This window comes from Achromobacter sp. JCM 18799 (assembly GCF_055395645.1).
Window position 1 is genome coordinate 1618458 of record NZ_AP043866.1, and the last position, 57671, is coordinate 1676128.

The following is a 57671-nucleotide window of genomic DNA, read 5'->3' on the forward strand; positions in this document are numbered from 1 at the left end:
TCCAAGCTGGACGAACCCCAGGCCCTGATCTACGCGTGCATACAGTCACGCCATCATGACGGCCACGTGCGCCAGCGCCAAATTGAGCGGTTGGCTGGGGCTTCCGAGCCTTGGGTTGTACCGTCCGTGGTGCAGCTCTGCAGTGAATACGTCGTCGAAATCCTGCAGGACATCGAGGCGTGCTTGCCCTTGCTGGACAAGCATGTCTATGGAACGGTTCTTCGAAGCAATCCAGCCTTTCTGGATCTGGCGCAGCAGCGCATGACCAGCTACTGGGATTGCTACTACCGGCGGCGCTGGCTCAGAAGTGAAACCTATGTGGGGTTTCGCTTGTTCAAGCAGTTCCGCGACTGGCAAGTCTCCGCCTAGGGCCTCACGAGCTTGAAGAGCTCGATCCGCGGATCAATTGCCAGAGCTGCGGCGCAACCGATCGGATGAGTTCTTATTCAAGCGCTTCGCTTCGTCTTCCGCGTAGTCTTCCTCGCCCTCTTCGTACTTGCCTTCATACATGCAGCTGCTGCGGTTCCATCCGCACTCGCCGCCTAGTGAGCAACCTGAACTCAAGGCGGCAAGAAACAAGAGGATGCTGCAACGGCCTAATCTTTGAATCGACATATCGCTCCCTGGTGATCGATGTAAGTGTAAGGGATGGAGATGACGACTGAGCCGGCGTGGCCTGAGCCTGAATTGGAAATGGCCGCCACTCTGAGCGCGGATTTAGGCTCAAGTGTGCTCAATTTGGCACGGTCACGCTTGATTGCGATGCCCGTCGGATTCGATACTTACATCGCAATCCCACAAGGATTGACCTCCCCCCTAAAAGTTGGACAGTTGATAACTGGAAAATTCCGGCGAAACTAGCCCCCAGGAGGGCGTCGCCATGAAGAAGTCAAAGTTCACAGAAGAACAGATTGCGTTCGCGCTGCATCAAGCCGAAACCGGCGTGTCGGTCGAAGAGGTCTGCCGCAAGGTGGGCGTGTCCCAAGCCACGTTCTATGCGTGGAAAAAGAAGTATGGCGGGATAGGCGTGAGCGAACTGCGTCGGCTGCGTCAACTCGAGGACGAGAACAAGCGACTCAAGCAGTTGGTGGCTGATCTAAGTCTGGACAAGGTCATGCTGCAGGACGTTCTGAAAAAAAAGCTCTGAGGCCGGCGCAGCGTAAACAGCTCGTCGGCTATCTGATTGATAGCTACCGTATCAGCGTCAAGCGGGCCTGCCAGGTTTGTCAGCAGAGTCGCGCGGGTTGGTATCAGAAGCTCAAGCCCCGTGTTCTTGATGCGCCGCTCAAAGCTCGCATGCACGAGATCGCCAGCACAAGGGTGCGCTATGGCTTCTGGCGCATCTTTGTGTTGATCCGCCGCGACGGCTGGCATGTCAACCACAAGCGCATTTACCGCCTATACAAATAGGAGGGTTTGAACTTGCGCACCAAACGCCCGCGGCGTCGTAAGGCTGCCGCCCATCGGCTTGAACGTCCGGTCTTGACGGGCCCGAACCAGAGTTGGAGTATGGACTTTGTCTCGGATGCGCTGTTTAACGGCCACAAGTTCCGCGCCCTGGCTGTGGTCGACAACCACACGCGTGAATGCTTGGCAATCGAAGCTGCGCCGACACTGACGGGTTCGGATGTCGTGCAGGCATTGACTCGAATTGTTGGAGAGCGTGGCGCATCGCCTGTGCGAATTCAAGCCGACAACGGGCCGGAGTTTGTTTCGTTGGCCTTGGATAAATGGGCCTATGAACAGGGGGTGACGTTGGATTTTTCCCGTCCCGGAAAACCCACGGACAATGCATTCATCGAATCTTTCAACGGCAGTCTGCGCGATGAATGTCTCAACACACACTGGTTCATGTCGTTGCCAGACGCGCGCCAAAAGCTCGAAAACTGGAGGCAGGATTACAATAACTTCCGACCACATTCGGCTCTCGGCGACACCGCGCCAGCGCTGTTTGCGCGTCAGTTTTTTACCGACCCAACCCTGCCGGTTTCTCCAGCCTGAGACTGTCCACTTCGGGGGAGGAGGTCAATTGCAGCTTGAAAGGCAGGGTGGCTCGTGCAATGTCGCATGACTGTCTGAATTGACATCTGCTAAACATCAACATTGACGATCGAACGACTGCTTCTAGCCGAGGGTGGTCGTCGATCACAGGCAGTTATCGGCCCATTGCGGCCAGTCAGTCACCATTTGAGAAAGGACGCATTGCATTAGAGTTGTCCAGCACGCAGCATGTGGATCTTGCGAATCGACTGCCTAGGTCGCGAGCGATTGGAGTAGTGGCATTTCTTCGGGCGTAACTTCAAGGTCTTCTCTCTTAAGACCGTAATGTTCGAAATATTCGTCCTTGAACTCAGCAATGAGCTCATTGTGATAGGAAGCCATCCAGAGATACTTGGCTGCAACAGATGAGAGCTGCGTCGCACCTCCCGCGTTCTGAAGGATGATCTCCTTGTGTCTCCGAAGGAACACTGGAATGTTGTCAGGGTCGTCAATCTCGGTCAAGAAGGACCGGAGATAGTCGATGAAGTGGATTCCATCGCTATCCTTTCTGATGTTCTTTCGGATGTACGAGAACTCCTGCTCGAGCGTGTGCTGCGCCGATGCCAGCCGCTGATCTTTCCTTACTTGGGCGATTAAAATGGGATCAACGACGATTCGAGGATAGTTCGCATAGATCGATTCCAGCTCGTATGCCCTAACGAACCCTGGTCCAAAAAGAATTTGGTCGTCAAAATGAATCGTTCCAAGAGACACGCCGCCCCGAATACAAACGCCGTGGTTAATAAGTTCTCCTTGCATGTGAACAAGGTCTAACATCTCGTAAAACATCAGCCCGTACCGCATTTCCTTATTTGCGGCAGAATCGAGCGGACGCATACGAATGATCGAATCGGAAAACTGGATGATTTTAGGCTCAAACCCTTCCCCATCCTCGACTTCGTTTAAGCCTGAGAGCCTCCGAACATTGGCCAATTTCGCAGCAACTTGCTCATACGTGTTCGTAAGGATCAGATTTTTAAACCCTAGAACGTCCACGAAAGTAATAACTGCCTCTCTGTACACACAACCTCCTGACAAGGTCCAGTGAATGGGATAAACGGTAGTTTGGAGTTTTTTCGGGGCAGCGTAGCTCTATTTTTCTGAAAAAACAATGGAAACGACCGTCATCGGAAGCTGCGATCGATAGTCCGCTTCTGGCCGTGAGCCGCCGTTACTGATGGGCTATTGACGACCCAGAGCAGTCATATAGTTTCCCCGTAAGCGACCGTTAATGGTCAAGTTCATCGCCGCCCGCCTGCTGGTGAATTGCCAGTCCGAAAGACTAAGAATCGCGGTGGAGACTTTCCTTGAACATATCGATTTTCCATGATTTCCTTTTAGGCAGGAGCGCAGAAGCTTCCGGGGCAAATGGCTTTGAAAGATCGGGGCCAGTAGAGCAGCCCGCACGGTGATATTCGAGAAAAAATGTGTCAGACTACAATTTGGCCAGTTAAGTTGTAATTCGACGCCTTATTCCAAGCGCGCTCTTCCTTAAATCATGGGAGCGAAATTCCACGAACACGTTGGTACAATTCGACTGCAAACGAATCTGTCATGCCGGAAACAAAATCCGTGGCAAGAAGCGTCCTCTCGTAAGAAGAGAGATTTGTAAGATCGCGATCAATTCCTGGCATTAAACCGAGAAGAGTTCGGGCCCTCACTTTTCCTTTCTCAAGGTTATTCGCCTTGATATAGATCGCATTGTGAAATAAATCTAACAGCCCTGAAATAACCTCAAAGCCACAGGCTTCAATCTCAACCACGGGCCTCGCGGTATATACCTTGCATTTTGCGAGATCCTTGAATGCTGCGAACTCTTTGCTCAAGGAGATGCACGCCGTGAGCTCTTTATCAAAGGTTCCATCCATCAAGCCATTGTAATTATTCTTAAAGGCTTCCACTATGGTCTCGACCATTGCGTTCACCGTCAAAGCACGAAAATACTCAATGCGACGGCCGGGATTTTCGATCTGCAAACCATACTTCCAACGCTTTTCGGAAAGCCAAGGACGGTATAACTCGGCTATTTCATCGAACGAGAGGCATCCCGCTTTGTAGCCATCTTCGACGTCCATAACGTGATAGCAAATATCGTCGGCCGCTTCGACCAGAAAAGCTAAAGGGTGGCGATGCCAAGCATCAGCGGCGCCAGGCTTACGGACTAAACCCAGTTCATTGGCCAATTCTCGAAAAATTTCTGACTCACTCTGCATAAAGCCAAACTTCTTCCCGCTTATACCGTACTTCTGAGAGTCGTCCACCGCAGACGCTCGCGGGTACTTGACGAATGCGCCAAGTGTTGCACACGTGAGCTCCATACCTACTCGCTGAGGTGCGTATTGCTGTTTGCACAACGTTCGAAAACCTTGAGCATTACCCTCGAATTTTAATAGGTCCAACTGCTCCGAATGGCTCAGCTCATTGACAATAGCCCTCGCCTCGAACCACTCCTGTATAGCTGACTCACCGGCATGACCGAAAGGAGGGTTGCCAATATCGTGCGCAAGACAGGCCGTTGCCACGACTGTACCAAGCTCGTACGGATTAACAACATCGTTGAGCCCAGACTCTTTTTGTATGATCGCGTCAGCGGCAAGCATGCCCAGTGAGCGCCCCACGCTTGCGACCTCTAGGCTATGAGTGAGCCGCGTCCGGACATAGTCGCTTTTAGCTAGCGGAAATACTTGTGTCTTATCTTGCAACCGACGAAAAGCAGAGCTGAAAATAATTCTATCGTAGTCACGAGTGAACTCATTTCTCAATGGGAGCGCGTTATCGCGGTTAGCGACACGTCCGAGACGCTTAGTTGACAACAGTCGTGCCCAATCCATTTTTCAAGCCCTCCTTGCTAGTTGCATCTACCACTAGATAAATTTATATTTTGAACAACGAATTACAAAAAATCCGTGCATTTCTTGAGCTCTGGAAACTCACTCAGCGGTAAATACTTGGAACCCTTCATCCGATCTCTAATTAACATATTGGTGGACATGCACAGAAACTTTATTGGTTAAGCTATAACACCGATGGAATCGGATTCAATCGAGGTAACACGATGCCCCTGGCGTAGAGCCCTGCCTCAATCCAACTTCCATCCAGTCTTTCCTGCCGCCGAACCCGACGCATCAGACATATTTAGCACCAAACGACACATATAGCAACACGCGATAACGTCGTTACCCAAAGAAGTTAGACCTTCTGCAATACCGAGCGGATTCTACTTCTGGTCCGGCTATGGCATACAAAAATGGGCGATCATTTTGCCCCCCCATTGATTCCGATAGGTAGTAGTGATGACCGACACGCAACGGGATCCTAGCGAACTCAAGTCCTGGCCAACATCTGGCAGCATTATTTGACGTTTAACTCCACAGCGACTGACCTCTGCCCCAGAGCCTCGGCCGAAGAAACCGAAATTCGCTCATGGCCGAAAGATACGACGGCAGAAAATTTGGTATGAGGAAAAAGTAGGAACCGCTCCCCTTTGCGTACGTCTCGGCACGACCTGAACGACAGCAGTCGCTGCCGAGCTGTCGCCCGACATTTGCGGATCTCAGTCTTCCGCCGAGGCTCCAAGTCCGGCGGAGCTCGGTAGTTGTCGAGATCAAGCATGTCGACTGCCATAGAGGTCGGGCAGATGGCGGCGTCCGCGCTGTTGCCCATCAGGACACCTAATTTGGAATGTATGCGCATACAGAGGTTGTGGTATGCGTCCCACGTATCCTGCAGCCATAACCATGGAGCTATTGCGCGGTCTTCGCCTGCCTGCTGTACTTGCCCTGCCATCAGACGATCTCAATTAGTTACGGGAGGAAAAATGCCACCACGCGCAAAAAAACAGAACACAGAGCGGATACATAAGATCCTAAACATCCTGCGGCAAAGAAATGGCGCCACGATGCAGGAACTCATGGATGCGCTCGAGGTTTCGATGTCTACGATCAAGCGCGACATCGACGTATTGCGTGACCGTATCGACTGTCCCATCGAATTTGACCGCGACATCAATAAATGGGTCGTCCGCGATCGCCCGGGAGAAAAGCGGTTTGAGCTGCCCGGATTGTGGTTCAACGGAAGTGAACTCTACGCGCTTCTGGCAATGCAGCACTTGGTGAGCGGTGTCCAACCAGGACTGCTAGAGTCTCACCTCCAGCCGCTGAAGCAGAAGATTGAGAGTCTGCTAGGCGAATCCTCGGCTGCCGCGAAGGACATCAAGAAACGAGTCAAGCTCATCCATTTCGCAGGCCGGCGCATCGATGTGAAGTACTTTGAGCTGTTGACCCAGGCCGTACTAGAGCGCAAACGAGTCGTCATGCGCTACTTCAACCGCGACAAAGATGAGGAAACCCGCCGCGAGGTGTCACCGATCCGGCTAGTTCACTATCGGGAAAACTGGTTGTTGGACGCACAGTGCCATCTGCGAAATGAGCTACGCATCTTTGCGCTGGACGCGATCCAGGAAGTTCAACTGACGGAGAAGCCGAGCATTGAGATGAGCCAGCAAGAACTGGACGAGTACTTCGGCAGCGGATATGGCATCTATGCGGGCAAGGCCGATAAGCGCGCCGTTTTGAAGTTCAGCAAGGCACGAGCGCGCTACGTCTCGCTCGAATGCTGGCATTCGGGGCAAGTTAGCAAATGGCTGGCCGATGGCTGCTACCAACTCGAAGTTCCGTATTCCAAGGATCAGGAACTAGTCACAGACGTGCTGAGATATGGCGCCGACGTGGAGGTACTAGCGCCGCCAGAACTCCGTCAGCGCGTGGCGCAGCAGTTGCGCGCCGCAATAAAACAGTACCCATAAGCTGAGATTTTATCCAGGTCATTCCGTGATCTAGTGACCTGTCAGAATTCCCACATGCCTACTGTTTCACGTGGGCTTGGAGTCATAAATGCAGATCAATTTTGCGCACCTTCGGCAGCCTGCCGTCAATGGTGGCTGGGTCAACTTCGCGGTCTTTGACGCACGGTCGAACAGCGGCACCACGAGCGCGAACAGTGCGCTCCTGGAGCAACTGACTGCCCGAGCCCGAGAGAATCAGCTGCGGGTCGACCAGTCTGCCTTGGCTTTTAGCGCCAACGGCCGTACTCAGTTCTTCGGTAGTAAACGCCTTGTGGAGTTCCTCTCCCGCAACGGATTGCCGCGTTGGACCCACACCCTCACCATTTAAGGAGTTCTGTTATGGCTAAGAACCCGCCTACCGGCGACAATGCGCGCCGCGGCGCAATTCGCGATCGTTCCCAGACCTATAACCCGGTCACCGAGAACTGGACGAAGCGCGATACAGATAGCGGCCGGTTTATGGACCAGAAGAAGGACGGCACGCCTTTCAAAGGCGTGCGGAAGGAGCACAGCAAGTAGGCCGGCTGCTTGCGAGTACTGGGCTCCTGGGCGGCAATCTCGATCTCCACGATCCAAGGAGTCCAGGTCGCTGCATCACTAGATTCGACCTGTCGGCGGAATGTTCCCACTTCATCCAGAGTCTTCCCCGCGTTGACGACGAAATTGCAACGGATCATTCAGGAGACCCATCGTGGCTGACCGCCAAGTTACTTGCACTACCCCCCACGGTAACGGGCCTCACAAGCGCTTCACACACCAGACTACCGCAGTGCCCTGGTATTTAACTCACGCCCAGGTCACCGCTGCCAGTGACAGCGGCATCCACATTCATTTCGTTGAAGATTCGCTGACAGGCAAGCTTGCCGACCTCTGAATGGCCCTTAATGTGAGGAAACCATGGCCGTCGGCGCATCGAGGCTGACGGCGGCTTCGCCGGACAACCTGTTCTCGTTGAACCAGCGTCCGATCCGCTAACTTTGGGCGTCGCAAAGGTGGCACATCGTCCCCTGGACACCACCACGCCCCCGTAACATAATGGTTACAAAAAAAAGGGGGGGGAGACCATGCAGAACCGAGACTCGGGGCGCCTTTATGCCGCAACTGATCTAGTCAATTTCCTGGAATGCGAACACGTCACATCGCTCGATCTGCTGAATCTGCAGAGCCCGCTGCCGCGGGCTGACGTGGACGAGACGATCCAGCTCATCCAGCGGAAGGGCTATGAGCATGAAGACGCGTACGTCCTGTACTTACGTGACCAAGGTCTGACGGTGGTCGACATCGCCGAGGGCAATGAGAGTCTTGAGGCAAAGGTGGCCGCCACCCTCAAGGCTATGCGCGCCGGCGTAGATGTCGTCTTTCAAGCCACGCTCCTACATAACAACTTAGCGGGCTTTGCGGACTTTCTCATCAAGGTTGACAGGCCATCCTCCCTCGGCAACTACAGTTACGAAGTTTCGGACACCAAGCTGTCGCGCACGCCTAAGGCCAAATTCCTGGTACAGCTGTCGTTCTACTCGAAGTTGCTAACCGTGGTGCAGGGTGTTGCGCCGGTGTCCATGCACATAATCCTCGGGAACCGGTCTCGTAAAACCTACCGGTGTGCCGACTATGCTCACTACTTCGAGGCATTGTTGGAGCGATTCCTGGCTCGCATGAGCGAGGAAGGAAAGACCACCTATCCAGAACCCTGTAGTTACTGCGATCTCTGCCGCTGGAGCCATCTATGCAAGCAGCAATGGTTGGATGACGATCACCTCAGTCAAGTAGCCAATATCTCACGCGGCCAGCTATTGAAGCTTAAGAGTGCCGGCATAGACACTATGGCCAAGCTGGCTACATTGTCTCCGGATACTTCCGTGAGCAAGCTCCAAGCTGGCACGTTGAAAAAGCTGCGACATCAGGCGTTTCTGCAAACGGAGGCCCGACGCACGGGCGAGCGCATTGTCGAATTACTACCTCAGCAACCAGGCCGAGGCCTACTTCGAATGCCCGAGCCGAACTCTGGGGATATGTTCTTCGACATGGAGGGCGATCCGCTCGAGGAAGGCGGACTGGAGTATTTGTTTGGCCTGTACTTTTTCGAAGGTAATCAATGGAGATTCAAGGGCTTCTGGGCGCATAGTCGCCAGGAGGAAAGCATCGCCTTCGAAGCGTTCGTCGACTTCGTTGTGGCTCGCCTGAAGACCTATCCGGGCGCTCACGTCTACCACTACGCGAGTTATGAGGAGACCGCCCTCAAGAAGCTTATGACATTGCACGCCACGCGCGAGGCTGAGGTCGACAACTGGCTGCGCCGGGGCGTGCTCGTCGACCTATACCAAGTGGTGCGCGAAGGCATCATGGTGTCGGAGCCGCGCTATTCGATCAAGAATATCGAGCGCTTCTATCTGGAAGCGCGCGACGGCGATGTCACCAATGCCGGCGCCAGCATCGTCTGGTACGAGAGATGGAAGGAGACAGGGGAACAATCGCTTCTGGACTCCATCGAGAAGTACAACGAAGACGATGTGCGCTCGACGCAGAAACTGCGAGACTGGCTGCTAACACTGCGCCCGCACGGCATACCGTGGGCCCAGCCGCGTACTGTGGCGAACAGCGCCAACCCTGAAACCGCATTCAGCCAGCCGCTCACCGACGCCGAGGTTCGCCTGGTTCCATACCGCAAAGCTTTGGTTGAGCCACTGCCAGAGGACCACCAAGCCTGGACCGCTGAGGAGGTCTCCAAGGAATTGACCTATCAACTCCTTGACTTTCACCGCCGCGCTGATAAGCCCGCCTACTGGGCAATGTTTCAGCGTATGGACATGACCGACGACGAGCTTCTGGAAGATCCTGAGTGTCTGGCCGGGCTGGAGTCGGATCCGCAGTCACCGCCCACGGCGGTGAAACGGTCTACCCTCTACACGTACACATACCCTGTCCAAGAGACCAAACTGCGCAGCGGTAGCAACATCACGAGGGCTGACACTGGCGAATCCTTGGGCCAACTGGACATAGACAGTGAAGCACGCCTTATTCGGCTGAAGGTTGGCCCTACCAAGGAAAAGCCGCCCACCCGGCTCAGTTTGGGACCTGGTAACCCCGTGCCAACTAGGGTTATCCAAGAGGCGCTGTTCCGGTTCGCGGACACACTGATTGACGGCACCCACAAGTACCCCGCGCTTGAAAGCATGCTGCGCCGGGAAATTCCTTCCATTGCGGGCAAGAATGCCGACACACCCATGATTTCTGGAAAGGCGACGGTTGAGGCCTGCACCGCCGTGGTGATGGGCATGCAGAACACCTATCTCTTCGTCCAGGGACCGCCCGGCGCTGGCAAGACCTACACCGGCTCTCACGTCATTGTCGAATTGCTAGCTGCAGGCAAGCGAGTGGGCATCACGTCCAACTCCCATCGCCCCATTAACCATCTGCTGGAAAAAGTAGCGGAAGTTGCCAAGAGGCGGGGGCTGACCTTCAAAGGTGTCAAGAAATCAAGCAGGGGAGACGACACGGCATATCTCGGGGATGGCATCGAAAACCTCTATGAGAACGACGGGGTGTTCTCCTGTGGTGCCCAATTAGTGGCAGGGACCGCATGGCTCTTTTCCAGGCCAGACGCTGACCAGTACCTCGACTACCTATTCGTCGATGAGGCCGGCCAGGTCTCGCTGGCCAATCTAATCGCTGTCGGTACCAGCGCCCAAAATCTTGTCTTGTTGGGAGACCAGATGCAGCTCTCCCAGCCCACGCAGGGTGTCCATCCAGGACGTTCGGGCGACTCATCCCTGGACTACCTCCTCGACGGCGTGGCCACGATTGCACCCAATCGTGGCATCTTCCTCGAGACAACTTGGCGGATGCACCCTGACGTCTGCACCTTCATCTCTGAGGCGGTCTACGACTCTCGACTAGAACCCGAGTCCAAGAACAAGAGTCGGGTCGTCGTGCTTCGGGACGACCCGACTCCGATTCTCCAGCCCACCGGGATCGTCTTCGCCGCAGTGAACCATGAAGGCTGCTCACAGCAGAGCATTGAGGAGGCCGAGCTCATCAGGCAACTATACGAGGACCTTCTGCGCCACAGCTACACTGCAGACGATGGCAGCATTCACTCAATGACGTCGGATAACATCCTCGTTGTGGCCCCCTACAACATGCAGGTAAATCTGCTACGAGACACGCTTCCAACTGATGCTCGGGTTGGGACTGTCGACAAGTTCCAGGGGCAGGAAGCCGAAGTCGTTCTCATCTCGATGACAACATCGAGCGAGGCCGAGCTGCCGCGCTTCATGGAATTCTTGTTCAGCAAGAACCGTCTGAATGTGGCGGTCTCCCGGGCAAAGTCCTTGGCGGTGCTAGTGGCCAACCCCGCCTTGCTGGCCATCAAGTGCTCCACGCCAGAGCAGATGGGCCTTGTGAATACCCTCTGTTGGATTGCATCGACTGGAACCCGGTCGCAACGGTAATTCTCGGCCTAAAGCGTGCAGCATAAAATCCGATTGCAAACTCGTTAGCTAATTTTTAGTCCAACTCTTTTCTATTTATCAAATATGGCATGAGACATTAATTTCAGGTATGCCGACACACCACTCAAGATCTGGCACAGCTAGTAAAGCCCCGAGGAGCTAGCGGATTCATCGTGTGGAGAGAAATCACGCTCGGGCAGACCTCAGTCCACTCCCAGGCGTTCCCTTTACTGTGCATCGACATTGCAAGTCGGTCCAAATATCATCCACGTTAAGGAGACGATCCATGCCAAAGTTCGTGACTATCGGATATGGCGATCAAGAGGGCTACGATCGTACGCCCTCGACCATCCGAAACGCAGCGCATGCCCACGACGCAAAACTGCAGAACGACGGTGTACTGATGGGCATCGCAGGCAAGCCAGTACAGGTTCGCAACCACGAAGCCGCACGGGTTGAAACGACAAACGGCCCATTCATGAAATCACTCTTGCCAGTGGCAGGCTTCGCCATCATCGAAGCCGCCGACATGGCCGAAGCTATAGCGATGGTGTCGCAAACACCCTGCGCCGTCGCGCACGGCGTCGTTGAGGTGTGGCCGCTGGAACAGCCGTAGCGACACCTCTCATTCGCACGGCAGATTTATGTCTTGCAAGAACAAGGGAATAGCAACCCAGCGCCATCCCTACCCCGCATTCACAAATGCCGATGACTGCAAACCATAACCTGCCCGGTCAGCCCCTCGATCAGCCTGGCCAGCCCCCTCGCGCTGCCGTCATCCAGCCATTCCGTCCGAACCATCCGAAACCCCATCGCCAAGCTGTACTGCCAATCCAGCTCCAATATCCGGTAATCGCGCCCATTCTCCGCACAATGCCATTGCGCCGCCGGATCCTCATAAGCCGCCCCAATAAAATCAACATGCGAGTCGAACGGCGGCATGGATTCCAACAATTCATCTGACCCCGGCAAGCTAGGCTCGGAGAGATTTTCCCCCACCGCCACATGTGGCTCAGGCCCGTCATAAGCCAGCAGCATCAACGGAAAATTCTTTGGGTCCGCGTCATAGGGAGCCCGTGTATCGTCAGTCAGATAAGCTCGTGCCGCCGGCCCCAGGCAGTACTGCGGGCTGTTCCAGTCGCTGCTCTCGTTATCCGCATACCGGTCCCCCGGCGTAATACCGTACTCAGCCAGCAACGCCATGGCCTCTTCCATCGTGTCGTTGTGGCGTATCGGTATCTCCGCCGGCAGATACCCCGCCCCCACGTACATGGCGATCACATCTCCCGTGGTGCGCAGGCCTTCCTGATATTGGTACGAGCCTTCGTTCAAGCTGGCCAGGTCGAAGCTCAGGTTCAACAGCGCGCGATACGGAACACCGTCGCCGCGCGGTTCCATCACATATTCACCTTCCAACAGTTTGGTTTCCAGCCCCCGCCAATCAGGCGGCGGCAAGTGCATGTCGCGGGGGCACAGAAACTGGTGGTGTTCGGACATGGGCGGGACTCTCTCTGCTGAGGTGGCTGGGGCCGGCGAATTGTAAGCCGGCGCCCCGCGCATTTCCCCAGGCAGAGGAATCAGGCAATGCAAACACTTAATCCACTTTCGCCCCCGACCGCTGCACCAGCGGCACCCATTTGGCGATATCGGCCTGGATAAATGCCGCCAAGCCGCTAGGCGGCCCGTCGTGGAAGATTTCATACCCCAAGCCCTGCAGCCGCTGGCGCTGTTCGGCGCTGTCCATGACTTTGCGCGCTGCGGCGTTGAGTTTCGCCACGACGTCTGGCGGCGTGCCGGCGGGGGCCATCAGGCCGAGGTCGACGGTGATCACGTAGCCCGGTACGCCCTCTTCCATCATGGTCGGCACGTCTGGCAGCAAGGGGGATCGGGCCTCGCCCGTGACCGCCAGGGCGCGCAGCTTGCCTTCCTTGACTAGGCCGGACACGCTGGGCGTGTTGTAGAACGCGAAGGCGACCTCATGCGCCATGACGGCGGCCACGCCTTGCGGCGCGCCGCGATAGGGAATGTGCGCGGCCTGGGTGCCGGTGATCGACAGCAGCAGTTCGGCCGAGAGGTGGTGCGTGGTGCCGTTGCCGCCGGACGAGTACATCAGTTTGCCCGGCTGGGCTTTCAAGGCCGAGACCAGTTCGGGCACGGAGCGGTACGGGCTGTCGGACGGCACGACCAGCACATTGGAGCCGCCCGCCAGATAGGCGACCGGCACGAAGTCCTTGGTCGGATCGTAGGATAGCTTCGAGAACAGTCCCAGGTTGATGGCCCAGGTGTTGTTGGAGCCCAGCACCAGCGTATAGCCGTCGGGCGAGGCCTTGGCCACGTAGCTCATGGCGATCTGGCCGCCGCCGCCGGGTTTGTTCTCGACGACGACCGTCTGCCCCAGTTGCTGGCTCAGGCCGGGCTGGATGGAGCGCGCCAGGATATCGGCCGTGCTGCCCGCCGCCAGCGGCACGACCAGCGTGATGGGACGATCCGGAAACGGCGCCGCCTCGACTGGCGTCGCGACAAGCGACGCACAGGCCAGTACAGCCCCCAGTAGAACCCCTTGTAGTGTTTTCATGATGCCTCCGCGCTGGCGCGAGCAATGGAAACCATGCGGGCTTGCATGATGCCAAGCAGCGTATCGGAGCAGGCAACCCCGAAAAATAGGCGGGGTGCTATAGCGTCATGCCATCACGGCATGGCGGCGTCGCGGCGCAGGCGTTGGGAGACCGAGCGGACCACGGCGACGAAGGCCTGGGCCGCGGGAGACAGTGGGTAGTTGGCCAGGCGCGCGATGGAGATCGGCCATTCCAGCGCCGGATTGCGCAAGGCGATGCCCTTGATGCCGGCGGGCATCTGCCCGCGCGCGATCTGCGGCAGCATGGCCACGCCCATGCCGGCCTGTATCAGGCCGATGGCCGTGGACAGGAGGACGACGCGCTGTTCGACGCGCGGATAGATATTCGCGGCGATCAAGCGGCGGCTGATGTTGAGCCAGGCGGGCGCTTCGGGGTTCAGCTGGATGCAGGGCAATTCGGCCAGCACCTTGGCGTCGACCTCGTCCAGCCTGGCCAGGGGATGATCCATGCGCGCGAAGAGCGCGACGCCGCTGTCGGAAAGCTGTTCCACCATGATGCGGGAGTCGTCGTCCTGCATGACCGCACCCAGGCCGACATCGGCCTCGTGCGAGAGCAGGCGCGTGCGGATCTGCTGCACCATGCAATCGACCACGATCAGGTCCAGTTGGGGGTGGCGCTGGCGGAACTCCATCAGGATGTGCGGCAACAAGGTGGCCGCGCTGACGTGGCCCACGGCGACCATGACCTTGCCGCGCTTCAGGTCGGAGTGTTCGCGGCATTCCTGGATGGAACTGTCGATGGCCAGGATAGCGCGCCGCGCCGCGTCGACCATGGCCTGGCCGTCCCGCGTCAAGGAGACCTCGCGGCCGCGCACCACCAGCGGCTGGCCGACTTCGGCCTCCAATCGGCGGATCAAGTGGCTGACCGAGGGTTGCGACAGGCCCAGGCGTTCGCCGGCGGCCGTAAAGCTGGCCGTTTCACCGATAGCGACCAGCGCGCGCAGCTGGCGCAGGGAGACGGATTCGATCGGCTCGGTCATGTAGCGACGTCATGATGGAATAGTTTGCATACTATAGCTATATGGATGTGCGGTCCCTAAGATGGGATTTCCCTAACCCGCCAGGAACCGCAATGCCCCACTCTTCCTACGCCGCCGACCGCATGGGATCGGCCATCGTCGAACCTACCGGCCGTTTCGAAGCGGGCAGCTTCGCGTCGTTCACGCTGACGTACACCGCGGGCTATTTCGGCATCGACGACACCGGATCGATCAAGATCGTGCACCGTTTCGCCAGCGACATGGGCAAGCCGCAGTTCGATCAGCCGGACGGCTGGAACTACACCACGGTCGAGGCTTCCAACGGCGCGGTGTTGCAGGTGGAGTACGACGGCAAGCGCAACATCCGGCCTTGGGATAAGACGCTATTCATCCGGGTGGTGCGCGGCTACCTGGAGGAAGGCGATCAAATCGTGGTGCGCTTCGGCGATACGCGGCAGGGCTCGCCCGGCATGCGGGTGCAGACGTTCAGCGAGCCTACGTTCGAATTCAAGGTGCTGGTGGACGCCTTCGCCACCCACAACTACACCGAGCTCCAGCACTCGCCCACCATCGCCGTGGTGGCCGGGCCGCCGGTCGCCTACAAGGCCATCCTGCCCAGCCAGGCGGTGGCGGGCGAGCCCTTCAGCCTGGGTTTCAAGGGCGAAGATAAATGGGGCAACCCCAGCGATCAGGTAGCGGGCGAGTTCACCCTGCGCAGCAGCCTGCCGCTGCGCGGCCTGCCCGCCACGTTCTCGATGCGCGAGGGCGAGTTTGCCGCGCGGCTTGAGGGATTGGTGGCCGAAGCGCCCGGCGAGCTGCGCATCGAGGTGCTGCGCGACGGCCTGCCCGTGGCGCAAAGCACGCCCTGCCGCATCGTCGCGGCCGGCGGCGGCACACGCGGGCACTACTGGGCCGACCTGCACGGGCAGTCCGAGGAAACCATAGGCACCAATTCCGCCGAGGACCTGATCCTGTTCGCGCGCGACCGCGCCTTTCTGGACGTCATGAGCCATCAGGGCAATGACTTCCAGATCACCACGCCGTTCTGGGAACAGTTGAACCAGCTGACCGCGCAATACAACCAGGATGGATCGTTCATTATCTTTCCCGGCTATGAATGGTCGGGCAACACCGGCCTGGGCGGCGACCGCAACGTGCTGTACCTGAAGGAAGGCCGCCCCATCCATCGTTCCTCGCACGCGCTGATCGACGACCTGTCGGACCTGGCGCTGGACGCCAACGATGCCGATGCGCTGTTTGACGCGCTGAAGGACGAGGATGTGGTGGTGTTCGCACACATCGGCGGCCGCTACGCCGACATTACGCGGTCCCATGACGCGCGGCTGGAGCGCTCCATCGAGATCCACTCCGACTGGGGCACCTTCGAATGGCTGCTGGAGGATGCCTTCCGGCTGGGCTACCGCGTGGGCATCCTGGCCAATAGCGACGGGCACAAGGGCCGGCATGGCGCCAGCCATCCGGGCGCATCGTTGTTTGGCGCATATGGCGGCCTGAGCTGTCTGATTGCCGACCAGCTGACACGCCAGTCGATCGCCGAATGCCTGCGCCAACGCCGCCACTACGCCACCACCGGATGCCGCGCCTACCTGGACGTGCAAGCGCATTTCGACAGGCCGGCGCAGCGCTATTCCGACGATCCCAAGCTGGGCGCCCCAGTCACGCGCGAGCCCGTCACGCAGGCCGATATGGGCGCCATCCTGTCGTACGACGGCGACTCGCTGGAGCTGTCCTTCGAGGTCCTGACCCATGGCGCCATCGAACGCGTGGAAGTCCGCAACCGCATGGACGTGGTGCAGACGCTGTACCCCTACGACGAGGCCGCGCTGGGCAACCGGATCCGCATCGTCTGGGAAGGATCCGAGTACCGCGGCCGCGGCCGCCAGACGGTCTGGGACGGTAGCGCGACCCTCGAAGGCAACACCTTCATCGATCCGCTACCGATCAATTTCTGGAACCTGGACAAGACCCTGGCGCAACCTCGCCCCGACATGCTGAGCTGGCGCTCGCTGACCACCGGCGGCTACAGCGGCATCGATGTGCGGCTGAGCAATCCGCGCGCCGGCGTGCTGAAAATCGACACGCCGGTGGTGCGTACCGAGATCCCCGTCGAGCAGATCGGACTGGAGCCGGTCGTCGTGGAAAACGGCGGCATCCGGCGCCGGCTTCAAGTCTATCGCCTGCCTGACGAGAATCCGGTGCAACGGATGCAGGCGCGGGTGCGCGTGCCGCTGCACACAGACTCCGACAATGCGGTGTACCTGCGCATCACGACCGAGGACGGCTTCTTCATCTATTCCAGCCCGATCTACGTGGAGCGGACCGGGTCCGGGCCGAAATAAGGTGGCCGGCCGCTAGGCGCCGGGGTGCCTGGATGGGCTCCTCGGACCGCTGGCATCGTGCTTTTGGATGGCTAGCCGCATCGGATCCTCGTTGCTACGCTGGCTACCAGCATTCGCCAGAAACGCTCGGTCCAATTATTTCCACCCAAGAATATGCTCAAGCGCCTGAAGGGTAATACCCCTTTTGCTCGGCTATTGCGGCTGTCGGCGCAAGGGACGGCGAGCCGCCATTGGTTGCCATTATTCTTGGTCTCGGTCCTATTGGCCGGCTGTGCCGCCCGTCCTCCGGGCGCCTATCCGATGTACACGCCCGCGCCACTCAAGCCTTTCGCCACCGTCCCCGAAGGCAATGACCGCCTTGTCGCCGAACGGACGGCGTATCAAGACCGCGCGGACCGGGCGCAGCTCGCCTTGTATGAACAGAGCGACTGGACGTTGGCGGGCGTGGTCGTCGGCGTCACGGGCGGCTTGATTGGAAACGTGGCGACCACGGCTACCGGCGCCGGCATTGCGGCAGGTGCGAGTCAATTGGGTGCGCGGTATCACCTGGAGGCTCAGCGCGGCCTTTTCGATGCGGCGGCGAAGAAGGCGGGCTGTGTGGTCACGGTGACGTACGCCTTGCAGAACAGCGCCCCATCGGAGTTGAGCGACGAGCTCAACAAGCTACCCATCCTGGTGCGATCCATGAATTTCGCGTCGATGGAGATTCAATCGCAGCTGCGCCAGAATCTCAACGCGCTGACACCTGCTCCCATCGATGCCGCTGCCGTACTGGCTGCGTACAACGGCTATTACAAAATGCAGGGTACGCCGCTAAAAGGTTCAGCCGTGACTGTCCTGGGCAAAACCATTCCAGATTACGCAGCAGCTGAACGGCTCGCCAAGGAGGTAAAGCTGGCCCTCCTGGATATCGACTCATGCGTAAAGACGGGGTCTCCGGTAGTCCCTGCTTCAGTGGCAGCCGCCCTGGCTACCGCCGATACCGCAGCGCCGCTGGCGCCAACCGATCCGATCATCGATTCGCTGCTGAATCCCCCGAAACGCGAGGGTTCCCAGCCCAGCCGGTAAGCAAGGCACCGTGAACACCAGAGATGAAGCAGGCCGACGCCATGTGCCCGAACGCGCGCTCACAGGCAAGATGCCGATGGACTCGCACCAGACCGGCTGACCTACCCGGCCCCTTATCCTCTCAAGCCAACGGCAGCTCCAGCACCTGCTTCGTCGTCATGATGTCGCCGAAGGTGTCATCGATGCTCGCCAGCGCCGCACGATGCAGCATCGCGTGCGGCAACGCAGCCTGCTCCCCCGCACCCGTATCCAGGTCGCGCGTGGCGCAGGCATCAGCCGCCACGATCACCTGATACCCTAGCGGCACCGCGTCTCGGGCAGCGCCTGCAACGCAGGCGTGGGTCATCAGGCCGGTGATCAGCAGCGTGCGCACGCCCGCCGCCTTCAGGCGCTGGTCGATGTCAGTGCTGGGGAACACGCTGACCGTCGACTTGCGCAGCACCGTATGGCCAGCCGCGGGCTGCAGGTCGGGATGAAATTCGATGCCGGCGCTGCCGTCGGCGAAGACCGGGCTGCCGGCCGGCGTGGCGTGTTGGATATGGAAGACCGGAATGCCATGCCGATCGGCATGGGCGACGAGCTTAGCCGCGTTGCGCAGGGCCGCCGGACCTTCGGGAATGGGCAGCCTGCCGCTGAAGTATTCATTCTGGAAGTCGATCACCAGCAAGGCGGTGCTGGCCGGGTCGATGGACTGCGGGGCGGTGGCGCCGGCGATGGCGCGGATGGTCGGGTGATTCATCGTAGGTCCTTGATCTGTAGGCGTTTAGTGTGCTGTTCACGCACGAGGGCGAACGGCATCAAGGATGCGCCATCGGGTTGGAACCCGAAAGTGGCCCGAATACCAATAAATGATAGGATCGGGCCAAATCCGCATTCCTGTCCATTGCGCCATGCACACCATCGCCGTCGTCGCCTTCGCGGGCATCAGTTCCTTTCACCTGTCCGTGCCCTGCATGGTGTTCGGCGACGACCTGGCCCGGCTGGGCGTACCGCGCTATCGCCTGCTGGTCTGCGGCGAAGCAGTCGGGCCGGTCGCGACCATGTCGGGTTTCGATATCCATGTGCCGCACGATTATTCGGCCCTGGCCGAGGCCGACACGGTGATCGTGCCCGCCTGGCGCGATCCGGACGAGCGCCCGCCGGAAACCATGTTGCAGGCCCTGCGCGATGCGCATGCGCGCGGCGCGCGCGTCATCGGCCTGTGCCTGGGCGCCTTTGTGCTGGCCGAGGCGGGTTTGCTCGACGGCCGACCGGCTTCAACGCACTGGGTCTGGAGTGACGACTTCGCCCGCAAGTACCCGCAGATCCGGCTCGACCGCAAGGCCTTGTACGTGGACGACGGCGACATCCTGACCTCGGCCGGCACCGCTGCCGCCATCGATTGCTGCCTGCATCTGCTGCGTTGCGACCATGGCGCGGAGTTGGCGAACCGGGTGGCCCGCCGCATGGTGATGGCGCCACATCGCGATGGCGGGCAGGCGCAGTACATCGAGCGGCCGCTCACACGCGAGGACGGCGGCGATCCGATAAGCGTGGCCATGGAATGGGCCATCGAGCATTTGCAGGAGCCGCTGGGGCTGGACCGCCTGGCCAGCGAGGCCGGGCTGAGCCGCCGCAATTTCACGCGGCGCTTCAAGCTGAAGACGGGCACGACCGTGACGCAGTGGGTGCTGAACCACAGGCTGGCCGCCGCGCAGCGGCTGCTGGAGACGGGCGGGCTGTCGGTGGACCGGGTGGCCGAGGCCACGGGATTCGGGTCGACGGTGTCGCTGCGGCAGCATTTCACGGCGGCGTTCTCGGTGTCGCCTGCGGGGTATCGGAAGCAGTTCCGGCAGCGGTAACGGCGGCCCCTCCCGTGCCGCGCGTCGGATAGCGCCGGCCTATCGGAATGATCGCCGTCGAACAGAAAAAGATCTTCCAATGCTTGCCTAAAGCAAACAATAATATGCCTTAAGCAAGTAATTGGAACTTCCCATGACAGAGCAATCGCTCTACGACCGCGCCGAAGCGGTCCGGTACTTCAACCGCTTCTACACCCGCCAGATCGGAGTGCTGCACGAGCATCTGCTGGCCAGCGAGTTCTCGCTGACCGAAGTCCGCATTCTCTACGAGCTGGCTCACCGGCCGGCGCTCAGCACCTCGGACCTGTGCCGGGAGCTGAACCTGGACGCGGGGTATGTCAGCCGCGTGATCTCGGGCTTCGAAAAGAAAGGTTTGATCGCCAAGACGCGCTCGGCGGCGGACGCGCGCGTGGGTTTGCTGGAACTGACGGACGCGGGCCGGGCGGCGTTTGCGCCGCTCAATGAAGCGTCGCGCAACGAGATCATCGCCATCCTCAAACAGCTATCGGAGCCGGCGCAAGCGCAGCTGGTCAATGCCATGAACGAAATCCAGAACCTGCTCGGCGACAAAGCTCCCCTGCCCTACGTGCTGCGCGATCCCCGGCCGGGCGACATGGGGCTGGTAGTGGCGAACCAGGCGAGGGTCTATGCCCAGGAATTCGGCTGGAACTCGGAGTACGAGGCGCTGGTGGCCGAGATCGTGGCGAAGTTCATCCGGGAATTCGACCGCGAGCGAGAGCGCTGCTGGATCGCCGAGAAGGACGGCAAGATGGTGGGCTCGGTCTTCGTGGTGCGGCAGGACGAAACCACGGCGAAGCTGCGCCTGTTGTACGTGGACGGCGCCGCGCGCGGGCTGGGCATAGGCCATCGGCTGGTGGACGAGTGTCTGCGTTTTGCGCGGCAGGCAGGCTACCGGCGCATGGTGTTGTGGACCAACAGCGTGCTGACGGATGCGCGCCGGATCTATGAAAAGGCCGGTTTCGAGCTGGTCGAGGAAGAACAGCATCACAGCTTCGGCAAGGATCTGGTGGGCCAGTATTGGGCGCGGGATCTGTAGGAAGCGCAATGCATCCCAGCAACCAGATGAAATCCGTGCTTGCGGACAGGCGCGGCTCCGATGAGTGAACGCGCCCAGGCCATTTGCGCCGCCGCGATCACGGGCGCGCTGGTGGGGGCCGCAATGGTCTCGACACGCGCAGTGTCGAACGACGTGTCACCGGAGACCTTGGCCTTCCTGCGTTATGCCATCGGGGCGCTCATGCTTGCCGCGCCCATGCTGCGGCGATGGTCGGTACGGTTTACGGCCAAGGATTTCTGCGCGGTGGCGGGCCTGGGCATACTGCAATTCGCGATGCTGATATTGCTGTTGAACTACGCGCTGGCCCGCCTGCCGGCCGCCACGTGCGCGCTGGTGTTTTCCACGCTGCCGCTGGTGACGCTGTGCCTGGCGATTGCCACGGGACGCGAGCGGTTCAGCTGGCCGCGGCTGATCGGCGCGGGCGTGGCGGTCTCGGGGATTGCACTATTGCTGCAACCTTCTGCCGCCGCGGTGGGCAGCGCCGCGGATGGCTGGGCTTGGGCCGCCTTGTTGGGCGCGACGTTTATCGGCGCGGCTTGCAGTCTTTTATATCGTCCGTACCTGCGTCGCTATCCATCCATGTATGTCAGCGTGGTGGCGATGCTTGTCTCGGTCTTGTTCCTGGCAGGCGTCTGCCTGGCGCGAAGCGCGCCATTGCTGCCCAGCCTGTCGGGCTTTCAGTGGGCGAATGTGGTGTTCATCGGACTATCCAGCGCGGTGGGCTATTTCTGCCTGCTGTGGGCGTTGAGCCGCCTGGAGGCAAGCCGCGTCATGTCGTTTCAGGCGCTGGCGCCGATCACGGCCGTGTTGATCGAGCTATTGAGTGGCTCGTATCCGTTGACCTGGCGCCTGACAGGGGCTTTTGTTCTGGTCCTGTCCGGCGTCTGGTTCGGCACGCACGAACGGCGCGCAAGCGCACCCGCAAGCGCCGCTTGAGCGGCCTCCGGACCACCAAACCGTTCAGCTCTCTGGCTTGATCCGGGCGCGTGTTTTCTCGTCCAGGACGCTGCGCACCAGGGCAAATAAGGGATCCACGTCGGTATGCTTCTGGCCGTAGGTCAGATTGAACCCATAATCAAAATCCGGCGGATTCAAACCCTGCGAGTGCTGCAAGATGGTCTCCAGCTTGTCCAGGGCCTTGACGGCCTTGGCTTCCGGCGTGGCGGCATCCTCATATTCCTGCCAAAGCGCCATGATTCCTGCGCGCTGCTTCTCGTCCAGGGACCGCGTCAGGTGCAGCAGGTCGACTTTCTCCTGCTCGCTCTTGTCCGGGTGCTGGTGCTTCTCGATGGCCGGCACGTCGCCGTGTATGGCCTCGCCCAGATCGTGTAGCACGCACAGCTTCAGGACCTTGAGCATGTCCAGGCCGGCCAACTCGTCCTCAAAGGCCATGGCCATCAGGCACAAGCGCCAGCTGTGTTCAGCCGTGCTTTCCGGGCGGCCCGTGGACGTGAATCCGCTACGCAGCACGCTCTTGAGTTTTTCGGCTTCCTGCAGAAAGGCCAGCCGGCCTTTGATTTTGTCGATGTCCATGCTCAATCTCAACCCATTGCGGCGCAGCCTAGCGGCAAGGTTCCTTCGGCAGATCGAACCCGACCTTGACGCTGGTCGCGGCCACATTCCTGAAGGCGGCCTCGGCCACATCGTTGTAGCGGGCGTCGCAATTGAATTTGTTGTTGAGCAGGTAATCCTGGCCTTCGGCCTTTTCCATCTGCGAGGCCCATCTTTCGGCTGCATCCAGCGCCTCGTCTCCGGCCTGCACAAAGCCCAGCATAACCTCCATGCCGCCGGCTGCGCGCGGCGCGGTCCAGCTTGCGTAGACCCAGGGATCGGCGGCATTGCCGCAGTCCGTCAGGCAATCGGCCGTATAGGTCAGGTCCGGGCCAAAGGCGGCGGGGGTGAGTTTCTGCCCTGGCTTGGGCGCATATTCGCCAATGAAACTGGCGAGGTCGGGCTGGCAAGCTTCGGACGCATCCATGCTCAGCGCCGATACCTTGCCCGACTTGATCGTCGCGGTGATCAGGCAGCCCTGCACCTCGAACACGCGATCGTCGCCGTAGGATTCCTGCGGCGCGCCGGTTATCGATTCCAAATGCGCCTGGCTCTTGCCCAGCATTTTTCCGTTGAAGACGTCCTGCACCGTGGCGGCCTGCGCAATGTTGCCGCCGGCCATCAGCAGCCCTATGGCCAAAACTCTGAAATACATACTGGATCAGGCTCCGTCGAATATGGGTCTTGCGGCTGGCAAACCACGCGCGCAAACGGCGCGTATTCAAACACAAATGGCACGGCACGAATGGGCAAGAAATCGGCAATCCATGGGCATATGCCTGCGGATAATCCGAATTCATTGGAAGCTGTGGATTCAAGCAGTCACAACTGCGCCGACGGGCAACAAATTATCACGTTTACGACACGGCTCCGGCAGATCGCGGTATGACCGGCCTCCGACTAGCTCTTGGGCGCGAATATCACCTTGACCGGCGCGCCCTGCTTGATCGTGCTGGCCCAAGGGCCATTCTTCGGCTCGAACGCGGGATGCCAGGCCCTGAGTTCCGTATCGGAAATCCATTCAAGCTGTAGTTGCTCATCAGGCGTATACGACCGGAACTGCGTCAGCGCCACGATGAACGCATTGCACTTTTCCGATACGCCTGCCTCGACCACGGATACCTGGGTCTGCTCGTCCCAGGTCAGGGACCCGCGCTGCGGACACTTGCGGACCTCAACGTGATATTTCCCGTCAGGCGAAGGCAGATCGGCGATGATTTTGTCGGGACCGCAAGCCGTCAGCAGCATGGACGACAGCAATACCAGTGGCATGCTTTTTTTCATTGAAGAGCCTTCTGACTGTCAAGGAGGTCGAGCCGTGAAAACCAGCGCATGATACCTTGCGACACACCGTTGAAGCCTGAAGAGCTCCAGCACGGAGGACCTACGAACATGCATTTGCAATATTGCAATCAGAAATTTGCCCTTATGCCCTGGAGGCTCGCATGCCGATAGCCCTGGCCGATCTGGAGCAAGGCGTCATGGAGCGGTTGCGCGCGCAGCCCGCATTCGCGGGCTGGAAGAAAAAGGGCAAGCGTTGCCTGTGGCGAGCCTGCGGCGAATTGCAGCAAGGCGTGGAACTGATCCGCTACAAGGGTTCGTTCGACAACGCGCAGCACGTGTCCTTGGGCGTCTACGTGTCCTTTCCGTATGAAAAGGAATGGCCGGTCTACGTGCCGGCCGAGGTATGGAACAAGGGGCGGATGTACCGCCGCGCTTATTTGAAACCGGGAGAGGGGCTGGTCCAGGAACCCACCCTGGGCAGCGGCGCTGTGCTCAAGATCAGCGATGCGCACGACATGGAAGACTGGCTGTCGACCTTGGCAACGGATGTTGAAAACCATCTTGCGCCCTGGTTTCAGCGGTATCAGACGCTGGAGGAGGCATCGTACGAGTATCGAATTCCATCCTGGCGTCTGATTGCGGCAGGCATCAAACCGGAAGCTGTTTGAACCAAACCCAAAGGTCACCTGCCCCCAAAATCCGCCGCCGGAATCTGTTGGGCATCCTCATATCCGCCGCCCTGCCCGGTGAATTCGAATCCGATGGTGGTGTAGCGCAGCCTGCCGGCATCCACCGACGACGGCCCCTGGGTCAGGGAAAAGTCCTTGGTCCTGTAGAACTTCCTGCTCATCAAGTCCTGGAACGCCAGGTAGTAATCGCCCGGCGCAACATTGACGATCGAGAATTGTTGGTTGGGTCCTACGTAGACATGCCTGCTGCTGAACTGGACGCCCCGCGCGCTGCTGACCAGCTTCACAAAGAATGCGTTGCCTGTTTTTTGATTGACCAGGTTGACGACCGAACCACCGAAATCCCGCGACTCATATCCGTTGACGTATCCTGCTCCGGTCGGCCACGTTGCCCCGTTCGGCGCTTTGGGTACGCTGAGCGCCTGCTCCTGCCTCTGAGGGGTACCCATTGCAGCAGGTGCTGGCGGCGTTTGCGCAATCGCGGCGTTGACTGCGGGATTGGCCGGCGCCGACGCCTTCGATGTATCCGGTTTGTTGCCGCTCGAAAGAAACAGGAAACCGGCTAGCACTGCGGCTCCCAATATGCCCGGCCCCACGATTTTCACATCCCGATTGCCGCAGTTCGGACACTTCAGCGAACGGCTGTTGCCCCTTGGATACCAGGTGTGGCCGCATTCGCGGCACGCATTCTGAGGTCGCTTGGTCTTTCTTGCCGCCATACGTACTCCTTGGACAGAAACTTGCCGCGCAGGCTCCTGTCTGCTGCCAGCAACGCAATACCGGACCGATCAATGGGAGCCGATCGGGTTGAAGGATTAGGGGTTGTGCCAGGCGCCGTCGCTATCTGAATGGAAGAACCGCACGTCCTTGACGCCTATATCCGTAAGCGCTTTGTGCGCATGGTCGCAATACGTCTGCATGCCTTCGTGGACAGACACGGCGACGCGATCGGGCGCTGCCGCGGCGATCTGATTGAGAATGTGTCCTTCCTGCTTGGCGATGCCCCAGCCATAGATGACGAGGGACTTTCCGACCTCGCTCAAGGGGCCGTTGTAAACGCTGCGCAAGTAATGCGACTTCTGGATGGCGTCCAACTTCTGGTCGGACGTGCCGTCGCACACGAACAGCGGCACGCGGCCGCCCGAGCGCCACTCTTCGAAGATCAGATCAAGCAAGCCCTGCGGTCCGGCTACGAGCTTGTGTTCTTCGAAGGACGGCGTCACTCCCAGCACGATGTTGCCGTGCGGGTAGCAATAGATCGTTGGATTATCGACAGATCCATAGGATTGCCGATACATCGCCCAGTTATCCGCGAAGGCGTTCTTGTTGAAGCCGCCCTTGAAGTGATAGCGGCTGCCCAGCGCTTCATTTCCCAATTGCGCTGCCCAGTAGACGATGAGGTCGTAATTCAATGAAACGACGGTGCGGAACCGCCGCATGAACTTGTAGATCGGTTCCAGGTGGGGTCTGGCCTCCTCGTAGGAAACATGCACTTTCCGGACCGTTTGAATGAGCGCCTTGCGTACCGCGGCATAGGCTTCGTCCACCTCTTTCACGGCGATACCCAGGGCGGCATTCACTTGCTTTGCTTGCCAGAGCCGCCGGAGCACGAATTCAAAATCATCGGTCTCAAAGCGCTCGAATACATCCTGCGCCTTGGCGTCGATAAAGCTGTGCACCTGCGCGGCTTCGAACAAGCCCGTGTATCCGAACTCGCCGCTGACGGCGACGCTCGCTCCGTTGCCGACGAGCAAGGTGTCGGAGAAGTCATTTTCGAGGTCCTGCCAATTGAAGATCTTGTGAGCCATGTTGCAGCCTTATCCCTGGTGATTGGGGCGACGCGGGGTATTGGCTGAAGACCACACCGTCCGGCGCCGCCTTGCGCGCCAAACTTGGTCTTGGCTACAAGGCGCTGCGGGCGATGGCACGATGCCTGTTCAGCCTCGGCGAAAATACATTTTGAAATCTATGTTCGTATACTGTCATTTTTGGCGGGGCGTTCAACTCCGAAACTAAGGCAGCTTTTGCCCCTTCTTTCCCAGGCCCCAGCAGGGCCCGAACGTAAAGCCATCGCCCGTTTTCTATTTGTCATATTTTTTGTCATTTTGTCGCATCGGTTTCACAACCTTGCGCCCAACTCAGGCATCATCTGCCCGCCCCGCCCGCGGGTAAATCACGTCCCTTTCATCAGGTGCCTCCTTGCAATCCCTCTCCTCCATCCGCCGCGACGTCCGCGCCCTGGTTCAATCCCGCGCCTACGCGCAGCTCGACGCCTATTACGCCGACCTGGAACAGCAAGACTGGGCGGACACGGAAAACCCCGGCGCGCCCTATTTCGAGGCGGCCAATTCCGGCACGCTGTTCGACTATTCGACCGTGTCGTACCAGGACGCTTCGGACTTTCTGCAAGCCTGGATCGCCGCCTGCCCGGACTCGTATCACGCGCAGTTGGTGATGGGCAATTTCTGCTATGGCCGCGCGGCCGATATACGCGGTTATGGCTGGGCGGACAGCGTGACCCAGGACCGTTGGCTGGGCGCGGCGCTGGCTTGCGAAAGCTCCGCGGCGGCGCTGCTGCAGGCGATGGCGCTTTCTCCGCGCCCGATTGCAGCCTGCGTGACGATGATGCAGCTGGCCGCGCATTTCAAGGAACCCTACTGGCTGCGCGCGCTGTTCACGGGTAATCCGCCCGCGACCTTGACGCATGACGACATCGAGGAAGAAGGCCTGATGGATGCGGCGCTGGCGCATCTGGCGTCAGTGGGCGTGCCGCGACTCGCGCAGGCGCCGCAAGCCTTGCCGGCCTGGCTGGCGCCGCGCGCCGAGCACGAAATGGAGCAGGCCAAGGATTACTGGCTGCTGCGTGCGCTGGAACTGCGGCCCGGGCATCTGGGCGCGTTGACGGCCTATGCGCAGTACCTGCAACCGCGTTGGGGCGGCAGCTACGAGGACATCGACGGCATGGCCGGCGGCCCGCTATGCGCGGCGCTGACGGAGCCGCAGCGCAATGCAATCCGCTGGATCGGGATTTATGACTCGCTGGACAGCTATCCGGAACCGGACGACACCGAGGCGGTCGACGAGTACCGCCGCATTTTCGAGTCGTTCCTGGCGCGCGAGCTTCGGCCCACCGAGCGTGGCATGGCCTTGGGCTACTACGCGCAGTTCGCCAGCTATTCGCTGCAGGACCAGGCGCGCGCCCGCGCACTGCATGGCCAAAGCGTGGCGGCATTCGGGCCGAACGAGTATTTCGCGCAGGTGGACGGGCCGTTCCGCAGCTTCGCGCATGTGAGCATCATCCATCACCAGCCCGACGACGACGGCGCGTTCAAGCGCGTGCTGGAACGCATGTGCGGCTGGGATCAAGTGGCCACGGCGCATGCGCTGGCGGCCGTGGCGCATCAGTTCGGCCGCTGGGGTTTTGCTCAGGATCCGGCGCGAGCTCAGCAACTGCTGGACCGCGCAGCGGTGCTGGCGGCGGACCAGATGGATGACGATTTCAACGTGCTGGCGGCCGCCGCGATGCTATGGGATGGCGGCGACCATGAGCAGGGCTATTTCCTGTCGCGGCAGTTGGCGGATCGGCGCGTGCCGGACGCCGCCTGCAGCATGTACGACATCCACCGTGGGTTCCGCGACAACACGCCCGACAGCTACCTGGACAACGAAGTGCGCGACCAGTGGCTGGCGCGCGCGGTGGAGGACGGTTCGCCGCTGGCGAAGTACAACATGGCCCATCGCAATATCTTCGACGGCGAGATGGACTTTTCGCGCCGCGAGAACCTGGACCGGGTGTTGTGGCTGCTGCAAGGCGCACGCGAGGAGCCGCGCGCGGAGGCGCTGGCCCGCCTGCGCATCGGCGTGCTGCTGCGCGACCACGGCACCGAGCAGGAGCAGCAGGAAGGCGTGCGCGCCTACCTGCGCCCGCTGGTCGAGGAAGACGACGACTGGCGCGCCGGGCGCGCCAGCGCCGAGATCGCGCTGGCCTACACGCATGGCCGCGGCGCCAAGAAGAACCGCTTTGCCGCGATCGAATGGGCGCAGCATGCCTGCCGCCTGCAGCCGGACGACGAGGACATCGAAGACATCCAGGCTCAGGTGATGAACTCGCACAGCCTGGTCAAGACCATAGGCACGGTGTTCGGCGCCTATCTGGGCCGCGGCGGCGTGTCGGCCGAAGACCTGCCGCCCAAGCCGGCCGCGCAGTAAGCATGGCGCGCGGCAGCCTGTCGGGATTGAAGCTGTCTGCCCGGCTATGGCTGGGCGATGCCGCCTTGGCGGGCGCCGGCGTGGCGCTATGCACGGCGCCCGCATGGCTGTACGCAGCCTTGCCGGGAGTGCTGGGCATGGCTGCGGCGGCGTTGACGCTGCCCCTGCCGTTCGCGGGCTGGGCGATGCTGCGGCTGCCTTTTGCCGCGCGCCCGCCAGGCGCGGAGGACGGCATACGCCTGCAACCCGAAGACGCTCCCGCGCTGTTCCGCGAGATCGAGCAAGTGCGCGCCCGCCTGGGTGCGCCGGCGCTGGATGCCGTCTACCTGAACGGCGAGTTCAACGCCAGCATCCGGCAGCACCGGCGCCTGCTGGGCCGCACGCGCAACGTGCTGTGGCTGGGACAGCCGCTGCTGGAGATGCTCTCGGCCGAGTCCTGCCGCGCCATCCTGGCGCATGAATGCGCGCATATCGCGGGCAGCCACGGGCGTTACGCCAGCCGGGTGTACTTTGCGCGCCTGCAATGGCAAGAAGCCGCAAGGCAGCTGGAACGGCGCAAGGGGCTGTCGACGGGACCGCTGCGCCTATTCATGAATTGGCACGTGCCGCGCTTTCTGGCGGCGAGCCTGGATTTCGCGCGGGAGTGCGAGTACGAGGCCGATGCGCAGTCTGCGCTAGCCTGTGGCGCCGATGCCGCAGCGAGCGCGCTGCTGGCCGTGTCCTTGCAGGGCCGGGCCTTGCGCGAGTATTGGCCGGACGTCTACGCACAAGCCTCTGACGCACAGCCGCCCTCGCCACATGCGCGGCTGGCCGGTGCGGCCGAGCTGCCCTGCCCTCGCGACGAGGCCGAAGCGCAGGCCTGGCTGCATCAGGCGTTGTGCATCCCGACCGCCGATGACGACACGCATCCTTCCCTGTCGGACCGTCTGGCCGCGCTGCATGCAGCCAGCGCCAGTCCCCTGCCCTGGCGCCGCGCCGCGCCCAATGCCGCTGAAGCATGGCTGGCCGACCAGCGCCTGCCCCTGGCCCGTACGCTGGATGAATCGCAGCGCGACGCCATTGAGCAGGCCACCCGCGAGGCGCAAAATGAAAGCGACGAAGCCATTGCCGGCCATCACGAGCTGCTGCGCAAGCAGCGCCTGCGCACACTGTCGGCCGACGAACGGGCGCGCATGGCCTGGTACGCCGACACGCTGACCGGCGACGCGGACGGCGCCGCCGCCATGCTCGAACAGAATTTGCAGGATCATCCCGGCCACCTGCCCACGCTGTGCCAACTGGCCGCGCTACAGCTACGACGGGCTGCCCACCAGACCAACGCCGAGACTTCGCGCCTGGAAGCAGGCGCCGAGGCGCTATGGCAGCAAGCCATCGAGCAACCCGGCCTCCATCGCCAGCCCTGCCTGCGCCAGTTGACGGCAGCGGCGCTACGACGCGGTGATGCCAGCCAAGCGCAAGCTTGGCGGGTGGAGGCGGACAGGCTGCAGCGGCAACTCCAGACCGAGGACGGCCACGCGCGCTACCAACCGCATGGTCTCAGTGAATCCGAACTGCGCAAATTCGCCGACACGCTGGATCCGCTACTGCGCGCCGCCACCGGCGTCTGGCTGCTGCGCGACGCCGGCAACGGCCATCTCGCGCTGCTGGTGCTGGCGCGGGATTCGGCATGGGCGCGCGCCATCGGCAAACTGACGGGCGAACAAAGCTATTTGCGGCGCGATTGCGAAATGCTGCTGGCGCGGCTGCTGCCGCGCCTGCGCCTGCCTGTCGAACCGGTGCTTATGGAAGCCGGCGACCCCTTGCTGAGCCAGTGCACACCGGCCGGCCTGCTGCGCCGGACCGGCGCCTGAGCGGCTCGAACACCGAACGCCGCGCCACGCACTATCGCTGCAATCCGCAACAGTATTGCTATCGGTTGTGGGAACCCGACAGTGCTCTGCGCATAAACAGCTGATTAAGCGCGCGTCGCGCGAGACCATTGATTTGCATCAATCGCGCCTGGATTTTCCAGCACTAATCTGAACCTGACCTCCTTTGCAAAACCCTCGTTCGTGCATTTCCAGACCATGTGCTGAATCCGGAGGTCCAAGCAGCTCTGCCATGGAACAGAACTACTGAGGCTAGGCATTTTTTTGTCGGTTCGATCTGCCATGCGCGTTGCCTGTACGTCCCCTCTCCCCCTCGGCCTCGTCTGCCGTCGCACCGCCTTGCGCGCGCGCCCGGGTTCAGCCTCCGTCCATTTCCCGCCTCTGATCGGAATCGCTTCGGTTCCCTGATCGCCCGGCACTTTCACCGCACCTCCATGGCTGCCGTCTGAGTAGACGGGAAGCCACACATTCCTGCGCGTCGTTATATGACCCTATTTATTGTTGTAACAACAACGATAAACAGGCTTATTCTTGTTGCCTGCCCTCGTCGGTTGTTCACCCACCGGCAAATTCAATTGGCAGGCATTACGCGCAGACGATCACTTCACTGAATTTCTTTTGATTAAGTGAGTAGAGAAGATGCAGCCCTTGTCACCAATTGACGTCCGCTTGTCATTCAAGCTTTCCAGCGCATTCCTGATCGCGTTGGGCGCTTTCCCCGCCTACTCCCAGACCATCGACGGCGGATCGATAGTCACCGTTCCCGGGTCGCAGAGTTCGCCCTGGAACCTGGGAGCCAGTTCCCTCACGGTAGGCAACACTAGTACCGGCACGCTGCAGATTGGCGCGACCGGCGTGGTGTCCAACGGATCCGGCTTCATCGGCCGGCAGGTCGGCAGCACCGGCCATGTGACGGTGAGCGGCACGGGAGCGCAATGGACGAACAGCGCTGGCCTGTCCGTAGGGTTCTCGGGCACGGGCACGCTGGGTGTTTCGAACGGCGGTGTCGTCAGAAGCACGACCAACACTTATGTGGGCGTGGCGGCGGGCGGCACCGGCACCGTTACGGTAAGCGGCCTGGGATCGCAGCTGAACACTACCGGCTTCATGCGCGTGGGCCAGACCGGCAACGGCACGCTGCAGATCAGCGACAGCGCGGTCGTGAGCAATGCGGCCGCCGTTGTCGGCTACGACCCGGGCAGCGTGGGCGTGGTGACGGTCAGCGGCGCTGGCACGCAGTGGAACAGCAGCGCTCAACTCAGCGTGGGCGCTTCGGGCAACGGCGCCGTGACCATTTCGAACGATGCCGTGGTCAGTGCGACCAGCGCCGTGGTTGGCGGAGCGGCCAGTTCACAAGGCGTCATCAATATCGGCGCTGCCGCGCTGGCCGCTGCGGCGGCCCCAGGCACGCTGTCGTTGACGGGCCCCAGTCCCAGCCTGACCCTGGGCGCAACAGGCGGACTGGTGTTCAACCACACCAACACCGCCGGCTATGTGTTTACTCCCGGCATCACCGGCGCGGGCAAGCTCAGCACCTACAACGGCACCACAATACTGACCGCCAACAACAATTACACGGGCGGTACCACGATCGCCGGCGGCACGCTGCAATTGGGCAATGGCGGCACCAGCGGCGCCATCGTGGGCAACGTCGCAAACAACGGCATCCTGAACTTCAACCGCACTGACAGCGTGACGTTCGCAGGCCTGATCTCGGGCAGCGGCGTGGTCAACCAGAATGGCACGGGCGCCACGATACTGACGGCCAACAACACCTATACCGGCGGCACCGCCATCGCGGCTGGAACCTTGCAGTTGGGCAATGGCGGCACCACGGGCGCGATCGTCGGCAACGTAGCGAACAATGGGGCGCTGGTGTTCGATCGCTCCAACACCCTGACGTTCGCAGGCCAGATTTCCGGCAGCGGTTCGGTCAGCCAGATCGGCGCCGGCACCACGGTGCTGACAGGCAACAATGCCTATGCGGGAGGCACCACGATCTCTGCGGGCACGCTGCAACTGGGCGATGGCGGCAGTTCGGGCGCCATCCTGGGCAACGTGACCAACAATGGGGCGCTGGCCTTCAATCGCTCCAATACCGTGGCATTCCCTGGCCTGATCTCCGGTAGCGGCGTGGTCAACCAGATCGGCGCGGGCACGACCATCCTGACGGCGGACAACACCTACACCGGCGGCACTACGATCTCGGCCGGCACGCTGCAGCTGGGCAACGGCGGCACCTCGGGCGCCATCCTGGGCAACGTCGCGAACAATGGCGCGCTGACGTTCAACCGCTCCGACGTCCAGACCTTCCCCGGGCTGATCTCCGGCAGCGGCAGAGTCAACCAGATCGGCTCTGGCACCACGATCCTGACCGCCGACAATACCTACACCGGCGGTACCACGATCTCGGCGGGTACGCTGCAGCTGGGCAATGGCGGCACCTCGGGCGCCATCCTCGGCAATGTGGTCGACAACGGAGCGCTGACCTTCAACCGCTCGGACACCATGACGCTCGCAGGCCAGATTTCGGGCAGTGGCGTGGTCAACCAGATCGGCACCGGGACCACCGTATTGACAGGCAACAACAGCTACACCGGCGGCACCACGATTGCCGCAGGCACCCTGCAATTGGGCGACGGCGGCGCGTCGGGCGCCATCGTGGGCAATGTGGCAAACAATGGAGTCCTGGCTTTCAACCGTTCCGACGTAGTGACCTTCGCCGGCCAGATATCCGGCAGCGGCGTGGCCAACCAGATCGGCTCTGGCACCACGATTCTGACCGCCGACAATACCTACACCGGCGGCACCACGATCTCGGCAGGTACGCTGCAGCTGGGCAACGGCGGCACCATTGGCGCCATCCTGGGCGACGTCGCAAACAACGGCACGCTGAGCTTCAACCGCGCCGACGTCCAGACCTTCCCCGGCCTGATCTCTGGCAGCGGCACGGTCAACCAGATCGGCACCGGCACCACCATCCTGACAGCGGACAATGCCTATACGGGTGGCACCACCATTTCCGCAGGGACGCTCCAGCTGGGCAATGGCGGCACGTCCGGCGCCATCCTGGGCGACGTGTCCAACAACGGCGCATTGACCTTCAACCGCGCTGATATCCAGACCTTCCCCGGCCTGATATCCGGCAGCGGCACGGTCAACCAGATCGGCACCGGCACCACCATCCTGACGGTAAACAATACCTACACGGGCGGCACCACCATTTCCGCAGGGACGCTCCAGCTGGGCAATGGCGGCACGTCCGGCGCCATCCTGGGCGACGTGTCCAACAACGGCGCATTGACCTTCAACCGCGCTGATATCCAGACCTTCCCCGGCCTGATATCCGGCAGCGGCACGGTCAACCAGATCGGCACCGGCACCACCATCCTGACCGCAGATAACACCTATACCGGCGGCACCACCATTTCCGCAGGCACGCTCCAATTGGGCAATGGCGGCACATCCGGCGCCATCCTGGGCGACGTGGCCAACAGCGGCGCGCTAAGCTTCAATCGCTCCGACGCGGTCACGTTCGCCGGCCTGATCTCCGGCAGCGGCACCGTCAATCAGAACGGCACCGGCACGACGATCCTGACTGCGCAGAACACCTATGGCGGTCCGACCAACGTCAATAACGGCGTGCTGCGCGCGGGCGCGGTCTCCACGCTGAGTCCCAACTCAGCCGTGAACGTGGCGGCAGCGGGTACGCTCGATCTGAGCGGCTACAACCAGACTGTGGCCGGCGTGACCAATGCCGGCCTCATCAACATGGGCACCGGCACCACGCCCGGCACCACGCTGACGACGCCGAACTATGCAGGCCAGGGCGGCAGAATCGCGATGAACACCTTGCTCGGCGACGATAGTTCGCCGTCAGACCGCCTGGTGATCAATGGCGGCACGGCCTCCGGCTCGTCTTCACTGATCGTCGCCAACGCCGGCGGCGCGGGCGCCGTGACTACCGGCAACGGCATTCTGCTGGTCGATGCCGTCAATGGCGGCACCACGGCCACCAGCGCGTTCACGCTAGGTAATGCCGGCGGCTACGTCGCCGCGGGCCCGTATGCCTATACGTTGCAACGCTCCAGCGTGGACGGCAGCGGGCTGCAGAACTGGTACCTGCGATCGACGGTGGATTGCGCCGCCGCGCCCAGCAATCCCGCGTGCAAGAACCCCGAGCCCCCGGTTCCACCGAACCCGCCCGAGCCGCCGGTGCCGCCCAACCCGCCCACGCCCGTGCCGCCCGCACCGCCCAACTACCGGCCCGAAGTCTCCACGGCCGTGGCGACGCCGGAGCTGGCCTTGCGCTACGGTTCGACCTTCCTCGACTCGCTGCATGAACGCATCGGCGAGGCGCGCTACGCCCTGCCCTCCACGCCGACCGGCAGCAATTCCCTGGCATGGGGCCGCGTCATCGGCGTGACAGGCGAGCGCAACGGCAGCAACTCGGGCATCCTGGGATCCCGAGGCCCGGACTACGACTACAAGATCTATGGCCTGCAATCCGGCGTGGACCTTTATCGCCGCGCCAACGCCAACGGCAGCATGGACCATGCCGGCGCTTATGTCGCCTTCGGCCGCGCCACAGCCGACGTCGACCACCTGGATGGCCGCTCGGCCGGCCAGGCGGCCATGAACGGCGTGACGCTGGGCGGCTACTGGACGCATATCGGCAAGGAAGGCTGGTATGTCGACGCGGTGATCCAAGGCACGCGCTACGACGTGGACAACGGCCGCTCGCCCGCGGGCTACAACCTGGACACGCGCGGCTTCGGCTTCGCGACCTCGCTGGAAGGCGGCTATCCGTTCCGCCTGAACGACGAATGGGTGATCGAGCCGCAGGCGCAACTGGTGTTCCAGAATGTCAACCTCAACGATGCCAACGACGGCGCCGCCAAGATCCGCTTCAACGACGTAGACAGCCTTAGGGGCCGCCTGGGAGTGCGCCTGGCGCGCACAGTGGAACTGGATCCCGGGCCGGACGGCAAGCGGGTCGCGACGACCTGGCTGCGCGCCAGCCTCGTCAACGAATTCCTGACCAATCCGACCACCGAGTTCTCATCACAGAACGGCTATGTACCGTTCCGGGCCGACATGAAGGGCGCATCGGTGCAACTGAACCTGGGCGCGGACGTGGGCGTCAAACGCAATGTCTCCATGTACGGCAGCGTGGGCTCGGAGATCAGCCTGAGAGGCGATGGCCAGAACTTCAACGGCAAGCTCGGCGTGAAGATCGCGTTCTGAAGCGCAAGCCCGCGGATCGCGGCCTATCCTGCCCGATCCGCGAACCGCGATGCCCGATCAGCGGAACCGCAGGTGCCGCCGCTGCAGTTCGGCGACGGTCCTGCAGCCCATCAGCTTCATGGCCCGCTCGATCTCGACCCGCATCAGTTCCAGCGCGCGCTCCACGCCCGGCCGGCCCGCGGCCGCCAGCGGGAATAAATAGTAGCGGCCCAGGCCCACTGCCTTGGCGCCCAGCGCCAGGGCCTTGAGCACGTGAGTGCCGCGCTGCACGCCGCCGTCCATCATCACGTCGATACGGTCGCCGACCGCGTCGACGATTTCCGCGAGCTGGTCAAAGGCGCTGCGCGATCCGTCCAACTGGCGGCCGCCGTGGTTGGACAGCACGATGCCGGTGCAGCCGATGTCGGCCGCGCGCCTGGCGTCTTCCACCGACATCACGCCCTTCAGGCAGAATTGCCCGCCCCATTCCTGCACCATCGCGGCGACGTCGTCCCAGGTCATGGCCGGGTCCAGCATGTCGGTGAAGTAGCGGCTGATGGACATGGCGCCGCCGCCCATGTCGACGTGGGTGTCCAGCTGCGGCAGCCGGAAGCGTTCGTGGGTGAGGTAGTTGAGCGCCCAGGCGGGCTTGATGGCGAACTGCGCGATGCCGGCCAGGTTGAGCCTGAACGGAATGGCGAAGCCGGTGCGCTTGTCGCGCTCGCGGTTGCCGCCTGTGATGCTGTCCACGGTCAGCATCATGACCTGCACGCCGGCCTCTTTGGCGCGGGCCATCATCTCGCGGTTCAGGCCGCGATCCTTGTGGAAGTAGAACTGGTAGACCTGGGGGCCGCCGCTGATCTTGCGGGCTTCTTCCAGGCTGACGGTGCCCAGCGAGGACACGCCGAACATGGTGCCGAACTTGCCCGCGGCGGCGGCCACGGCGCGTTCGCCGTCATGATGGAACAGGCGCTGCAAGGCGGTGGGCGAGCAATAGACAGGCAGCGCCAGCTTCTGGCCCATGACCGTCACCGACATGTCCACCTCCGCCACGCCGCGCAGCACGTCGGGCAGCAGGTCGCAGGATTCGAAGGCCGCGGTGTTGCGGCGGTAGGTGGTTTCATCGTCGGCGGCGCCGTCGATGTAATTGAAGATGGGGCCTGGCAGCCGCTGGCGGGCCATGCGGCGAAAGTCGTGGAAGTTCTGGCACTGGTTCAGACGCATGGGTGGACCTTTATCGACACTACACGTACAGACAGCCTGAGCCCCCGGATGGAGCGGGACGAATTGTAGACCGACGGCCGCATTTCCCGGCGCGTCGAAGCGGGCGCCACCAAAGATCGTGTTAAATGCGGGCTCTTGCTTCTTGAACGGACTTGGCCCGCAATGCCCCATCCCCTGCTAAAACCGGCCGCCTGGATCGCCGCCGCCGTGCTGTCGCTGCCCGCGGCAACCGCCTTGGCGCAACAGAACCTGGAGCGGGCCACCTCCCTGGCCCAGATCCACGCCATCATGGAGTATTGCAAGGTGCTCACCCCTGAGCTGCTGGAGATCCTGAAGAAGCGGCAGCAGTCGGCAACGCGCGAGTCCGGCGTGTCTTCGCTGGCATTCGATGCGGAGTATCTGCGCGCCTACACCAAGGCGCGCAAGGACATGGCGGATTTCGGAGAGGAAGAAAAGGAACTGACCTGCCAGCCCATGCGGGCCATGGCCGGCCAGGACTGAGCGGGCATCGCCACGCGCCCGAATGGCTGTGCGGCGCCTTGAAACATGGCGCCGCCAGGCGTAGTCTCACATCGCTGATTCTTCTCCCACTGCCAAAGCCAGGAGCGATTCATGGCGCAGAAAGAACGACACAAGGGCCGCTTGATCGATCACATCGGGCTGGTCGTGCGCGACCTGCCCGCCAGCAAGGCGTTCTACACGGCGGTCTTCGATGCGTTGAAGATTCCCATCGGCGGCTCCGACGGCGCAGACTTCTGGACGGACGAGCTGTTCATTTCGTCGCGCGGCAGCGCCGAGGTGCAGGGCGAACTCACCGGCCGCATCCACCTGGCCTTCCAGGCGGAAGACCAGGCCATGGTGGATGCCTTCTACAAGGCGGCGATGGCGCACGGCGGCCGGGATAACGGCCCACCGGGCGAGCGCGCCGCCTACCATCCCGGCTACTACGCCGCGTTTGTGCTGGACCCGGACGGCAACAACATCGAAGCCGTCACCCGCGCGGGCGCACAGCGCAGTGCGGCTTCGGTGCGGATCACTTACTGAACGCGCCGCCAGCGCCCGAGGCCGGCTGTCATGTCGCGCCCCGCGGCGCCTGGATCATCTTCCAGCCATTGCCCGCCGGATCGCGAAAGCCCGCGTCCACGCTGCCGTAGCGTTCGATGGGTTCCTGCGTGAACTCGACGCCCAGGGCCTGCAACCGGGCATAGTCTGCGCGGCAGTCGGCCACATGCAGGACCAGGGGCGGCATGGCCCCCTTCGCCACCATGGCGCGCAAGGTCTGCGCCGTGGCCTCGTCGTGGATGGGCGGGCCGGGCGCGAACAGGCCGAGCTGGAACGAGGGCTGGTCCGGATGCTGGACCGTCAGCCAGCGGTACGGTCCGTTGCGCACGTCCGTGTGGACATGGAATCCGAGCTTGTCCACGTAGAAAGCCAGCGCCGCATCCTGATCATCCACGTATATGCCCGCCACATTGATGCCTGAGTTCATGAGACCTCCTTGGTTAATGGCGGCAATTTACCGTCGGCCTCGCGGCGGCGCTTCTCCAAAACAGCGATGTTGAGATCGGGGCGCTGCGCGGCCTTCGCAACGGAACCGGGCATGCGGTCCAACGGCGGCGTTCCCCCCCGCGCCTGCGCCCGCATGGCGCTGGGGCTGAGACCGGTAATGTCGCGGAAGATGCGGCTATAGGTGCCCAGGCTTTCCCAGCCGGTGGCGTAGGCGATTTCCGTGACGCTCCGCTCCGTGTCCCGCAGCATGGCCACGCTTTGCTCGATACGCCGCGTCAGCAGATAGCGGTGCGGCGGCAGGCCGAAGGCGCGCTTGAAGGAATGCGCAAAATGGGCCTTGGAGATGCCGCTGACCTCGGCCAGGCGCTCCACCGGCCAGGCCTCGTGCGAGGCCGCGTCCATGCGGTCCTTGACGCGCAGCAGGCGGCGCAGCAAGCCCGGATCCTGCTGCTGGCCCGCGCCTGGCGCGGTTTGCGCCAGCAGCGTTCCCAGCTTCAGCAGGGCGTCTTCCTGCACCGTGCTATAGCCCACCACCACGCCCGGCGCCAGATCCACCTTGCGGCAGAAGTCCGCCACCGGCTGCATGCCCACGCCCGCGGCCCGCGCCGCCGCCACGGCCTGCGCCACATCCCAGCCGGGAGGCAGCCACCACAGCAGGTGAAAGCCCGCGTGCTCGCCACCGACGCGTAACGCATCGTTGCCGACGGCCTGGCGCAAGGCGCGCAGCACGGCGTCGCGCCGTCGCGCGTACACGCCGCGCGCCTTGCGCACGTGGCGCGCGAAACTGCCGTCCTGCAGGAACGCCGCCAGCGTCATTTGCTCGATGATGCTGGGCGAGCGCCCCGCGCGGCGGCGCGCCTGCACGAAAGCGGCCGCCAATTCCTTGGGAACCACCGCATAGCCGATGCGCAGCGCGTTGAACAGGGTCTTGTTGAAACTGCCGCAATGGATGACGCGGTCGGCCGTGTCCAGGCTTTTCAGGGCCGCCAGCGGCGCGCCGTCGTAGCTGAATTCGCTGTCGTAGTCGTCCTCGACGATCCAGCAGCCGGCCTGCGCAGCCCAGTCCAGCAGCTCCAGACGGCGGGACACGGACATGGTGGCGCCAGTGGGCGCCTGGTGCGCGGGCGTGACGTGCACCAGCTTCACGCCGCGCTGGCGCCGCGCCTGCGCCACCGGAAAACCTTCGGCGTCGATGGCCAAGGGAACGATGTGCCGCGTGTACTGGCCGAAGATGGGTTCGGCGTTCAGGTAGCCCGGATCCTCGATCAGCACCTTGTCCTGCGGCTGCAGCAGGAGATGGCCGCAGAGGTCCAGGCCGTCGCGGATGCCGCCCAGGACGATGACCTGGTCCGGATCGCAGCTGATGCCGCGGGCCGCGCCCAGGTAGCGGGCGATCTGCTCGCGCAAGGGGCGCCAGCCTTGTGGTTCATCGTTGGCAAGCTGGGCCGGCGTGACGCGCCGCGCGCTGGTCATCAGCCCCTTGCGCCAGCGTTCCATGGGAAAGAGCGCGGCGTCGGCGCTGCGGGAATAGAACTGGGAGTTGGGCTGCGTCGGCGCGAAGATCGCGGCCATGTGCGGGCCGGACCCGGGTGCGCCGACCGTTGGCCCGCCTGCTTGCGTTGCCGGGCGCGGCCCCGGGGTCTGGGACGTTGCGGCGCCCTCGCCCGGCAACCCCGCCCGGAAAAAGTTGTCCGGAATCACCGCCGCCACATGAGTGCCCGAACCGACCGTGCCCGCGGTATAGCCTTCGCTGCGCAATTGATCGTAGGCAGCCTCGACCGTGGAGCGCGCAATGTGCCAGCGCCCGGCCAGGCTGCGCGTGGACGGCAGGCGCGCACCAGACGGCAGCGCGCCCTTCAGTATGCGTTCTCGGATCTCGCGGTAGACCCAGGCCTGCTTGGATTCCCCGGGCCGCGCGGCGTCCATCGGCAGATCCAGGCTGGCTTCCTGGCGTTTCGCGCCTGACTGCGCTACGGAAAGTGGCTTGTTCATATTGGCAGAAATGGCTCTATTCCATGTAGCCATTCTATCGGTAGATTGACTGCCTGAGCCCCTAGCGGGGCAAATTTCCTGGAACCCGCCATGACCGTCACTGCGCCCTGCCACACCATCACCCTGGAGACCGGCCCCTTCGTCGCGGACGGCACGACCTCGATCCTGGAGGCAGCGCTGGCCCAGGGGATACCCGTGCCCTTCTCCTGTCAGCGCGGGGCCTGCGGCTCGTGCCGCGCCGTGGTCGTGGCGGGCAGCTATGAGCGTATCGCCCCGCCCGCGGACGGCAGCTACCAGACCGCCAGCGACGAGTTGCTGATGTGCCAGTGCCGCGCCGCCAGCGACCTGACGCTGCGCTTCCCGCATTGGCGCGCCCCCGAAGAACCCAGGCCGCCGCGCCGCGCCCGCGTGGCGTCACGCCTGCCGCTGGCGCCGGACGTCACCCAGCTCATCGTCGAGTTGCAGGACGGGGCCGACTACGGCTACCTGCCCGGCCAGCATGCCCGGCTGATCCTGGACGGCGGCGCCCGCCGCAACTTTTCGATAGCGAATGCGCCCGGCGCGGCGGGGCCTGCCCGGCTGGAGTTCCACATCCGCCGCATGCCCGGCGGCGCCTTCACCGATGGCATTCTTCCCGGTCTCCAGCCCGGCGACATGCTGACCCTGGACGGCGCGCAAGGCGGCTGCACCTGGCCCGCAGAGATGCCTGCCGGCATCGATCACCTGGTGCTGCTGGCCACCGGCACGGGCTATGCGGGCGTGGCTCCCATCCTTATGGCAGCGTTGCAAAGCCGCGCGCTGAAGACGGTGACTTTGTACTGGGGCGGACGCACGCCGGACGATTGCTACGCCCGGCAGATGCTGGATGCCTTGCAGGGCAAGGGCGAGGGGTTCCAGTGGCATGCGGTGCTGTCCCAGGCCGACAGCGCAGATGGCCGGCCCCGCCGCCACGTGCAGGACGCCGCCATCGCCGCGGACCATGACTGGTCCCGCAGCCTGGTCTACGCCTGCGGCAATCCCGCAATGGTGCAGGCTGCCCGCGACCGCCTGCTGGCGGCCGGCCTGCCCGCCGACCGCTACCGTTCCGAAGCCTTCCACCCCGCAGCCGGGGACGCGGCCAGCGTCGCGCCGCAGCGCGAGGCGCACCCCTGGGAACGCCTCAGTCCGCGCTATACGCTGGCAGGCATCCTGGACGCGCGCCGGCGATCCATGCAGGCGGTGGCGGAAATCGCCGCGCTGATGCGCCCCGGCATGACCACGCGCGAGGCCATCGCCACGGCGGACGAGCACCTGCGTCAAATGGGAGCATCCAACAACTGGCACCCGACCTATGTGCGCTTCGGCCCGGACACGCAATCGCCGCCCGTCCAGCGCACCGACTACGACCGCAAGCTGCAGGCGCACGACATCTTCGTACTGGACATCGGCCCGGTGTGGGACGGCCACGAGGGCGACTACGGCGACACCTTCGTGCTGGGCGCGGATGCGGACCGCCTGCGCTGCGCCGAGGCCGCTCGCGAGGTCTTCCGGCGCGCACGCCTGGCATGGCTGGAAGGCCTGACGGGAGCCGCGCTATACGACCGCGCCTCGGAATATGCACGCGAGCATGGCTGCGAACTGGTGCGCGAGATTCCCGGACACCGGGTGTCGGATTTCCCGCATGCGCTGTACGGCAAACATTTGCTGGCGCAGGCGGACTTCGTGCCCGCCGACGGCATCTGGGTGCTGGAGATCCAGGTGCGCGATGCGCAGCGGCCGATCGGCGCGTTCTACGAAGATGTGCTGCTGCGTTAGGGCGGCGTCGCGATCCAGTCCGGCTAGGCCATGCCCTGGTCGTAGATCACCGGCATCCGCCCCTTCCACCGGTTCCATGTGGCCGCGTCGGTGGCCAGCTCGGCCATGAAGTGCGCCACATGGATGCGGCTTGTCGCCCCTGCGTTGAAGATGGCGCTGCGGGTGGGCGAAGGATGCACCTCATAGCCGGTGGCTGCGGCGCCATCGCGCAGGCTGTCGGGCCGGACCACGGCCCACTCGACCATGCCGTCAGCCTGGCCCACTTGCGTGCGCAGATAATCCGAAGCCTGTTCGTTGTCGGCGTGTGGCGGCACTAGCAGACGCACGAACCCGACCACGCATTTCTGGCCGAACGAAACAGGCTCCGCCAGATCGCGGTTGCTGTTGCCCGCCGTGTTCATGAGCACGAATCTGACCGGCGCGTCCGGCCGGTTCGCCCGGATCGCCGTACACAAGCGTCGGGCCGCATCCGCCACCAACCTGCGAGGCGCGCCGTACATGCCCTTCAGGGTCATGTTGTGGCCCAGGCAGGACAGCACCGCTGTGCAGCCGCTGGCGCACCGGGCCATCTCGGCGTCGCCAAGGTCCAGGACGCTGGCCTGTATGAGCGACAGCCTGGCATCGCCGGCGAGGTCCGCAAGCGCGCCGGGAGACCGCAAGATGGCCCGGACTTGCTGCCCGCGATCGAGCAGCTGCCTCACGAGCAGCCGCCCCGTTGCTCCGCTTGCTCCGACCACCAGCACTGCCATCGCCGCTCCGACGGTCATTTCCGTGCTGCGGATTATAGGGGTGGCGCGCCGCCCTACCCGCGCTGGCTCAATGCCCGGCCGATCCGGTGCTTCGATACCGTGGTCTTCGGCACATGGAACGGGAACCAGCTACGCACGTCCTCGTCCAGCCCGATGCCATGCATGTAGTTGTAGATGGCCTTCTTCAGCGCGCGGCCCAGCGCGTCGTGATCCACGCCGGTCGGGTCATGGAAGCCGACGTCGTTCTTGGCGAAGGTGATCGGCGGCAAGGGCTTGAGGGTAACGCCGTATTCCTCGGGGTTCTGCCCCACGGGCGAATGCACTGTACAGGCGAATCGGTGGAAAAAGCCGCTCTGGATGCAGCCATTGTCGAACAGTTGCCGCACGTACTCCAGCGCATCCACGGTATCTTGCACGGTCTGCGTGGGAAAGCCGTACATCAGGTAGGCATGCACCAGGATGCCGGCGTCGGTGAAGGCGCGCGTGACCCGCGCCACCTGATCCACCGAGACGCCCTTCTTCATCAGGTTCAGCAGGCGGTCCGAGGCGACCTCCAGGCCGCCCGATACTGCGATACAGCCGCTGTCGGCCAGCAGTTCGCAGAGTTCGGGGCTGAAGGTCTTTTCGAAGCGGATGTTGCCCCACCATGAAATATCGGTATTGCGCGCAATCAGCTCGGTCGCCAGCGCCTTGAGCGACTTGGGCGGCGCGGCCTCGTCGACGAAATGGAAGCCGGTCTGCCCGGTTTCGCGCACGATGGCCTCGATGCGGTCGGCCAGCACCGCGGCGGATGCGCCTTCGTAGCGGCCGATGTAGTCCAGGCTGACGTCGCAGAAGCTGCATTTCTTCCAATAACAGCCATGCGCCACGGTCAGCTTGTTCCAGCGCCCGTCGCTCCACAGCCGGTTCATGGGATTCAGCATGTCCAGCAGCGACAGGTAGCGGTCCAGCGGCAGCCCGTCCCAGGTGGGCGTACCCACTTCGGCAAAGGCGATATCGGGTTCGACCATGTTCACATAGCGCACCGCGCCGCTGTCCGCATCGCGCAGGAAGGTGCGCACCAGACGCTGGCGCGAGCGTTTGCCCTGCAGGTGTTCCAGGAGCGACAGCAAGGGACGCTCGCCCGCGTCCAGGGTCACGTAGTCGAAGTAATCGAAGACCCTCGGGTCCTTCAGTTCGCGCAGTTCGGTGTTGACGAAGCCGCCGCCCAACACGGTGACGATGCCGGGATCGTGTGCCTTGATGGTCTGGGCGATGCGGAAGGCGGCATAGACCGCGCCGGGAAACGGTACGGAAAGCAGCACCACGGTGGGCGTGTGGCGGGCCAGCGCTTCCGCGGTCAGGCTGCGCAGCATGTCGTCCACCAGCGTGGGCGGCGCCGCCAGCGCCTGGGCCAGCGGGTCGAACGTGGGCTGGCTGCCCGCCAGCGACTCGGCATAGCGCACGAACTCGAAGCGCGGATCCACCGCGTCCCGCAGCACGTCGGCCAGGTCGTTCAGATACAGCGTCGCCAGGTGCTTGGCGCGGTCATGCAGGCCCAGGGCGCCGAAGGCCCAGCCCAGCGGATCGCCGCCGTCTTCGTCCAGATACGCGTCCAGCGAGCTGAAGCGCGGCCCCTCGGGCAGGAAATGGCGGCCGACGATGCGGTGCGCCAGCGTCGAATCGCGGCCCTGCAGGAAGGCGATCACCGGCCCGATGGTCGCCAGGTAGCGCGCCTGCTGCGCCACGAAGGACTGGACCGCGGGACTGTGCTTGTTCGCCGGCAAGGCGGCGACGCGTTCCGCCACGGCGCGCAGGCCGTCGGCCGACAGCAGGCGCAGCACCAGGGCCAGCGCCAGGTCTTCCTGGAACGAGGTCACGTCGCGCGACCGCAGAAAGCCGGTCAGGTAGGCGGTGGACGGATACGGAGTATTGAGCTGCGTCATCGGCGGAATGACCGACAGCACGCGTAGAGGCAAAGAGGACATGAAACACGGCAAGATTGCCGTCGAAGCGAGGATCGGGGCCATTATAGGCAGCGCGGCGGGACCGGCCCCGCCGGCCGGACTACGCCCGACGGGTTGCGCCGGACACAGACCTCAAAGATCGCCGAGCACGCGGGGATCGAATCGCCAGCGGTGGCTGCCATTCACGCAGCACACCGCCATCGTCTCCTTATGGCGCTTCGGACCGATCTCCCTTAGCTTCAATTCCCCATCGCACACCGGGCACTGGCCGCCAATCTCCGTGTAGAAAACCTCGCCGGCGCGATTGGCCTCCAGGCTGCACATCATTAAAAACCGCGAGTAGCGCATGCGATTCAGGTCACGCCCCGTGTCCAGGCTGATGAGGCTCAGGAAAATCAGGATGAACCACCACGTCGACATCCCCCAGGCGTAGACGCCCAGGGCGGTGATCGCCAAGCCTGCCGCGCCGGCAGCCAACAGCCAGACCGTCTTGACGGGCTTGCCGCGCAGCCGCAGGGGCACAATGTGGTAGCGCTGGAATGCTTCAGCCCAGCTGCCGCGAGAGGCCGCGGCAGCTGGCGGACTGGCGGCGGGCTGCGGATTCACGGCCGGCTGCGGACTCGTCACCGCTGGCGGCGTCTGGTCCGTCGAAAAACTGCCGGTGTCCGATGCGAAGATGTTCTTGCTGGGCATGTTGCCCAGCACTCTTGCGCATTCGTCGCATACGCTGTTCTTGCCCTTGTGGGCGGCTCCGCATCTAGAGCAATGCACGCTATCCCCTCGCAGTCGAAACTTTAATCCGGCACCATTATTACCATTATTCTTGGGTTCCCGCCGCAACCCGTCCCGCCAGCAGTCACCTTATGCGCAACCGATCAGACCCATTCGCCCCGCCCCCGAAACAACGGGCCGTCCACCTCAATTCGCTGCTCTGGATCCTGGAACCGCTGGAGCGCGATGCCGGCTACCTGCGCCGCAAGATGTTCGGCTGCGATGCGGCGTATCTGGACGGCCTGCTGTATCTGGTCGCGGCCGATCGCGAGGATCCCTGGAGCGGCCTGCTGGTCTGCACCTCGCGGGAGCGCCATGAGGCGCTGTTGGCGGAGTTCCCAGCCCTGCGCGTGCATCCGGTGCTGGGGAAATGGCTGTACCTGCCCCAGACCGACGAGGACTTCGAGACGACCGCAGCGCTGATGGCGCGGCTTGCGCTGGCGCGGGATCCGCGGATGGGGGTGGCGCCCAGGCCCAGGTCGCGGCGCCGGACCTGATCCGCGCCGGCTGTGGTCAGCAGTTCACCGCGCTTGCGGCGGCATCCGCCAGTTCCACCCGGTTGCCGCCCAGCGCCTTGGCCTGATACAACGCCCGGTCGGCCGCGGCCAGCGCGTCGGCCAAAGGCGGAACCTTGTCCTCGAACTGCGCCAGCCCGACGCTGACGGTGGCCGGTATGCCCAGGCTGTCGTCCCGCCCGGACACCGTCACGGCGAAGCGTTGCGCCACGGCCGCGCCCAGCACCGTGGCGCGGCGCGCGTCGGGGCCGGACAGCAGCGCGGCGAACTCTTCGCCGCCGATGCGGGCAAGCAACACATCGTCGCCCAACACGCAACGCGCGCTATCCGCGAAGAATTTCAACACCTGATCGCCCGTCTGGTGGCCGTACCTGTCGTTGATGGCCTTGAACTGGTCCAGATCGAAGGCCAGCACCGCAACCGGTCCGCGCCCTGCCCCGCCCTCGATGATGCGTGCGCCCTGTTCGAAGTACCAGCGGCGATTGCCCAGGCGGGTCAGATAGTCCGTCTGCGACTCTCGCAGCAGCTGGCCATGGGTCTCCTCGCGGATCAGTTTGAGCAGCGTCATCGGCAGCACGATCGAATACAGCACGCCTTCGTACATGGTGAGGGTGCTGGCGGTCAGGTGTATGGCCGGCCCGTGCTCCGCCACCCACCACGGCAGGATGAAGGCGCGCGCGGCATAGACCAGTGCGTGGATGGTTACCGCCGCCGTTGCGATGCGCAGCGGCGTCAACGACCTGAGCGACTGGCAGCGCAGCAGTTCCCAAGCGGTCACGCCGCTGACCAGCGCGATCGGGAATGCACTGATGTACTTCCAGACCAGGTCCTCCCGCTGGGTGCCGGCCGCCAGCCAGATCAGCGCCATGACGACCAGCAGGCCAATGGAAGCGCCGCGGTGGCGCCTGCCGCTCAACGAGGCCGCGCCGTTCATGAGGAGGAGATAGCCGCTGAGGACAATGAGATTGGCGACGGCCGAGCCCAGCGGGCTGGGAAGCCTCGCGCGAAACAGCGCGACAGTGCAGCCCACGGCCAGCGTGGCGAAACCCGCCGCCAGGATGCGCAATGATCCGCTGCGGCTGGGATGGGTCCGATGCTCCCAGAACGTCAGGCCTGCACTGGCGAGCAGCGTTCCGATAATGATGAAGTAAAGGGTGAGGAGATCGACGTACATCTTGAACGCGTGGGTATCGCGCCGCAGCAATCGCCGCGGCCAGCAAGAATTCTACGTGGGAAATGCCTCATGGAAACATAGCGTAACTACTGTCACAAGCCGTGTTGCGCATCATGCAACACCGGACCTCGCAGTCATCTCGGGAAACGAAAGAATCCGTGCAAGTGGCAAATTTGCCACTCATCTACAATCCGGGGCGGTGCCGATTGCCAACTGCAATCGGGCAGTAGCTCACAGGTAGTAATGACGCGCGCGAAGACACCCGCTTCCAAGAAGAGAAGTCCCCCAAGCAGATCCAAAGCCCGGGCCGGATCCCGATCCAGCGGCCGTTTCCCCCGATTCCTGAAGGCCCTGCTGTTCTCGTCGCTGGCGAGTTTCGGCGCGGCCACCTATATGCTGAATCCGCAGTGGCGGATTCCGGCGCCGGTGCAGGAAGTCATCACGCGCCTGGGCTGGCCGCAGCAACGCCAGCCCGCGGCGCCCGTGGCGGTGCCGACCGCAGCGCGGACAGGGGCGCCTGTTCAAACGATGTTTGCCGAATGCCGGCAGTTCTTTCCGCATTCGCGCCCGCCGGAAGTCCCGGGCGGCCAGAAGCTGCGGGAGGTGTGCTTCTCGGCCTTCGCCATCCTGCACGACGGGCAGACCAAGACGCCGGTATTCGTGGCGGAACGCCTGAATCGCCAGATGCTGACCCAGGCCCAGGGCATGCGCCGCACCGACAAGTTCTACGCCGAAGCGCGGCTGCCGCGCGCCGAGCGGGCCGAGCTGGACGACTACCGCGGCTCCGGCTATTCGCGCGGCCACATGGCGCCGGCAGGCGATATGTCCACGCCGGAGGCGATGGCGCAGAGCTTCTCGCTGGCCAACATGGTGCCGCAGGACCAGATTCACAACGGCGGCGCCTGGAGCAGCATCGAACAGGACACGCGCAAGTACGTGATGCGCGCCGCGGGCGACGTGTACGTCTTCACCGGCCCCGTCTATGCCGACAAGCCCAAGACCATAGGCGCGGGCGTGGCCGTGCCCACCTACATCTACAAGGTCGTGTACGACGCGACCACGGGACGCTCCTGGGTCCATTGGCAGGCCAACGCCGCCAGCACCAAGGCCGGGCCGCCCATCAGTTACGAGGAATTCGTCAAGCGCACCGGACTGCACGTGCTGCCGGCCGGAGGCTGAAGCGCGCGCCGGCAGCCTCAGCCATTCAACTGGTAGATCTGTATCAGGTTGCCGCAGGTGTCCGAGAAGATCGCGATCGTCACCGGACCCGCGGCGGTCGGATCTACCGTGAAGACCACGCCCTTCTGCTTCAGGCGTTGCGCTTCGGCCTGGACGTCGGCGCTTTCAAAGGCGGTGACGGGGATGCCGTCATTCCTGAGCGCGGTCTGGTAGGCGCTGGCCGCCGGATGGCCGTTGGGCTCCAGCACCAGCTCCAGATCGTCCGGTCCCTCGGGCGAAACCACCGTGATCCAGCGCGCGCCGCCCGCGGGAAAATCCTGCTTCTTGATAAAGCCGAGCACCTCGGTGTAGAAGCGCAGCGCCTTGTCCTGATCGTCGACAAATATGCTGTTCAGCTTGATCCTCATCGTCTCTCCTTATGCCTGGGCGCAAAATCCGGCATGACCATGGCCGGGCCGCAAAAGCCCCAGCATGGCTCAAGGCCGGCGCCGCGTCTTCTCGAAAATTGCGATAGCGGCTGGTCCGCCCATCAGCAACAGGCATGCCGGGGGATGCGGCGTCCAGTCGGGGATATGGACGACTTGGCGCAGACTGCGCTGGTATTGCGCGGGCGAGACCCCGATCCTGCGCGCGAACAGCGCGCTGAACGAGCCCAGGCTGCTGTAGCCCAGTTCCAGGCACACGTCGGTCACGGCGTGGCCATGCGCAAGCAGCCGCTGCGCGGCCGCCAGTCTTTCCCGCGTGCGGAACTGGTGCGGCGTTTCGCCGAACGCGGCCTCGAAGCGGCGGATGAAGTGAAATGGGGACATGCTCGCTTCGCGCGCCGCATCCACGACCGAAACCTGCGCGGACCGCAGATCCGCGAGCAGGTCCCGCGCGCGGCACAGCCGGGAAAACGCCGTGTGATCCGGACTGGCGGGCAATCGCACTGTCTGCGCTCCGTGGCGTATCGCAATCAGTGCATGTTATGCCAGCTCGCGGCACCCGCACAGCGGCGCGGGCTCACTGGCGTTCGTAGTATTCCACCTCGATGCGGTCCGCGCTGAGATAGCCGCAGAGATTGGCCGGGAAGCGCGCCCGGCTGCATGCGGAATAGGCGTTTCCGTACAGCACCGCGGTCTGGAGGAAATTGCGGCTGAGCGCCGTGCTGTCGGTCTGGATGGTACGGACGAGTTCGGCTTGCATCTGCTCGCTCGCCGTGCGCATCGGCCGCAGGATTTCCGCCTCGAACTTGCGCGCCACGCGCAACTCCGCATCGCTCGCCGGGACGCTGGAATGCTCGGGGTCATAGGCGTCCAGCAAGTCATTCGGCGCCCGTCGCGCGCAATAGAACGCTTGGTAGTACGGCCCCGTCGCGGGCCGTTTCAGCCGCGCCTGCGCCAGGTAGTTCAACGACGGCACGTGCGAACTCCAGGAAATCAAAGTGCTGGTCGTGCCAGGCTTCACCGTGCTCACGTACACCGCCATGCAGGCGCCCAGTGGCTCGCGCCTGGATTGCAGATAAGCCAGCTTCGCAGCGGCATAGCGGTCGCTGTAGCGCAGCACGTCCTCGTAGTTGCCGCTGAGAAAGCTGCCTATGATGGCGCCTTGCACCGCCCAATTGCAGTAGCCATCGATGGACCGCCCGTCCTGGCAATACGTTGCCAATGCGCGCTGCATGCCAGGCCCCATCGCCTGAAAGCCCTGGTCCAAGGCGCTGGAATAGGCCTTATACAAGGCTTCGCTCCGTTCCGTTCCCAAACCCAGCGGCGCGCCCAAGGTCGAAGACGCCAGCACGGCCGCCATGACCGACGCGAACAATGACATATCGCTTCTCCTGTTGGGTGCGTGAAAGCCGGCTTACTGGCGCTCGTAATAATCGACCTCGATGCGGTCGGTGCTCAGGTAGCCGCAGAGGTTGGCCGGGAAACGCGCCCGGCTGCATGCCGCATACGCGTTTCCGAACAGGACGGAGCGTTTGAGCAGGTGACGGCGGCCCGCCGCGCGGTCTTGATCGGCGGTCTGGAGGAGTTCCGCGTGCAATTGTTCATTCGCGACGCGGAACGGCCGCAGGATCTCCGCCTCGAACTTGCGCGCAACACGCACTTCCGCCTCGCTGGCCGGCACGCTGGAATGTTCAGGGTCATAGTCCTCGAACAGATTGTTGGGCCCACGGCGCGCGCAGTAGAACGCCTGGTAATAGGAGCCGCTCGCGGGCAGCCTGAGCTTGGTCTGAGCGAAGTAGACCAGGGACGGCAAAAGAGCGTCCCAGGAGGCCGTAATCCTGCTCGTGCGTGGATTCACCACTGCTGCGTTCAAGGGCATACAGGCGCCGGCCGGAACGCGGTTGGCGCCCAGGTAGGCAAGCATGGCCGTTGCGTACCGGTCGCTGTAGCGCAGCACAGCCTCGTAATTGCCGCTGAGATGACTGCCTATGATGGCGCCGTGCTCCACCATGCTGCAGTAGCCGTCGATGGACAGCCCGTCCTGGCAATAGGTTGCCAGCGCGCGCTGCATGCCAGGCCCCATCGCCTGAAAGCCCTGATCCAAGGCGCTGGAATAAGCCTTGTACAAGGCTTCGCTGTTTCCCATTCCCGAGCCCTGCGGAGCGCCCAGGGTCGAAGACGCCAGCACGGCCGCCATGACCGACGCGAACAATGACATGTCACTTCTCCAGCTGGGTGGCCGAAAGCCGGCTGCGGTCGCGCGCGCTCAGCACGGTATCGGGATAGCGGTAGGCCCAGCGGCCGTCCTTGCATTGGTAGACGCGTCCGCCGTACACGACGGTCGACCCTTCGCTGTAATAGTTCAGATGCGCGGCATCCGAGGGCCGCGTGAAGTACTCGCAGGCCTGGCCGGCGTAATCGAGCCCCGGGTCCTTGGCCCCGGCCTTGGCTGAAGCCGGAGGGTTCGGCGCGTCGGCGGGCGCATTGCGGGGCTTGTCGCGGCTGGCGGAACCGCTACCCCACGGATTCAGCGCGGGATCGGCGCCATAGCGCTCCTTGATCCGGTCGCGATTCCGCTGATAGTCGGCCTCTTGCTGCTTCGCCCGGGCCTGGGCCGCCGCGCGCTGCGCCTCCTCGTACTGCTGACGCAGGCGGTCCTGCGCGTCCTGATCGAGCAGCGCGCCGTCCTGCTGGTCGGAACTGCGCAGATAATCGCTCAGCGCCTTTTGCGCCGCATCGATGGCGGCGCCGGTGTTGTTGCTGCGCGAGGACGATGAGGAGCGCGACGTGCCGGTGGCCTCCATGGCCTGTCCGGGCCCCGCATGAGCCGCGGCGCCGCAGCCCGCAAGCACGACAAACGCCATCAGGCGAACCGCGAGCGTGGCCATGGCAAAAGCTCCCCGAGCAAGATAGCGCAAGCACTTGCCACCCTCGGGACGAACCATGCGGATGGCTGCCCCGGCGCGGCGCTTCCATGATAGATCGCGCGGTTCCCGCCGGAATCAGCCAAAAGGAGGAATCCTCCCCCTACCCCCGCCGCGCGGCCTCGATGGCCGCGATGTCGATCTTGCCCATGGTCATCATCGCGTCGAACGCGCGCTTGGCGATGGCAGGGTCGGGGTCCGAGATCGCTTCGATCAGCACGCGCGGCGTGATCTGCCAGGACAGGCCCCACTTGTCCCGGCACCAGCCGCATTCGCTTTCCTGGCCGCCATTGCCGACGATGGCATTCCACAGGCGGTCGGTCTCGGCCTGGTCCTCGGTGGATATCTGGAAGGAAAAGGCCTCGCTGTGCTTGAAGGCCGGGCCGCCGTTCAGGCCCACGCAGGGGATGCCTGCCACGGTGAACTCCACCGTCAGCACGTCGCCCTGCTTGCCGGAAGGATAATCCCCCGGCGCGCGCAGCACCTTGCTGACGGCGCTGTCGGGAAAGGTCCGGGCATAGAACTGCGCGGCTTCCAGGGCGTCGCGGTCGTACCAGAGGCAAATCGTGTTTTTGCTGGGCATGCTCGTACTCCTCTTCAGTGACAGGCGCGCCGACGTGCCGGCCCGATGCGCTGGCGCTATGAAACGCCAAGCTGGCTAGCCGCATTGAAGAAACGTCGGCGCGTCGCCGACGGCGTTTCTCCGAAAAGCGCTCGATAGCGAGTCAGCGCGTAGTTGGAATAGGGATAGCCTTGACGTTCGAAAATTTCCGCAATGGACCATTCGCCCGCCACGGCGCTGGCCAAGGCGGCATGAACCGCATGCAACTGCCGCAAGTGCAGATACTGCACCGGACTCAAGCCAAAGCAATGACGAAAGAACGTCCTCAATGATCGATCGCCCACGCTCAGCCCATCGTAGCCGGCGCTCTTCCGTCCATCGCCGTCCATCGCCCGGAAAAGCGTCAAGGTCGCGTTGCACAATTCGTGCAAGGAAACCCCTGGTCTTCCACCAGGCGCCGGCCGCGGACGGCGGGAAAAGACCATGGTTGCGATCGCATTTTCGATCAGCACGCGGCCGGCTTCGCCAGGCATTCTCGAGTCCGCCGCAAAAAGAGCGGCCTGCTGCAAGGCCGCGATGTGCGCAGGACTGGCGGTCAATACGTTGGTGGCCCGAGACCAGTAGCGCAAGATCCCGCCGACTTCGTCATCGGCCTGCAACAAGGGCGACGACAGAGGAATCGCGATGGTCACCCAGCTATTCGGGCCGTCGGCGCGAAAGACGAAGCCTCGGCCAGGCGCAAGAACGGCAAGTTTGTCCGGCCCCAATGCGACGCCGTTCAGCCAGGCCGAAGCCGATCCGGCATCGGATATCAGAAACATGAAATGCGTGGCCGCCACCGCGGCTTCACACAGATTCGGCACGGCTTCAATTCCGCGTTGGACAGTGATCCCGCCAACGTCCGCGTGCCCCAATCGCCAGCCTCCGTCTTGTGGCCCGAGCAGACGCACTTTCAGGTCTACGTCAACCACCGCGGCTTCGTACTCTCCGAACGATCCGAACTGGAACAGCTCCATCGAGACCCTCGCAACTTTCTGACGAGTTATTGCCGAAATTAGCATGGACTTGCAATCGAGTCACTAGTGAAAATGGCGTCTCCCGCAAGCAGTCTGGCAGTCCCCGACAGGAGCGCAGAATGAAGCATGGTGTCGCAATTCTCTCGTTTCTTTGCCTGAATCTTGCGACGGGCGCCCCGCCCGCCGTCGGTGCGCCGCAGGCGCCAGCCGGCAAAGCCGCGCTGGCCCTGCCGGCGCCTGACATCGTCATGCACCCGGAGTACGCGAAGGCCATAGGCCGCTATGCCTACATCTGGGGCTGGCCCATGGTGAACATGCAAAACCGCAGCGATCGGATCACCAAGGCGCCCCGCCCCGGCCTGCTGGGCGGCATTCTTCCTGTGGCACCACGCGGCCAGGCCGGCATGTTGCACGATTACATCGCCCCGCAAGAGACTTTCGTCACCTGCCCCAATCAGGACGTGGTGTACGGCCTGGGCTTCTTCTCGCTGGACGAGGAACCCGTGATCGCCCAGGTTCCCGACTTCGGCGATCGCTTCTGGGTTTACGCGCTCTACGACCAGCGCACCAACCAGTTCGGCGAACTGGGCAAGCCTTACAAGAGCAAGCCGGGCTTCTATCTGCTGGTCGGCCCCAACTGGAAGGGCAAACGGCCCGCAGGCGTACAGGGTGTCATCCGCAGTCCAACCGCGCTGGCCAATGCCATCCCGCGTATTTTCATGGATGACACGGAACAGGATCGCAAAGCCATACAGGACAAGATAAACCAGGTCGTGTTCTATCCGCTGAAGGATTTCGACGGGAAGATGAAGACCATAAACTGGAAGAACACACCCGATATCCCGAACCCTCAGGCCGAGAGCGCCAGCTCAGGAGAAACGCGCTGGGTAATCCCCGAGACATTCTTCGACCAGTTAGGCAAGGTGCTGGACACAGTCCCGCCGCTGCCAGGCGAGGAGGCCATGTATGCCCAGTTCCGTTCCGTGCTGGCCGCGGCGGCGCGCGATCCGGCAATCAAGGAGGCGCTGCTCCAGACCGCCAAGGAAACCGAAGAGCAAGTCATAGCGCCCTTCTTCCAGTGGAAGCACAATGGGCGCCCTGCCGGCAACAACTGGAACCGGTCCGTCAACAATGCCCAGACGGGCCTGGACTATTTCAACCGGACCGGCACCTCCAAGTCGAACATGTTCGACAACCGGCCTAGCGAAACCCAGTATTTCTATACGGACTTCGACGCGGCCGGCGCGCAGCTCGATGGCAGCCAACGCTACGAAATCACTTTCCCCAAGGGCCAGCTGCCGCCCGTCAAGGGCTTCTGGTCCCTGACGCTCTACAACAAGCTGCATCTCTTCAGCCCGAACGAACTCAAGCGCTATTCGCTCGGTACCAAGAACAAGGACCTCGCCCGCAATGCGGACGGTTCCTTGACTCTCTATGTGGGACCGACCTCTCCTGGCAAGGACAAGGAGGCCAACTGGCTGCCCTCGCCCAAAGAGCCCATCTCGCTCTACATACGCGCGTACTGGGGCCAGCAGGCCATACTCGACGGCAGCTGGAAGCCGCCGCAAATCAAGAAGATGGATTGACGGCCCGGACCGGCGCAGCGCCGGTCCGCCCCTCTTCCACCTCGTCATGTCGTGCGCGGGAGCGTTCCCGCACCCTCACCAGGAGTTCATTCATGCGCGCCCAACCCCGATTCAAGCTGTTGGCGGCCGCGTTGCTTGCCGCCTTTTGCGCTGGAACCAGCGCAGCCCAGGAACAAGCAGCCATCTCGCCGCTCGTCAGGCAAATCAACAATGGCAACTGGCTCGACCAAAAGGAGGCCGAAGGCCTGCGCGACGAGCTCTACTACCAACGCGCCATTCACGCCTACATGACGATGCTGCCGGCGCTCAACGTCATCGGCATGCGCGATGGCTCCGAGAAGGCGTTCGGAGCCGGCTACAACGTGCTGCCGATCTGGAAGGAGCGCATGGACGCCAAGACCATGGTGCCCACGCCCAACGCCGACGTCATCTATTCCATGAGCTACCTGGACCTGAAGAAGACCGGCCCGCTGGTGGTCAAGGCGCCCCCCAACGTCATCGGCATGTTCACCGACTTCTTCCAACGCACCATTACCGACGTGGGCGCCATCGGCCCTGACCGCGCACGCGGCGGCCTGTATCTGCTGTTGCCGCCGGACTATGACGGCCACATTCCCAGCAGCTACTTCGCCTTCAAATCGCCGACCTACAACGTGTTCCTGTTCTTCCGCACGGTCATGGCGAAGGGCGACGGCAAACCCGACCCCGCCCCCGCCGTCAAGGCGGCGGAAACCACTCGCGTCTATCCGCTCTGGGCAGAGGAAAAAAACATCAAGCCCATGGAGTTTCCGGATGCCAGCGGCAAGCGCGTGGACATGATGTATCCGGTGGACCGTCAGTTCTGGCAGAAGCTCAAGGACTTCGTCGACTACGAGCCCGTGTCCGCCATCGATCCCGAACTGCGGGGCGTGCTGGCGTCCATCGGCATCGTCAAGGGTCAACCCTTCGAGCCGACCCAACGGCAGCAGGACATGCTGCAGAAAGCCGTGGAGACCGCGCCCAGGATGATATTGGCGCTGCGCCAGTTGGGGCGGGAGGATGGACGCAACCTCTACTATAAGGACCGTCAATGGGAACGGGCCTGGGCGGGCGGCACGGCCGAATGGATGCAGGAAAGCTATCTGGACGTGAACCAGCGCGCCGGCTTCTTCCAGTATGCCTATTCGTCCGCCCCCGCGATGGTCATGCGCACCACGGGCGCGGGTTCGAAATACCCCTACACCGCCCGGGATGCCGCCGGGAATTTCCTGCATGGATCCAACACCTACAAGCTGCGGCTGCCGCCCAACGCGCCGGCGGCCTTGTTCTGGGCGGTCACGGCCTATAACGTGACTGACGGCACCATGCCGGAAACCAGGCAGCTGATGCCCTCCACCAACGGCTATTACGACATCCCCAAGCAGGCGGACGGTTCCGTGGAAATCTGGTTCGGGCCGGACAAGCCCGAAGGCACGGCGGACGCCGCCTTCATTCAGACCATCCCGGGGCGCGACTTCCTGGTCGCGCTGCGGCTGTACGGCGCGGAAGATGCGTTCTACGACCAGACCTGGAAGCCGGACGACATCATCAAGGTGAAATAGGCATAAGGGCGCGCCGGCACCGACGTAACGGGAATTCCCAGGCCTGATGGCATCAGGCCGTCCGTGTTGGCGGCAACTCACATTTTTCTCCGGTAAATCAACGGCGGATCGCCATTCCCGGCGTCAGCTCTTGCGGCCCGCCCCCAGCCCATTTATCTTTGCAGACTAAACGCAGTCGATACACCAACACGCATGGAATATTGCACGGAGTCTCGATGAGCCCTCGGTCTAGCCACGCAGGCCTGCGCAAGCGCAAAATCGGCCTGCTTGCAGTGCTGGTCGTCCTGGCCGTACTGAGCGTCGCCGTCGGTTTTTCCAACGCCATGTACTCCAGCTACCAGGTACAGAAGGCGCAGATCATCAAGAATGCGCTGGCCGCCAACCACGCGCGCGCCGAGAAGCTGGCCGAGGTCATCGACGTCTACATTGCCGCCTTGCATCGCCAGGCCCGCAATGCCGCCGGCCAACTCGCTGCCTCCATGGGAAAACCGCAAGCGCTGCAGAACGAATTGCAGCGCCTAGCCGGCCAGGTCGACTCGCTGCACGCGGTCATGCTGGCCGACGCCGAAGGCCGTATCGTTGCCCGCTCGCCTACGGGCCAG

At 62.7% G+C, this 57671-nt stretch carries 48 protein-coding genes and 2 pseudogenes (2 of these 50 cut by a window edge); 25 read left to right on the forward strand and 25 right to left on the reverse strand.

The window, feature by feature from the left end; genetic code table 11:
• Positions 1–369, forward strand: the 3' portion of a protein-coding gene (locus ACZ5YA_RS07735) for a hypothetical protein (RefSeq protein ID WP_464092309.1). It extends 207 nt beyond the left edge of the window; only the last 369 of its 576 coding nucleotides appear in the window; the start codon falls outside the window, past its left edge; the stop codon is at positions 367–369.
• A gap of 511 nt (positions 370–880) precedes the next feature.
• Positions 881–2001 (forward strand): annotated as a pseudogene (locus ACZ5YA_RS07740) (IS3 family transposase).
• Positions 2002–2253: 252 nt separating this feature from the next.
• Here the strand turns inward: ACZ5YA_RS07740 and ACZ5YA_RS07745 are convergent.
• Both ACZ5YA_RS07745 and ACZ5YA_RS07750 read right to left on the reverse strand, forming a co-directional pair.
• A complete protein-coding gene (locus tag ACZ5YA_RS07745; protein WP_464092310.1) occupies positions 2254–3063 on the reverse strand; it encodes a hypothetical protein in 810 nt (269 codons plus the stop codon).
• A gap of 473 nt (positions 3064–3536) precedes the next feature.
• Entirely contained in the window at positions 3537–4871 is a 1335-nt protein-coding gene (locus tag ACZ5YA_RS07750; RefSeq protein ID WP_464092311.1) for a deoxyguanosinetriphosphate triphosphohydrolase, read from the reverse strand.
• Between the two features lie 986 nt (positions 4872–5857).
• On the opposite strand from ACZ5YA_RS07750, the gene ACZ5YA_RS07755 reads away from it, so the two are divergent.
• The 5 genes from ACZ5YA_RS07755 to ACZ5YA_RS07775 all read left to right on the forward strand — a co-directional run bounded on the left by ACZ5YA_RS07755 (position 5858) and on the right by ACZ5YA_RS07775 (position 11950).
• Positions 5858–6844 carry a helix-turn-helix transcriptional regulator gene (locus ACZ5YA_RS07755; RefSeq protein WP_464092312.1) on the forward strand — a complete coding sequence of 329 codons (987 nt, stop codon included), beginning with the start codon at positions 5858–5860 and terminating at the stop codon, positions 6842–6844.
• Positions 6845–6932: 88 nt separating this feature from the next.
• Complete coding sequence (locus ACZ5YA_RS07760) at positions 6933–7211, forward strand: hypothetical protein (protein WP_464092313.1); 279 nt, start codon at positions 6933–6935, stop codon at positions 7209–7211.
• A gap of 11 nt (positions 7212–7222) precedes the next feature.
• Positions 7223–7402 (forward strand): hypothetical protein, encoded by a 180-nt coding sequence (locus ACZ5YA_RS07765; RefSeq protein WP_464092314.1) that lies wholly within the window; start codon positions 7223–7225, stop codon positions 7400–7402.
• Positions 7403–7947: 545 nt separating this feature from the next.
• Entirely contained in the window at positions 7948–11334 is a 3387-nt protein-coding gene (locus ACZ5YA_RS07770) for a TM0106 family RecB-like putative nuclease (protein WP_464092315.1), read from the forward strand.
• 286 nt (positions 11335–11620) lie between these two features.
• Positions 11621–11950: a YciI family protein gene (locus ACZ5YA_RS07775; RefSeq protein WP_464092316.1), complete on the forward strand. Its 330-nt coding sequence runs from the start codon at positions 11621–11623 to the stop codon at positions 11948–11950.
• 80 nt (positions 11951–12030) lie between these two features.
• On the opposite strand, the gene ACZ5YA_RS07780 is transcribed toward ACZ5YA_RS07775, so the two are convergent.
• The 3 genes from ACZ5YA_RS07780 to ACZ5YA_RS07790 all read right to left on the reverse strand — a co-directional run bounded on the left by ACZ5YA_RS07780 (position 12031) and on the right by ACZ5YA_RS07790 (position 14949).
• Positions 12031–12831 (reverse strand): hypothetical protein, encoded by an 801-nt coding sequence (locus ACZ5YA_RS07780; RefSeq protein ID WP_464092317.1) that lies wholly within the window; start codon positions 12829–12831, stop codon positions 12031–12033.
• A 97-nt stretch (positions 12832–12928) separates the two neighbouring features.
• Complete coding sequence (locus ACZ5YA_RS07785) at positions 12929–13909, reverse strand: Bug family tripartite tricarboxylate transporter substrate binding protein (RefSeq protein ID WP_464092318.1); 981 nt, start codon at positions 13907–13909, stop codon at positions 12929–12931.
• A 113-nt stretch (positions 13910–14022) separates the two neighbouring features.
• Complete coding sequence (locus tag ACZ5YA_RS07790) at positions 14023–14949, reverse strand: LysR family transcriptional regulator (protein WP_119451312.1); 927 nt, start codon at positions 14947–14949, stop codon at positions 14023–14025.
• Between the two features lie 92 nt (positions 14950–15041).
• Between ACZ5YA_RS07790 and ACZ5YA_RS07795 the strand changes: the two genes are divergently transcribed.
• Both ACZ5YA_RS07795 and ACZ5YA_RS07800 read left to right on the forward strand, forming a co-directional pair.
• The gene (locus ACZ5YA_RS07795) at positions 15042–17309 is read left to right on the forward strand and encodes a DUF3604 domain-containing protein (RefSeq protein ID WP_464092319.1); all 2268 of its coding nucleotides are present in this window, start codon (positions 15042–15044) and stop codon (positions 17307–17309) included.
• A gap of 153 nt (positions 17310–17462) precedes the next feature.
• Positions 17463–18377 (forward strand): putative periplasmic lipoprotein, encoded by a 915-nt coding sequence (locus tag ACZ5YA_RS07800; protein WP_280016262.1) that lies wholly within the window; start codon positions 17463–17465, stop codon positions 18375–18377.
• A gap of 121 nt (positions 18378–18498) precedes the next feature.
• Here the strand turns inward: ACZ5YA_RS07800 and ACZ5YA_RS07805 are convergent, their stop codons facing one another.
• The gene (locus ACZ5YA_RS07805) at positions 18499–19116 is read right to left on the reverse strand and encodes a cysteine hydrolase family protein (protein ID WP_306637142.1); all 618 of its coding nucleotides are present in this window, start codon (positions 19114–19116) and stop codon (positions 18499–18501) included.
• 151 nt (positions 19117–19267) lie between these two features.
• Between ACZ5YA_RS07805 and ACZ5YA_RS07810 the strand changes: the two genes are divergently transcribed.
• From ACZ5YA_RS07810 to ACZ5YA_RS07825, 4 genes and pseudogenes are all read left to right on the forward strand, one after another.
• The gene (locus ACZ5YA_RS07810; protein ID WP_464092320.1) at positions 19268–20218 is read left to right on the forward strand and encodes a GlxA family transcriptional regulator; all 951 of its coding nucleotides are present in this window, start codon (positions 19268–19270) and stop codon (positions 20216–20218) included.
• A gap of 133 nt (positions 20219–20351) precedes the next feature.
• Positions 20352–20597, forward strand: a pseudogene (locus tag ACZ5YA_RS07815) (MarR family winged helix-turn-helix transcriptional regulator); the annotation flags it as partial.
• 111 nt (positions 20598–20708) lie between these two features.
• Positions 20709–21275 carry a GNAT family N-acetyltransferase gene (locus ACZ5YA_RS07820; protein WP_410487139.1) on the forward strand — a complete coding sequence of 189 codons (567 nt, stop codon included), beginning with the start codon at positions 20709–20711 and terminating at the stop codon, positions 21273–21275.
• Between the two features lie 60 nt (positions 21276–21335).
• Positions 21336–22232, forward strand: a complete 897-nt coding sequence (locus tag ACZ5YA_RS07825) for a DMT family transporter (protein WP_419343709.1) — start codon at positions 21336–21338, stop codon at positions 22230–22232.
• 24 nt (positions 22233–22256) lie between these two features.
• On the opposite strand, the gene ACZ5YA_RS07830 is transcribed toward ACZ5YA_RS07825, so the two are convergent.
• From ACZ5YA_RS07830 to ACZ5YA_RS07840, 3 genes are all read right to left on the reverse strand, one after another.
• Positions 22257–22829: an HD domain-containing protein gene (locus ACZ5YA_RS07830; RefSeq protein WP_464092321.1), complete on the reverse strand. Its 573-nt coding sequence runs from the start codon at positions 22827–22829 to the stop codon at positions 22257–22259.
• 28 nt (positions 22830–22857) lie between these two features.
• Positions 22858–23502, reverse strand: a complete 645-nt coding sequence (locus ACZ5YA_RS07835; protein ID WP_464092322.1) for a hypothetical protein — start codon at positions 23500–23502, stop codon at positions 22858–22860.
• Between the two features lie 245 nt (positions 23503–23747).
• Positions 23748–24119 carry a hypothetical protein gene (locus ACZ5YA_RS07840; protein ID WP_280016267.1) on the reverse strand — a complete coding sequence of 124 codons (372 nt, stop codon included), beginning with the start codon at positions 24117–24119 and terminating at the stop codon, positions 23748–23750.
• A gap of 173 nt (positions 24120–24292) precedes the next feature.
• Here ACZ5YA_RS07840 and ACZ5YA_RS07845 point away from each other — a divergent pair, with 173 nt between their 5' ends.
• Positions 24293–24799: a hypothetical protein gene (locus ACZ5YA_RS07845; RefSeq protein ID WP_464092323.1), complete on the forward strand. Its 507-nt coding sequence runs from the start codon at positions 24293–24295 to the stop codon at positions 24797–24799.
• Positions 24800–24813: 14 nt separating this feature from the next.
• Here the strand turns inward: ACZ5YA_RS07845 and ACZ5YA_RS07850 are convergent, their stop codons facing one another.
• The gene (locus ACZ5YA_RS07850) at positions 24814–25539 is read right to left on the reverse strand and encodes a hypothetical protein (RefSeq protein WP_464092324.1); all 726 of its coding nucleotides are present in this window, start codon (positions 25537–25539) and stop codon (positions 24814–24816) included.
• Between the two features lie 96 nt (positions 25540–25635).
• Entirely contained in the window at positions 25636–26628 is a 993-nt protein-coding gene (locus ACZ5YA_RS07855; protein ID WP_464092325.1) for a DUF4917 family protein, read from the reverse strand.
• 391 nt (positions 26629–27019) lie between these two features.
• On the opposite strand from ACZ5YA_RS07855, the gene ACZ5YA_RS07860 reads away from it, so the two are divergent.
• From ACZ5YA_RS07860 to ACZ5YA_RS07870, 3 genes are all read left to right on the forward strand, one after another.
• On the forward strand, positions 27020–29029 hold the full coding sequence (locus tag ACZ5YA_RS07860; RefSeq protein ID WP_464092326.1) for a DUF4034 domain-containing protein: 2010 nt from the start codon (positions 27020–27022) through the stop codon (positions 29027–29029).
• A gap of 2 nt (positions 29030–29031) precedes the next feature.
• Positions 29032–30879: a M48 family metallopeptidase gene (locus tag ACZ5YA_RS07865; RefSeq protein WP_464092327.1), complete on the forward strand. Its 1848-nt coding sequence runs from the start codon at positions 29032–29034 to the stop codon at positions 30877–30879.
• Positions 30880–31545: 666 nt separating this feature from the next.
• Positions 31546–36144, forward strand: a complete 4599-nt coding sequence (locus ACZ5YA_RS07870) for an autotransporter-associated beta strand repeat-containing protein (RefSeq protein WP_464092328.1) — start codon at positions 31546–31548, stop codon at positions 36142–36144.
• Between the two features lie 57 nt (positions 36145–36201).
• Here ACZ5YA_RS07870 and ACZ5YA_RS07875 read toward each other — a convergent pair whose 3' ends face one another.
• On the reverse strand, positions 36202–37347 hold the full coding sequence (locus ACZ5YA_RS07875) for an alpha-hydroxy acid oxidase (RefSeq protein ID WP_059373308.1): 1146 nt from the start codon (positions 37345–37347) through the stop codon (positions 36202–36204).
• A 162-nt stretch (positions 37348–37509) separates the two neighbouring features.
• On the opposite strand from ACZ5YA_RS07875, the gene ACZ5YA_RS07880 reads away from it, so the two are divergent.
• Together ACZ5YA_RS07880 and ACZ5YA_RS07885 are read left to right on the forward strand one after the other, a co-directional pair.
• The gene (locus tag ACZ5YA_RS07880) at positions 37510–37848 is read left to right on the forward strand and encodes a hypothetical protein (RefSeq protein ID WP_059373310.1); all 339 of its coding nucleotides are present in this window, start codon (positions 37510–37512) and stop codon (positions 37846–37848) included.
• Between the two features lie 111 nt (positions 37849–37959).
• A complete protein-coding gene (locus ACZ5YA_RS07885) occupies positions 37960–38391 on the forward strand; it encodes a VOC family protein (RefSeq protein ID WP_464092329.1) in 432 nt (143 codons plus the stop codon).
• 28 nt (positions 38392–38419) lie between these two features.
• Here the strand turns inward: ACZ5YA_RS07885 and ACZ5YA_RS07890 are convergent, their stop codons facing one another.
• Together ACZ5YA_RS07890 and pdxR are read right to left on the reverse strand one after the other, a co-directional pair.
• Positions 38420–38836, reverse strand: a complete 417-nt coding sequence (locus tag ACZ5YA_RS07890) for a VOC family protein (RefSeq protein ID WP_118932130.1) — start codon at positions 38834–38836, stop codon at positions 38420–38422.
• Entirely contained in the window at positions 38833–40848 is a 2016-nt protein-coding gene (pdxR, locus tag ACZ5YA_RS07895; protein ID WP_464092330.1) for a MocR-like pyridoxine biosynthesis transcription factor PdxR, read from the reverse strand. The genes ACZ5YA_RS07890 and pdxR overlap by 4 nt, the downstream gene beginning before the upstream one ends.
• A gap of 90 nt (positions 40849–40938) precedes the next feature.
• Between pdxR and ACZ5YA_RS07900 the strand changes: the two genes are divergently transcribed.
• Positions 40939–42642 (forward strand): M24 family metallopeptidase, encoded by a 1704-nt coding sequence (locus ACZ5YA_RS07900; RefSeq protein WP_464092331.1) that lies wholly within the window; start codon positions 40939–40941, stop codon positions 42640–42642.
• A 23-nt stretch (positions 42643–42665) separates the two neighbouring features.
• Here the strand turns inward: ACZ5YA_RS07900 and ACZ5YA_RS07905 are convergent, their stop codons facing one another.
• The 3 genes from ACZ5YA_RS07905 to ACZ5YA_RS07915 form a co-directional block, all read right to left on the reverse strand.
• Positions 42666–43343: an NAD(P)-dependent oxidoreductase gene (locus ACZ5YA_RS07905; protein WP_464092332.1), complete on the reverse strand. Its 678-nt coding sequence runs from the start codon at positions 43341–43343 to the stop codon at positions 42666–42668.
• A 101-nt stretch (positions 43344–43444) separates the two neighbouring features.
• Entirely contained in the window at positions 43445–45358 is a 1914-nt protein-coding gene (locus tag ACZ5YA_RS07910) for a B12-binding domain-containing radical SAM protein (protein WP_187523946.1), read from the reverse strand.
• Positions 45359–45469: 111 nt separating this feature from the next.
• Complete coding sequence (locus ACZ5YA_RS07915; protein ID WP_124260350.1) at positions 45470–46030, reverse strand: hypothetical protein; 561 nt, start codon at positions 46028–46030, stop codon at positions 45470–45472.
• A gap of 170 nt (positions 46031–46200) precedes the next feature.
• Between ACZ5YA_RS07915 and ACZ5YA_RS07920 the strand changes: the two genes are divergently transcribed.
• The gene (locus tag ACZ5YA_RS07920; protein WP_464092333.1) at positions 46201–46605 is read left to right on the forward strand and encodes a hypothetical protein; all 405 of its coding nucleotides are present in this window, start codon (positions 46201–46203) and stop codon (positions 46603–46605) included.
• Positions 46606–46621: 16 nt separating this feature from the next.
• Here ACZ5YA_RS07920 and ACZ5YA_RS07925 read toward each other — a convergent pair whose 3' ends face one another.
• A complete protein-coding gene (locus ACZ5YA_RS07925; RefSeq protein WP_464092334.1) occupies positions 46622–47797 on the reverse strand; it encodes a GGDEF domain-containing protein in 1176 nt (391 codons plus the stop codon).
• 243 nt (positions 47798–48040) lie between these two features.
• Between ACZ5YA_RS07925 and ACZ5YA_RS07930 the strand changes: the two genes are divergently transcribed.
• Complete coding sequence (locus tag ACZ5YA_RS07930; protein WP_118932126.1) at positions 48041–48976, forward strand: DNA/RNA non-specific endonuclease; 936 nt, start codon at positions 48041–48043, stop codon at positions 48974–48976.
• 17 nt (positions 48977–48993) lie between these two features.
• Here the strand turns inward: ACZ5YA_RS07930 and ACZ5YA_RS07935 are convergent, their stop codons facing one another.
• From ACZ5YA_RS07935 to ACZ5YA_RS07965, 7 genes are all read right to left on the reverse strand, one after another.
• The gene (locus ACZ5YA_RS07935) at positions 48994–49383 is read right to left on the reverse strand and encodes a VOC family protein (RefSeq protein ID WP_464092335.1); all 390 of its coding nucleotides are present in this window, start codon (positions 49381–49383) and stop codon (positions 48994–48996) included.
• Between the two features lie 69 nt (positions 49384–49452).
• Positions 49453–49785, reverse strand: a complete 333-nt coding sequence (locus tag ACZ5YA_RS07940) for a helix-turn-helix transcriptional regulator (RefSeq protein ID WP_118932183.1) — start codon at positions 49783–49785, stop codon at positions 49453–49455.
• A gap of 193 nt (positions 49786–49978) precedes the next feature.
• Complete coding sequence (locus tag ACZ5YA_RS07945; RefSeq protein ID WP_464092336.1) at positions 49979–50782, reverse strand: hypothetical protein; 804 nt, start codon at positions 50780–50782, stop codon at positions 49979–49981.
• A 33-nt stretch (positions 50783–50815) separates the two neighbouring features.
• On the reverse strand, positions 50816–51619 hold the full coding sequence (locus ACZ5YA_RS07950; protein ID WP_059373329.1) for a hypothetical protein: 804 nt from the start codon (positions 51617–51619) through the stop codon (positions 50816–50818).
• 1 nt (position 51620) lies between these two features.
• Complete coding sequence (locus tag ACZ5YA_RS07955; protein WP_059373331.1) at positions 51621–52289, reverse strand: hypothetical protein; 669 nt, start codon at positions 52287–52289, stop codon at positions 51621–51623.
• 139 nt (positions 52290–52428) lie between these two features.
• Positions 52429–52908: a VOC family protein gene (locus tag ACZ5YA_RS07960; RefSeq protein ID WP_059373333.1), complete on the reverse strand. Its 480-nt coding sequence runs from the start codon at positions 52906–52908 to the stop codon at positions 52429–52431.
• 56 nt (positions 52909–52964) lie between these two features.
• Entirely contained in the window at positions 52965–53903 is a 939-nt protein-coding gene (locus ACZ5YA_RS07965; RefSeq protein WP_464092337.1) for an AraC family transcriptional regulator, read from the reverse strand.
• A 119-nt stretch (positions 53904–54022) separates the two neighbouring features.
• Between ACZ5YA_RS07965 and ACZ5YA_RS07970 the strand changes: the two genes are divergently transcribed.
• The 3 genes from ACZ5YA_RS07970 to ACZ5YA_RS07980 all read left to right on the forward strand — a co-directional run.
• Positions 54023–55489, forward strand: a complete 1467-nt coding sequence (locus ACZ5YA_RS07970; protein ID WP_464092338.1) for a DUF1254 domain-containing protein — start codon at positions 54023–54025, stop codon at positions 55487–55489.
• Positions 55490–55581: 92 nt separating this feature from the next.
• Positions 55582–57069, forward strand: coding sequence for a DUF1254 domain-containing protein (locus ACZ5YA_RS07975; protein ID WP_118932121.1), 1488 nt, complete (start codon positions 55582–55584; stop codon positions 57067–57069).
• Between the two features lie 215 nt (positions 57070–57284).
• Positions 57285–57671 carry the 5' end (the start) of a GGDEF domain-containing protein gene (locus ACZ5YA_RS07980; RefSeq protein ID WP_251881471.1) on the forward strand. Its footprint extends 1215 nt past the window's final position, so 387 of the gene's 1602 nt are visible here — the first part of the coding sequence; its start codon is at positions 57285–57287; the stop codon falls past the right edge of the window.

Excerpts from the sequence above, each read along its gene's own strand:
- ACZ5YA_RS07865 (WP_464092327.1), top strand. The coding sequence starts at position 29,032 with ATGGCGCGCGGCAGCCTGTCGGGATTGAAGCTGTCTGCCCGGCTATGG.
- ACZ5YA_RS07855 (WP_464092325.1), bottom strand. The coding sequence starts at position 26,628 with ATGGCTCACAAGATCTTCAATTGGCAGGACCTCGAAAATGACTTCTCC.
- ACZ5YA_RS07880 (WP_059373310.1), top strand. The coding sequence starts at position 37,510 with ATGCCCCATCCCCTGCTAAAACCGGCCGCCTGGATCGCCGCCGCCGTG.
- ACZ5YA_RS07845 (WP_464092323.1), top strand. The coding sequence starts at position 24,293 with ATGCCGATAGCCCTGGCCGATCTGGAGCAAGGCGTCATGGAGCGGTTG.
- ACZ5YA_RS07810 (WP_464092320.1), top strand. The coding sequence starts at position 19,268 with ATGCACACCATCGCCGTCGTCGCCTTCGCGGGCATCAGTTCCTTTCAC.
- ACZ5YA_RS07750 (WP_464092311.1), bottom strand. The coding sequence starts at position 4,871 with ATGGATTGGGCACGACTGTTGTCAACTAAGCGTCTCGGACGTGTCGCT.
- ACZ5YA_RS07825 (WP_419343709.1), top strand. The coding sequence starts at position 21,336 with ATGAGTGAACGCGCCCAGGCCATTTGCGCCGCCGCGATCACGGGCGCG.
- ACZ5YA_RS07900 (WP_464092331.1), top strand. The coding sequence starts at position 40,939 with ATGACCGTCACTGCGCCCTGCCACACCATCACCCTGGAGACCGGCCCC.
- ACZ5YA_RS07950 (WP_059373329.1), bottom strand. The coding sequence starts at position 51,619 with ATGTCATTGTTCGCGTCGGTCATGGCGGCCGTGCTGGCGTCTTCGACC.
- ACZ5YA_RS07775 (WP_464092316.1), top strand. The coding sequence starts at position 11,621 with ATGCCAAAGTTCGTGACTATCGGATATGGCGATCAAGAGGGCTACGAT.
- ACZ5YA_RS07850 (WP_464092324.1), bottom strand. The coding sequence starts at position 25,539 with ATGGCGGCAAGAAAGACCAAGCGACCTCAGAATGCGTGCCGCGAATGC.
- ACZ5YA_RS07920 (WP_464092333.1), top strand. The coding sequence starts at position 46,201 with ATGCGCAACCGATCAGACCCATTCGCCCCGCCCCCGAAACAACGGGCC.
- ACZ5YA_RS07770 (WP_464092315.1), top strand. The coding sequence starts at position 7,948 with ATGCAGAACCGAGACTCGGGGCGCCTTTATGCCGCAACTGATCTAGTC.
- ACZ5YA_RS07795 (WP_464092319.1), top strand. The coding sequence starts at position 15,042 with ATGCCCCACTCTTCCTACGCCGCCGACCGCATGGGATCGGCCATCGTC.
- ACZ5YA_RS07970 (WP_464092338.1), top strand. The coding sequence starts at position 54,023 with ATGAAGCATGGTGTCGCAATTCTCTCGTTTCTTTGCCTGAATCTTGCG.
- ACZ5YA_RS07930 (WP_118932126.1), top strand. The coding sequence starts at position 48,041 with ATGACGCGCGCGAAGACACCCGCTTCCAAGAAGAGAAGTCCCCCAAGC.
- ACZ5YA_RS07760 (WP_464092313.1), top strand. The coding sequence starts at position 6,933 with ATGCAGATCAATTTTGCGCACCTTCGGCAGCCTGCCGTCAATGGTGGC.
- ACZ5YA_RS07785 (WP_464092318.1), bottom strand. The coding sequence starts at position 13,909 with ATGAAAACACTACAAGGGGTTCTACTGGGGGCTGTACTGGCCTGTGCG.
- ACZ5YA_RS07840 (WP_280016267.1), bottom strand. The coding sequence starts at position 24,119 with ATGCCACTGGTATTGCTGTCGTCCATGCTGCTGACGGCTTGCGGTCCC.
- ACZ5YA_RS07955 (WP_059373331.1), bottom strand. The coding sequence starts at position 52,289 with ATGGCCACGCTCGCGGTTCGCCTGATGGCGTTTGTCGTGCTTGCGGGC.
- ACZ5YA_RS07925 (WP_464092334.1), bottom strand. The coding sequence starts at position 47,797 with ATGTACGTCGATCTCCTCACCCTTTACTTCATCATTATCGGAACGCTG.
- ACZ5YA_RS07910 (WP_187523946.1), bottom strand. The coding sequence starts at position 45,358 with ATGTCCTCTTTGCCTCTACGCGTGCTGTCGGTCATTCCGCCGATGACG.
- ACZ5YA_RS07890 (WP_118932130.1), bottom strand. The coding sequence starts at position 38,836 with ATGAACTCAGGCATCAATGTGGCGGGCATATACGTGGATGATCAGGAT.
- ACZ5YA_RS07830 (WP_464092321.1), bottom strand. The coding sequence starts at position 22,829 with ATGGACATCGACAAAATCAAAGGCCGGCTGGCCTTTCTGCAGGAAGCC.
- ACZ5YA_RS07945 (WP_464092336.1), bottom strand. The coding sequence starts at position 50,782 with ATGTCATTGTTCGCGTCGGTCATGGCGGCCGTGCTGGCGTCTTCGACC.
- ACZ5YA_RS07790 (WP_119451312.1), bottom strand. The coding sequence starts at position 14,949 with ATGACCGAGCCGATCGAATCCGTCTCCCTGCGCCAGCTGCGCGCGCTG.
- ACZ5YA_RS07975 (WP_118932121.1), top strand. The coding sequence starts at position 55,582 with ATGCGCGCCCAACCCCGATTCAAGCTGTTGGCGGCCGCGTTGCTTGCC.
- ACZ5YA_RS07765 (WP_464092314.1), top strand. The coding sequence starts at position 7,223 with ATGGCTAAGAACCCGCCTACCGGCGACAATGCGCGCCGCGGCGCAATT.
- ACZ5YA_RS07780 (WP_464092317.1), bottom strand. The coding sequence starts at position 12,831 with ATGTCCGAACACCACCAGTTTCTGTGCCCCCGCGACATGCACTTGCCG.
- ACZ5YA_RS07805 (WP_306637142.1), bottom strand. The coding sequence starts at position 19,116 with ATGAATCACCCGACCATCCGCGCCATCGCCGGCGCCACCGCCCCGCAG.
- ACZ5YA_RS07875 (WP_059373308.1), bottom strand. The coding sequence starts at position 37,347 with ATGCGTCTGAACCAGTGCCAGAACTTCCACGACTTTCGCCGCATGGCC.
- ACZ5YA_RS07915 (WP_124260350.1), bottom strand. The coding sequence starts at position 46,030 with ATGCCCAGCAAGAACATCTTCGCATCGGACACCGGCAGTTTTTCGACG.
- ACZ5YA_RS07965 (WP_464092337.1), bottom strand. The coding sequence starts at position 53,903 with ATGGAGCTGTTCCAGTTCGGATCGTTCGGAGAGTACGAAGCCGCGGTG.
- ACZ5YA_RS07940 (WP_118932183.1), bottom strand. The coding sequence starts at position 49,785 with ATGTCCCCATTTCACTTCATCCGCCGCTTCGAGGCCGCGTTCGGCGAA.
- ACZ5YA_RS07755 (WP_464092312.1), top strand. The coding sequence starts at position 5,858 with ATGCCACCACGCGCAAAAAAACAGAACACAGAGCGGATACATAAGATC.
- ACZ5YA_RS07800 (WP_280016262.1), top strand. The coding sequence starts at position 17,463 with ATGCTCAAGCGCCTGAAGGGTAATACCCCTTTTGCTCGGCTATTGCGG.
- ACZ5YA_RS07885 (WP_464092329.1), top strand. The coding sequence starts at position 37,960 with ATGGCGCAGAAAGAACGACACAAGGGCCGCTTGATCGATCACATCGGG.
- ACZ5YA_RS07835 (WP_464092322.1), bottom strand. The coding sequence starts at position 23,502 with ATGTATTTCAGAGTTTTGGCCATAGGGCTGCTGATGGCCGGCGGCAAC.
- ACZ5YA_RS07960 (WP_059373333.1), bottom strand. The coding sequence starts at position 52,908 with ATGCCCAGCAAAAACACGATTTGCCTCTGGTACGACCGCGACGCCCTG.
- pdxR (WP_464092330.1), bottom strand. The coding sequence starts at position 40,848 with ATGAACAAGCCACTTTCCGTAGCGCAGTCAGGCGCGAAACGCCAGGAA.
- ACZ5YA_RS07935 (WP_464092335.1), bottom strand. The coding sequence starts at position 49,383 with ATGAGGATCAAGCTGAACAGCATATTTGTCGACGATCAGGACAAGGCG.